The organism is Arthrobacter sp. MDT1-48-3 (genome assembly GCF_054511015.1).
The window spans coordinates 226,225-280,831 of record NZ_JBTNDL010000001.1 but is presented as its reverse complement, the minus strand read 5'-3'; the positions used below and the strand labels follow the sequence as shown (position 1 = coordinate 280,831).

59 protein-coding genes and 2 tRNA genes (2 of these 61 running past the window's edge) are annotated in these 54,607 nt (G+C 69.4%); 38 read left to right on the top strand and 23 right to left on the bottom strand.

The window, feature by feature from the left end; translation table 11 throughout:
- A protein-coding gene (locus ACX80L_RS01415; protein WP_459287205.1) for an acyltransferase family protein crosses the window boundary here: on the top strand, positions 1-541 show its 3' portion. Its footprint begins 482 nt before the window's first position; 541 of the gene's 1,023 nt are visible here — the last part of the coding sequence; the start codon falls outside the window, past its left edge; its stop codon occupies positions 539-541.
- On the opposite strand, the gene ACX80L_RS01410 is transcribed toward ACX80L_RS01415, so the two are convergent.
- Positions 528-1,043 (bottom strand): DUF6314 family protein, encoded by a 516-nt coding sequence (locus tag ACX80L_RS01410; protein WP_459287203.1) that lies wholly within the window; start codon positions 1,041-1,043, stop codon positions 528-530. The genes ACX80L_RS01415 and ACX80L_RS01410 overlap by 14 nt on opposite strands.
- A gap of 93 nt (positions 1,044-1,136) precedes the next feature.
- Here ACX80L_RS01410 and ACX80L_RS01405 point away from each other — a divergent pair, with 93 nt between their 5' ends.
- Positions 1,137-1,577: a MarR family winged helix-turn-helix transcriptional regulator gene (locus tag ACX80L_RS01405; protein ID WP_459267226.1), complete on the top strand. Its 441-nt coding sequence runs from the start codon at positions 1,137-1,139 to the stop codon at positions 1,575-1,577.
- Positions 1,578-1,587: 10 nt separating this feature from the next.
- Positions 1,588-2,808 carry an MFS transporter gene (locus ACX80L_RS01400; protein WP_459287201.1) on the top strand — a complete coding sequence of 407 codons (1,221 nt, stop codon included), beginning with the start codon at positions 1,588-1,590 and terminating at the stop codon, positions 2,806-2,808.
- A gap of 30 nt (positions 2,809-2,838) precedes the next feature.
- Here ACX80L_RS01400 and ACX80L_RS01395 read toward each other — a convergent pair whose 3' ends face one another.
- Entirely contained in the window at positions 2,839-3,270 is a 432-nt protein-coding gene (locus ACX80L_RS01395; protein WP_459287199.1) for a DUF1810 domain-containing protein, read from the bottom strand.
- 91 nt (positions 3,271-3,361) lie between these two features.
- Between ACX80L_RS01395 and trxA the strand changes: the two genes are divergently transcribed.
- Complete coding sequence (gene trxA, locus ACX80L_RS01390) at positions 3,362-3,751, top strand: thioredoxin (protein WP_133082339.1); 390 nt, start codon at positions 3,362-3,364, stop codon at positions 3,749-3,751.
- A gap of 59 nt (positions 3,752-3,810) precedes the next feature.
- Here the strand turns inward: trxA and ACX80L_RS01385 are convergent, their stop codons facing one another.
- Both ACX80L_RS01385 and ACX80L_RS01380 read right to left on the bottom strand, forming a co-directional pair.
- Positions 3,811-4,101: a putative quinol monooxygenase gene (locus ACX80L_RS01385; RefSeq protein ID WP_133082340.1), complete on the bottom strand. Its 291-nt coding sequence runs from the start codon at positions 4,099-4,101 to the stop codon at positions 3,811-3,813.
- Positions 4,102-4,161: 60 nt separating this feature from the next.
- The gene (locus ACX80L_RS01380) at positions 4,162-5,136 is read right to left on the bottom strand and encodes a DNA-3-methyladenine glycosylase family protein (protein WP_459287197.1); all 975 of its coding nucleotides are present in this window, start codon (positions 5,134-5,136) and stop codon (positions 4,162-4,164) included.
- Between the two features lie 111 nt (positions 5,137-5,247).
- Here ACX80L_RS01380 and ACX80L_RS01375 point away from each other — a divergent pair, with 111 nt between their 5' ends.
- Positions 5,248-6,489 (top strand): CapA family protein, encoded by a 1,242-nt coding sequence (locus tag ACX80L_RS01375; protein ID WP_459287195.1) that lies wholly within the window; start codon positions 5,248-5,250, stop codon positions 6,487-6,489.
- Positions 6,490-6,498: 9 nt separating this feature from the next.
- Here the strand turns inward: ACX80L_RS01375 and ACX80L_RS01370 are convergent, their stop codons facing one another.
- Together ACX80L_RS01370 and ACX80L_RS01365 are read right to left on the bottom strand one after the other, a co-directional pair.
- Complete coding sequence (locus tag ACX80L_RS01370; RefSeq protein ID WP_459288065.1) at positions 6,499-7,575, bottom strand: tartrate dehydrogenase; 1,077 nt, start codon at positions 7,573-7,575, stop codon at positions 6,499-6,501.
- 58 nt (positions 7,576-7,633) lie between these two features.
- Entirely contained in the window at positions 7,634-8,791 is a 1,158-nt protein-coding gene (locus ACX80L_RS01365) for an ArsB/NhaD family transporter (protein WP_459287193.1), read from the bottom strand.
- A gap of 98 nt (positions 8,792-8,889) precedes the next feature.
- On the opposite strand from ACX80L_RS01365, the gene ACX80L_RS01360 reads away from it, so the two are divergent.
- Both ACX80L_RS01360 and ACX80L_RS01355 read left to right on the top strand, forming a co-directional pair.
- Complete coding sequence (locus tag ACX80L_RS01360; protein WP_459267220.1) at positions 8,890-10,266, top strand: cystathionine beta-synthase; 1,377 nt, start codon at positions 8,890-8,892, stop codon at positions 10,264-10,266.
- Positions 10,267-10,296: 30 nt separating this feature from the next.
- A complete protein-coding gene (locus tag ACX80L_RS01355) occupies positions 10,297-11,466 on the top strand; it encodes a cystathionine gamma-synthase (protein WP_459287191.1) in 1,170 nt (389 codons plus the stop codon).
- A 171-nt stretch (positions 11,467-11,637) separates the two neighbouring features.
- On the opposite strand, the gene ACX80L_RS01350 is transcribed toward ACX80L_RS01355, so the two are convergent.
- Positions 11,638-12,063, bottom strand: a complete 426-nt coding sequence (locus ACX80L_RS01350; protein WP_459287189.1) for a hypothetical protein — start codon at positions 12,061-12,063, stop codon at positions 11,638-11,640.
- 6 nt (positions 12,064-12,069) lie between these two features.
- A complete protein-coding gene (locus ACX80L_RS01345; protein WP_133082347.1) occupies positions 12,070-13,275 on the bottom strand; it encodes an amidohydrolase family protein in 1,206 nt (401 codons plus the stop codon).
- Between the two features lie 146 nt (positions 13,276-13,421).
- Between ACX80L_RS01345 and ACX80L_RS01340 the strand changes: the two genes are divergently transcribed.
- The 17 genes from ACX80L_RS01340 (at position 13,422) to ACX80L_RS01260 (ending at position 26,611) form a co-directional block, all read left to right on the top strand.
- Positions 13,422-14,768: a glycosyltransferase 87 family protein gene (locus tag ACX80L_RS01340; protein ID WP_459287187.1), complete on the top strand. Its 1,347-nt coding sequence runs from the start codon at positions 13,422-13,424 to the stop codon at positions 14,766-14,768.
- Positions 14,768-16,381 (top strand): sensor histidine kinase, encoded by a 1,614-nt coding sequence (locus ACX80L_RS01335; RefSeq protein WP_459287185.1) that lies wholly within the window; start codon positions 14,768-14,770, stop codon positions 16,379-16,381. The genes ACX80L_RS01340 and ACX80L_RS01335 overlap by 1 nt, the downstream gene beginning before the upstream one ends.
- The gene (locus ACX80L_RS01330) at positions 16,378-17,052 is read left to right on the top strand and encodes a response regulator (RefSeq protein WP_459287183.1); all 675 of its coding nucleotides are present in this window, start codon (positions 16,378-16,380) and stop codon (positions 17,050-17,052) included. The genes ACX80L_RS01335 and ACX80L_RS01330 overlap by 4 nt, the downstream gene beginning before the upstream one ends.
- A gap of 39 nt (positions 17,053-17,091) precedes the next feature.
- A complete protein-coding gene (locus ACX80L_RS01325) occupies positions 17,092-17,748 on the top strand; it encodes an MOSC domain-containing protein (protein WP_459287181.1) in 657 nt (218 codons plus the stop codon).
- Positions 17,749-18,015: 267 nt separating this feature from the next.
- The gene (locus ACX80L_RS01320) at positions 18,016-20,001 is read left to right on the top strand and encodes a DEAD/DEAH box helicase (RefSeq protein WP_133082352.1); all 1,986 of its coding nucleotides are present in this window, start codon (positions 18,016-18,018) and stop codon (positions 19,999-20,001) included.
- Between the two features lie 128 nt (positions 20,002-20,129).
- A tRNA-Thr gene (locus ACX80L_RS01315) sits at positions 20,130-20,201 on the top strand.
- 54 nt (positions 20,202-20,255) lie between these two features.
- Positions 20,256-20,329 (top strand) — tRNA-Met (locus tag ACX80L_RS01310).
- A gap of 327 nt (positions 20,330-20,656) precedes the next feature.
- Positions 20,657-20,848 (top strand): hypothetical protein, encoded by a 192-nt coding sequence (locus ACX80L_RS01305; RefSeq protein WP_459287179.1) that lies wholly within the window; start codon positions 20,657-20,659, stop codon positions 20,846-20,848.
- A 59-nt stretch (positions 20,849-20,907) separates the two neighbouring features.
- The gene (locus tag ACX80L_RS01300) at positions 20,908-21,468 is read left to right on the top strand and encodes a hypothetical protein (protein ID WP_459287177.1); all 561 of its coding nucleotides are present in this window, start codon (positions 20,908-20,910) and stop codon (positions 21,466-21,468) included.
- Positions 21,469-21,756: 288 nt separating this feature from the next.
- Positions 21,757-21,951, top strand: coding sequence for an excisionase family DNA-binding protein (locus tag ACX80L_RS01295; protein ID WP_133082355.1), 195 nt, complete (start codon positions 21,757-21,759; stop codon positions 21,949-21,951).
- Between the two features lie 36 nt (positions 21,952-21,987).
- Positions 21,988-22,359, top strand: coding sequence for a hypothetical protein (locus ACX80L_RS01290; protein WP_133082356.1), 372 nt, complete (start codon positions 21,988-21,990; stop codon positions 22,357-22,359).
- 185 nt (positions 22,360-22,544) lie between these two features.
- Complete coding sequence (locus ACX80L_RS01285) at positions 22,545-22,895, top strand: VOC family protein (RefSeq protein ID WP_133082357.1); 351 nt, start codon at positions 22,545-22,547, stop codon at positions 22,893-22,895.
- A 320-nt stretch (positions 22,896-23,215) separates the two neighbouring features.
- Positions 23,216-23,641 (top strand): hypothetical protein, encoded by a 426-nt coding sequence (locus ACX80L_RS01280; RefSeq protein ID WP_459287174.1) that lies wholly within the window; start codon positions 23,216-23,218, stop codon positions 23,639-23,641.
- 320 nt (positions 23,642-23,961) lie between these two features.
- The gene (locus tag ACX80L_RS01275) at positions 23,962-24,537 is read left to right on the top strand and encodes a dihydrofolate reductase family protein (protein ID WP_133082359.1); all 576 of its coding nucleotides are present in this window, start codon (positions 23,962-23,964) and stop codon (positions 24,535-24,537) included.
- 114 nt (positions 24,538-24,651) lie between these two features.
- Entirely contained in the window at positions 24,652-25,491 is an 840-nt protein-coding gene (locus tag ACX80L_RS01270) for a helix-turn-helix transcriptional regulator (RefSeq protein ID WP_459267208.1), read from the top strand.
- A 178-nt stretch (positions 25,492-25,669) separates the two neighbouring features.
- Positions 25,670-26,263: an SDR family oxidoreductase gene (locus tag ACX80L_RS01265; protein WP_459287172.1), complete on the top strand. Its 594-nt coding sequence runs from the start codon at positions 25,670-25,672 to the stop codon at positions 26,261-26,263.
- A 48-nt stretch (positions 26,264-26,311) separates the two neighbouring features.
- Positions 26,312-26,611 (top strand): hypothetical protein, encoded by a 300-nt coding sequence (locus tag ACX80L_RS01260; protein WP_459287170.1) that lies wholly within the window; start codon positions 26,312-26,314, stop codon positions 26,609-26,611.
- A gap of 81 nt (positions 26,612-26,692) precedes the next feature.
- On the opposite strand, the gene ACX80L_RS01255 is transcribed toward ACX80L_RS01260, so the two are convergent.
- The 5 genes from ACX80L_RS01255 to ACX80L_RS01235 form a co-directional block, all read right to left on the bottom strand.
- Complete coding sequence (locus ACX80L_RS01255; RefSeq protein WP_459267206.1) at positions 26,693-26,866, bottom strand: hypothetical protein; 174 nt, start codon at positions 26,864-26,866, stop codon at positions 26,693-26,695.
- A gap of 23 nt (positions 26,867-26,889) precedes the next feature.
- The gene (locus tag ACX80L_RS01250) at positions 26,890-27,321 is read right to left on the bottom strand and encodes a hypothetical protein (RefSeq protein WP_459287168.1); all 432 of its coding nucleotides are present in this window, start codon (positions 27,319-27,321) and stop codon (positions 26,890-26,892) included.
- A 50-nt stretch (positions 27,322-27,371) separates the two neighbouring features.
- Positions 27,372-28,541 (bottom strand): RtcB family protein, encoded by a 1,170-nt coding sequence (locus tag ACX80L_RS01245; RefSeq protein WP_459287166.1) that lies wholly within the window; start codon positions 28,539-28,541, stop codon positions 27,372-27,374.
- A 70-nt stretch (positions 28,542-28,611) separates the two neighbouring features.
- Positions 28,612-29,241 (bottom strand): class I SAM-dependent methyltransferase, encoded by a 630-nt coding sequence (locus ACX80L_RS01240; protein ID WP_459287164.1) that lies wholly within the window; start codon positions 29,239-29,241, stop codon positions 28,612-28,614.
- Entirely contained in the window at positions 29,231-30,340 is a 1,110-nt protein-coding gene (locus ACX80L_RS01235) for an NAD(P)/FAD-dependent oxidoreductase (protein WP_459287162.1), read from the bottom strand. The genes ACX80L_RS01240 and ACX80L_RS01235 overlap by 11 nt, the downstream gene beginning before the upstream one ends.
- A 92-nt stretch (positions 30,341-30,432) precedes the next feature.
- On the opposite strand from ACX80L_RS01235, the gene ACX80L_RS01230 reads away from it, so the two are divergent.
- From ACX80L_RS01230 to ACX80L_RS01195, 8 genes are all read left to right on the top strand, one after another.
- Positions 30,433-31,017, top strand: a complete 585-nt coding sequence (locus ACX80L_RS01230) for a helix-turn-helix domain-containing protein (RefSeq protein WP_459287160.1) — start codon at positions 30,433-30,435, stop codon at positions 31,015-31,017.
- Between the two features lie 98 nt (positions 31,018-31,115).
- On the top strand, positions 31,116-31,682 hold the full coding sequence (locus tag ACX80L_RS01225; protein WP_459267201.1) for a type 1 glutamine amidotransferase domain-containing protein: 567 nt from the start codon (positions 31,116-31,118) through the stop codon (positions 31,680-31,682).
- Positions 31,683-31,755: 73 nt separating this feature from the next.
- Positions 31,756-32,805, top strand: coding sequence for an ATP-dependent DNA ligase (locus tag ACX80L_RS01220; RefSeq protein ID WP_459287158.1), 1,050 nt, complete (start codon positions 31,756-31,758; stop codon positions 32,803-32,805).
- A gap of 43 nt (positions 32,806-32,848) precedes the next feature.
- A complete protein-coding gene (locus tag ACX80L_RS01215) occupies positions 32,849-33,823 on the top strand; it encodes a DUF2797 domain-containing protein (RefSeq protein ID WP_133082368.1) in 975 nt (324 codons plus the stop codon).
- 35 nt (positions 33,824-33,858) lie between these two features.
- Positions 33,859-34,089, top strand: a complete 231-nt coding sequence (locus ACX80L_RS01210; RefSeq protein ID WP_133082369.1) for a hypothetical protein — start codon at positions 33,859-33,861, stop codon at positions 34,087-34,089.
- A 70-nt stretch (positions 34,090-34,159) separates the two neighbouring features.
- On the top strand, positions 34,160-34,609 hold the full coding sequence (locus tag ACX80L_RS01205; protein WP_133082370.1) for an FAS1-like dehydratase domain-containing protein: 450 nt from the start codon (positions 34,160-34,162) through the stop codon (positions 34,607-34,609).
- A gap of 2 nt (positions 34,610-34,611) precedes the next feature.
- Positions 34,612-35,052, top strand: coding sequence for a MaoC family dehydratase (locus tag ACX80L_RS01200; RefSeq protein WP_459287155.1), 441 nt, complete (start codon positions 34,612-34,614; stop codon positions 35,050-35,052).
- A gap of 8 nt (positions 35,053-35,060) precedes the next feature.
- On the top strand, positions 35,061-36,140 hold the full coding sequence (locus ACX80L_RS01195; RefSeq protein WP_459288063.1) for a UDP-N-acetylmuramate dehydrogenase: 1,080 nt from the start codon (positions 35,061-35,063) through the stop codon (positions 36,138-36,140).
- Between the two features lie 36 nt (positions 36,141-36,176).
- Here the strand turns inward: ACX80L_RS01195 and ACX80L_RS01190 are convergent, their stop codons facing one another.
- Entirely contained in the window at positions 36,177-36,605 is a 429-nt protein-coding gene (locus ACX80L_RS01190) for a hypothetical protein (RefSeq protein WP_459287153.1), read from the bottom strand.
- A 167-nt stretch (positions 36,606-36,772) separates the two neighbouring features.
- Between ACX80L_RS01190 and ACX80L_RS01185 the strand changes: the two genes are divergently transcribed.
- The gene (locus ACX80L_RS01185) at positions 36,773-37,570 is read left to right on the top strand and encodes an ANTAR domain-containing protein (protein ID WP_459287151.1); all 798 of its coding nucleotides are present in this window, start codon (positions 36,773-36,775) and stop codon (positions 37,568-37,570) included.
- On the opposite strand, the gene asd is transcribed toward ACX80L_RS01185, so the two are convergent.
- From asd to ACX80L_RS01170, 3 genes are all read right to left on the bottom strand, one after another.
- The gene (asd, locus tag ACX80L_RS01180) at positions 37,567-38,706 is read right to left on the bottom strand and encodes an aspartate-semialdehyde dehydrogenase (RefSeq protein ID WP_459287149.1); all 1,140 of its coding nucleotides are present in this window, start codon (positions 38,704-38,706) and stop codon (positions 37,567-37,569) included. The two genes, ACX80L_RS01185 and asd, sit on opposite strands and share 4 nt — an antisense overlap.
- Before the next feature lie 79 nt (positions 38,707-38,785).
- The gene (locus tag ACX80L_RS01175) at positions 38,786-39,349 is read right to left on the bottom strand and encodes a dihydrofolate reductase (protein WP_459267194.1); all 564 of its coding nucleotides are present in this window, start codon (positions 39,347-39,349) and stop codon (positions 38,786-38,788) included.
- Positions 39,346-40,125: a thymidylate synthase gene (locus ACX80L_RS01170; protein ID WP_459288061.1), complete on the bottom strand. Its 780-nt coding sequence runs from the start codon at positions 40,123-40,125 to the stop codon at positions 39,346-39,348. The genes ACX80L_RS01175 and ACX80L_RS01170 overlap by 4 nt, the downstream gene beginning before the upstream one ends.
- An 86-nt stretch (positions 40,126-40,211) precedes the next feature.
- Between ACX80L_RS01170 and ACX80L_RS01165 the strand changes: the two genes are divergently transcribed.
- On the top strand, positions 40,212-44,201 hold the full coding sequence (locus tag ACX80L_RS01165; RefSeq protein WP_459287147.1) for a Pls/PosA family non-ribosomal peptide synthetase: 3,990 nt from the start codon (positions 40,212-40,214) through the stop codon (positions 44,199-44,201).
- Positions 44,198-45,565, top strand: coding sequence for a M1 family metallopeptidase (locus ACX80L_RS01160; RefSeq protein ID WP_459287145.1), 1,368 nt, complete (start codon positions 44,198-44,200; stop codon positions 45,563-45,565). Before ACX80L_RS01165 ends, ACX80L_RS01160 begins: the two co-directional genes overlap by 4 nt.
- A 61-nt stretch (positions 45,566-45,626) precedes the next feature.
- Here the strand turns inward: ACX80L_RS01160 and ACX80L_RS01155 are convergent, their stop codons facing one another.
- From ACX80L_RS01155 to ACX80L_RS01130, 6 genes are all read right to left on the bottom strand, one after another.
- Positions 45,627-46,400, bottom strand: a complete 774-nt coding sequence (locus tag ACX80L_RS01155; protein ID WP_459287143.1) for a 4'-phosphopantetheinyl transferase family protein — start codon at positions 46,398-46,400, stop codon at positions 45,627-45,629.
- Positions 46,401-46,469: 69 nt separating this feature from the next.
- On the bottom strand, positions 46,470-46,709 hold the full coding sequence (locus tag ACX80L_RS01150) for a hypothetical protein (protein WP_133082380.1): 240 nt from the start codon (positions 46,707-46,709) through the stop codon (positions 46,470-46,472).
- A gap of 192 nt (positions 46,710-46,901) precedes the next feature.
- Positions 46,902-47,870, bottom strand: a complete 969-nt coding sequence (locus ACX80L_RS01145) for an NUDIX hydrolase (RefSeq protein WP_133082381.1) — start codon at positions 47,868-47,870, stop codon at positions 46,902-46,904.
- Positions 47,870-50,092: an RNA degradosome polyphosphate kinase gene (locus ACX80L_RS01140; protein WP_208739754.1), complete on the bottom strand. Its 2,223-nt coding sequence runs from the start codon at positions 50,090-50,092 to the stop codon at positions 47,870-47,872. Before ACX80L_RS01140 ends, ACX80L_RS01145 begins: the two co-directional genes overlap by 1 nt.
- Positions 50,093-50,171: 79 nt before the next feature.
- Positions 50,172-51,143, bottom strand: coding sequence for a mycothiol synthase (gene mshD / locus ACX80L_RS01135; protein WP_133082383.1), 972 nt, complete (start codon positions 51,141-51,143; stop codon positions 50,172-50,174).
- A 210-nt stretch (positions 51,144-51,353) separates the two neighbouring features.
- Positions 51,354-52,061 (bottom strand): winged helix-turn-helix transcriptional regulator, encoded by a 708-nt coding sequence (locus tag ACX80L_RS01130; protein ID WP_133082384.1) that lies wholly within the window; start codon positions 52,059-52,061, stop codon positions 51,354-51,356.
- Between the two features lie 185 nt (positions 52,062-52,246).
- Here ACX80L_RS01130 and ACX80L_RS01125 point away from each other — a divergent pair, with 185 nt between their 5' ends.
- The 3 genes from ACX80L_RS01125 to ygfZ all read left to right on the top strand — a co-directional run.
- Positions 52,247-52,999, top strand: coding sequence for a hypothetical protein (locus ACX80L_RS01125; protein WP_459287141.1), 753 nt, complete (start codon positions 52,247-52,249; stop codon positions 52,997-52,999).
- 196 nt (positions 53,000-53,195) lie between these two features.
- A complete protein-coding gene (locus ACX80L_RS01120; RefSeq protein ID WP_087076961.1) occupies positions 53,196-53,795 on the top strand; it encodes a heme-binding beta-barrel domain-containing protein in 600 nt (199 codons plus the stop codon).
- 91 nt (positions 53,796-53,886) lie between these two features.
- Positions 53,887-54,607: the 5' portion of a CAF17-like 4Fe-4S cluster assembly/insertion protein YgfZ gene (gene ygfZ / locus ACX80L_RS01115; protein WP_459287139.1), read on the top strand. It continues 368 nt past the right edge of the window; 721 of the gene's 1,089 nt are visible here — the first part of the coding sequence; it begins with the start codon at positions 53,887-53,889; its stop codon lies beyond the right edge, outside the window.

The following is a 54,607-nucleotide window of genomic DNA, read 5'->3' as shown; positions in this document are numbered from 1 at the left end:
GACCATGGCCTTCCTGGCGGCCTTCTTCTTCCTCGGGGCGTGGTGTGCCCGGCACGCCCCGCTCCTGGTGAGGATCACCAGCCGGCCCTGGCTGCTGGCACCGGCTTTGGCCGCAGCCGTCACCGTGGGTGTCCTCAACGTGATGGGCCGGGACGTCCTGTACCGGGGGGAGTTCGCCTGGGGAGTAGCAGGAGCCCTGGGCGTCGTGTGCTGGCTGTTCCCGCGGCTCGGTACCAACCGGGCCACCGCGTTCCTCGCATTCGTGGGCCGCTACTCGATCGTGTTCTACGTCGCGCACCTGGGGCCGATCATGGTCATGCTCGCCCTGGCCGACGCCGTCGGCCTCGCCGGTGGATGGTTCCTGCTGCCGCTGCTGCTCCTGCTGGGGATCGGGCTGCCGCTCGGTCTCGCCTGGGTGTACTCGACGAGGGAGCATGCGTCGGTGAACCTCCTCTTCGAGCTGCCGGCACCGGGGCGGCGCCTCCGCGACCTCGGGTCCCGGCTCGGGTGGGCGAGGATCCGGGGGTCTACTCCCGCGTGAGGACGGTCGTCAGCAGGAGATCCTTCGCGGGCCCCGTGACGTCCCACGAGTACTCGACCGTGGTGGCCGAGGTGGCGGTGAAACGGACCCGGTAGGTGTCGGGCGCACATGCGTGCTCGTCGTAGGCCCGGCCCGAGGTGAGGTCGAGCCGGCACAGGAGCCGGCCATCGGGGAAGTGCACGAGGGCTGATCCGTCCCGGCCCCTCCGTACCAGATAGGTGCGGACCGCCGGACCCTGGAACTGCGGCCAGGCGACGATCCCCTCCTCCTCCCAGCGGAGGCCGTCGTCGTCGGGCGTGAAGGTGGTGGTCCCGGTGAAGGTGCCCGTCAGACCACCGGCCCTGTCGAGGAGACGGCGCTCGGTGTGCCAGGAGCCCGCCAAAAAGGCCAGCGGGTCGCCGACCGCAGAGGGGGTGGAGTCGTGCCGGTGTGCTACCGCAGCATCCCCGCCGTGGGGCAGGGCCCGCGCCGGGTGGACAGCCGGAGCTGTCTCGTCCTGCATCGTCCCTCCTGGTGTCGGCTGCGTCCCACGCTAGCGGGGCTCGGCACCGCCGTCGATTGAGAACACCGCCCGAAAATGTTAGGCTACCTAACTATGAGCCTTCCTCCGACGGATACGCAACTGCTGGCCCTCGCGCAGTCCTTCCGCACCACCCTGCGCCACGCCGTCTACCTCAGCCGGTCCATGGACAGCGACGGGGAACTGACCACCATGCAGATGAGCACCCTGAGCATGGCCGCGGACGAACCGCTCCGCGTGAGCCGGGTCGCCGCGAACCTCGGCATCCGCGTCCCGTCGGCGACCGAGCAGATCATCAAGCTGGAGCAGGCGGGGCTCGTCCTCCGGCAGCCCGATCCGACCGATTCCCGTGCCGTCCTCGTCCAGCTGACGGAGACCGGCCGCGAGGCCTGGGAAGCGGCCGGCAGGCGCCGCAACGAACGCGTCGCGGCACTGCTGGAACAACTCGACGACGACGACCGCGCGACACTGGCCGCCGCCCTGCCGATCATCGAAAAACTGAACCACACAGCCTAGGAGTACCCGAGTGACCACCCACGCACAGGCCGCGCAGCCCGCAACGGTCCTTGCCGAGGAGAAGCGGTCCTTCTTCCGGCAGCCCAGAGCCGTCTGGGCCACAGCCCTGGCGGCCGTCTTCGCCTTCATGGGAATCGGCCTCGTCGACCCGATCCTCCCGGCCATCGCCGAGAACCTCCAGGCCTCACCGAGCCAGGTGTCCCTGCTGTTCACGAGCTACTTCCTCGTGACGGCCGTCGCGATGCTCGTGACCGGCGTCATCTCCTCACGCATCGGTGGCAAGCGGACACTCCTGCTCGGGCTGGGCCTGATCGTGGTGTTCGCCTCGCTCGCCGGCCTGTCCGGCGACGTCGCCACCCTGGTCGGCTTCCGCGCCGGCTGGGGCCTCGGCAACGCGCTCTTCGTGGCAACCGCGCTCGCCGTGATCGTCGGCGTGGCCAGTGGCGGTACCGCGACGGCGATCATCCTCTACGAGGCCGCCCTCGGCCTCGGGATCTCCCTCGGCCCGTTGCTCGGTGCGCTCCTCGGCGGCTGGCAGTGGCGCGCGCCCTTCTTCGGCACCGCCGTCCTCATGGCCGCGGCATTTCTCGCCCTGATCATCCTGCTGCCCGCCACGCCCCGGCCCGCGACCACGACGTCGCTCACGGCACCGCTCGTCGCGCTCGGACACAAGGGCCTGCGCACCACCGCATCCAGCGCCCTGTTCTACAACTACGGGTTCTTCACGATCCTGGCGTTCACTCCCTTCGTCCTCGGCATGGACGCGTACGGGATCGGTGCGGTGTTCTTCGGCTGGGGCCTGATGGTGGCCATCTTCTCGGTCCTCGTGGCACCCGTGCTGCAGCGCGTGCTCGGCACCACCCGCGTGCTGCTCCTGACCCTCGCGGCCCTGGCCCTCGTGCTCGTCGGCCTCACCCTGGCCGCCGAGCGTTCGGTGACCGCCGTCGTCGTCCTGGTGGTCGTCTCCGGCGCTCTGCTGGGCATCAACAACACCCTGTACACGGAACTCGCCATGGGTGTCTCGACCGCGCCGCGGCCCGTCGCCTCGGCCGGCTACAACTTCGTCCGGTGGATGGGCGGGGCGCTCGCACCCTTCGCCGCGACGAAGCTGGCCGAGGTCTTCGATCCCCGCGCCACCTACGCCGTCGCCGCGGTCATGGTGCTCGTCGCGGCGGGCGTGATCCTCGCCGGTCGCGCCTCGCTCACGCACGCGACCGGGACGGGCGAATAGGGCCGGAGCGACAGGGCCGGAGCGACGGCGTCAGCCGTCGAGGATCGACGTCGTCGCCTCGTCCTCCGCCCCCGCGTAGTACCGGTCCAGCAGCGCCCTGAACCACGGCTCCTGCGGCCCGGCCCGGTCGAAGAGCGTCATGGAGGACTGCAGCTTGCGCGCATCGATCCCGCCGAGCACCGCCACCGGATCGCTGCCCTGCAGATTGAGGAGGGCGTGGACACTCTCCATGAGGCGGGGGCCCAGGACCCGATGCGCGAGGTAGGCGCGTGCCTCCTCGAGGGTGCCGATGGCGTACCGGACCGACGTCGGGCTGCTGCCGAGTCCTGCCACCTGCGGGAAGACGAACCACATCCAATGCCCCGTCTTCCGGCCGTTCCGCAGCTCGGCGAGGGCCTGGTCGTAGGTGCCGTGGGCGTCCTGCGCGTCGACGAATCGTGCGAGGTCGTAGGGGTCGGTCATGCTGGTCTCCGGAGAAAAGGGTGGGTGGGCGGGCACTTCATCGGTAGCGAACAGGCCTGACAAGGGTCCAGGGGGTCGCTAGCGTTGAAGGATGTCGACAATCAATATCACTGAGGCAAGCTTCCCCGAGACCATCGAGGGCAACGACATCGTGTTCGTTGACTTCTGGGCCGACTGGTGCGGGCCGTGCAAGCAGTTCGCACCGGTGTACGACGCCGTCTCCCAGCAGCACGAGGACGTCACCTTCGCGAAGGTCGACACCGAGGCCGAGCAGTCGCTCGCCGCAGCCGCGGGGATCACCTCCATCCCCACGCTGATGGCGTTCCGCGAGAAGGTCCTCGTCTTCTCCCAGCCCGGCGCGCTCAACGCGACGCAGTTCGGTGAGCTGGTCGACGCCGTCAAGGGCCTGGACATGAAGGCCGTGCACGAGCAGATCGCGCAGCAGCAGGCGCAGGGCGACACCGCCGGCGACGCGCAGTAGCCGTCCTTCCGAACGGAAGCCCCGCACTCCTCGAGTGCGGGGCTTCTCTCATTCCGGTGCTAGGCGGCCTGGTCCGACCGCACCATCTCCACGGGCCTGGCCAGCAGGGCGCTCAGCGATTCGCCGAGGTCCTGGACGGCGGGGCCGCGCAGGTGCGTGTCCAGCAGGTCGGTGGACTCCCACTGCTCGGTGAGGACGATGCGGTCCTCCTGCGCTTCGGTGATCTCGTACCGGATGCACCCGGGCTCCTGCACCACCTGTTCGATGGCGATGTCCAGGGCGAGCTTCACGCGGAAGAACTCGCCGTCGAGCGGGGTGAATACTGCGGTGACGTCTACGGGTCGGCTCATGCCTCCACCCTAGCGGCGCCCGGATCGGCCGCCGCATCGTGTCACGCGCACAGGGCGGGCCTAGCGCCGGCGATGGTCCTCGGGGGAGAGGCGGGGACCGAAGGTGGGCTTGCGGAAGCCGCTCGAGTACAGGGACCGCACCACGCGCTGGCGCTGCCCCTGCCACGGCGCGAGCAGCTCGATCATCCCGGCGTCGTCGGTCCGCCGCCCGGTGAGCGCAGCACCGACATAGGCCGCGAGGTGGTAGTCGCCGACGGAGATCGAGTCGGGACACCCGTGCGTCCGCTGCACCACCTCGGCCGCCGTCCACACGCCGATGCCGGGCACCGACCGCAGGCCGGCACGGACCGCGTCACCGCCCGGCAGGGACGCGAGCCGTTCCAGCCCGGTCGCCACGAGGGCCGCCTTGAGGATGGTGGCCGAGCGTTTCGCGTCCACGCCGGCCTTGTGCCAGTCCCAGGACGGGATGCGGCGCCACTGCTCGGCGGTCGGGGGAAGGCGGAGTGCCGCGGGAGCGACGCCACCGGCACCCGGGGCGGGGTCGCCGTAGCGGACGAGCAGGTAGCGCCAGGCGCGCTTGGCCTCGATGCCGGTGACCTTCTGTTCGAGGATCGCCCGGGCCACCGTGTCGAGCATCCGCCCCGACGACGGAAGGCGCAGGCCGGGATTGAGGTACCTGCCCTTGCGGGCGAGGTCGGGCAGCGTGGCCCGGAACTCGGCGCAGTCGAAGGCGGTCCAGTCGTCGTCCGCTCCCAGCAGGCGGGGAAGGGACGCCAGCGCCCGGGCAGCCCCTGGCCCCCAGGCGTTCGCCTGGATGCGGCTGCTGGTCAGGGAGCCCCGCTGCCGCAGGGAGAGCGTGACGGGGCCGTCGACGGTACGGAAGGCGAGCCAGGAGTCGGGTCCCTGAACGAGAAAGGAGGGGTCGTGGGTGCCGCACTGCAGCGTGCCGATCGTCGCGGCGAGATTGTAGGGTCCGTCGGGGATCCACTCCGCGGCTTCCGCACCCGGGGGCACGACGGCGGGGGCGATGCTCATGCCTCAATCGTCCCACGGAGGCCGTGCTGTCCCGATGTCCGGCGGCGTGTCACGCGGGGTCGCGCGGGAGTAGCATCAGGCATCCGGTGGAATCGTCCTGAGGAACAGCCGATGGTGGAGGCCCAGAGGAATCGGGGGTGGCGGTTCGTCGCGCCCGGGCTCCTCGTCCTCCTCGTCGTGATGGCTCTGCTGTGCGCAGGGTGCACGGTGGACGGTTCCGGGCGGGCGTCGCAGGATCCCGCACCACAGGCAGCATCCCCTCGCACCTCGCCGAGCAGGTCGCCGCAACCGTCACTGTCCCCGCCGGCATGCGAGGACTGCGTGGGCATCATCCTCACGGGAGACCTCCTGGTGCACCCGCAGCTGTGGGAGCAGGCCGCGGCGGACGCGGCGGTGACGGGCCGACTTCCGCTGGACTTCGGGCCGTTGCTCGCGGGCCAGCGCCCCTATCTCGCGGCGGGCACGCTCGGCGTCTGCCACCTCGAGACACCCGTGGCCGACGCGGAAGGACCGTTCAGCGGCTATCCGCAGTTCAACGTCCCGCCGCAGATCCTCGCCGCGGCGAAGGACGTCGGGTACGACGCGTGCACCACCGCGAGCAATCACACCATCGACTGGGGTACCCAGGGGGTGGAACGCACCCTCGCGGCCCTGGACGCGGTGGGCCTCGATCACACGGGGTCCTATGCGAGCGCCGCCGATGCGGAGGAGGTCCTGATCCTCGACCAGCCGCAGGCGAGGGTGGCGGTCATCGAGGCGACGTACGGGCTGAACGGACTGGTGCCCGACGAGCCGTGGCGCGTGGACCTGATCGATGCGCAGGACATGATCGCGAAGGCGACGGCGGCCCGGGGCCAGGGGGCGGACATCGTGATCGCTGCACTGCACGCCGGCGACGAATACGCCTCCGTCCCGAACGCCCAGCAGGTGGAGGTCGCCCACGCGCTCGCGGACAGCGGCAAGATCGACGTCGTCTACGGCCACCACACCCACTCGGTCCTGCCGGTCGAGCGCTACAACGGCACGTGGATCGCGTACGGGCTGGGCAACGGGGTGACCGAGCTGTCACCCGTCCACGAGGTCAACAACGAAGGCCTGATGATCCGGGTCCGGCTGAGCCGGGCTGCCGGCGGCGGCTGGTCCGTCTCCGGCTTCGACTGGGTGCCGTCCCTGATCGTCGCGGCGCCCTACCGCTGGTGTTCCCTCGCCCCCGATCGGCCGGTCGGGGCCTGCTCGTCCCCGGAGCACGAGGCAGCGGTGCGCGAGCGGACCCGGCGCGTGGTCGAGTCGCGCGGCGCGGCCGGCGCGGGTGCCCGCCAGTGGGAGGTCTCCGCCGACGGGGCGGGGCGCTAGGGCCGCGGATCACCCACGGATCGTCGACGCGATCGCCTCGCCGAGCGACGCCGTCGTCCCGGTACCGCCGAGGTCCCGGGTGAGGGTGTCACCGCCGGCGGCCAGCACCGACTCGATGGCGCCGAGGATCGCGGCGGCCGCCTCCGGCTCGCCGAGGTGCTCCAGCATCATCGAGGCGCTCCAGATCTGGCCGACCGGATTGGCGATCCCCTTGCCCGCGATGTCCGGCGCCGAGCCGTGCACCGGCTCGAAGAGGCTGGGGAAGGTCCGGTCGGGGTTGATGTTGCCGCTGGGTGCGACCCCGATCGTGCCCGTGCATGCCGGCCCGAGATCGGACAGGATGTCGCCGAAGAGGTTGCTGGCCACGACGACGTCGAACCAGTCGGGGTGGAGGACGAAGTTCGCGCAGAGGATGTCGATGTGGAACTTGTCCGTGCGCACGTCCTCGTAGCCGGCCGCCATCGCCTCCACGCGCTCGTCCCAGTACGGCATGGTGATCGAGATGCCGTTGCTCTTCGTGGCCGACGTCAGGTGCTTCTTCTCCCGCTTCCGGGCGAGCTCGAAGGCGTACTTCAGGATGCGGTCCACGCCGGTACGGGTCATGACGGTGTCCTGGATGACCGTCTCGCGGTCCGTGCCCTCGAACATCCTGCCGCCGACGCTCGAGTACTCGCCCTCGGTGTTCTCGCGGACCACGTAGAAGTCGACGTCGCCCGGCTTCCTGCCCGCCAGGGGACTGGTGATCCCCGGCAGCAACCGCACCGGACGCAGGTTCACGTACTGGTCGAAGTGGCGCCGGAACTGCAGCAGGCTGCCCCAGAGGGACACGTGGTCCGGCACGACGTCGGGCCAGCCGACGGCTCCGAAGAAGATCGCGTCGAAGCCGCGCAGTTCCTCGAACCAGCCGTCCGGCAGCATCTGCCCGTGTTCGAGGTAGTAGTCCGCGCTGGCGTAGTCGAACTCGGTGACCTCGACCTCGAAGCCGTACCTGTCCGCGGCCGTCCGGAGCGCGCGCAACCCCTCCGGCATGACCTCCTTGCCGATGCCGTCGCCGGCGATCGCAGCGATCCGGTAGGTGTTCGTCATGGTCTTCGTCATGGTCGGTTCCCTTCATCGGCAGGCTGCTTACCAACCCAGCCTAGGCTCAGGACCCCGTCCACCACAGCATGACGACGGCGGCGGGCAGCGTCAGCGCCGTGACCAGCAGTCCCGCCAGCGCGAACGGCACCCATCGGACGGACAGGCCGAGGGACTGCAGCCGTTCGGCCCACAGCAGGGTCGCGAGCGATCCCCAGGGGGTGACGAGCGGCCCGAGGTTCGCGCCGATGAGCAGTGCTGCGAGGCGGAGGGGGGAACCGGCCAGCGGTTCCAGGGCCAGGTAGGCGGGCAGGTTGTTGACGGCATTGGCGCCGGCGGCACCGACGGCCGCGAGCTGCAGGAGGTCCGCGAGTCCCGCCCCGGTCCCGGCCACCGGAGCGATCCCGGCGTCGAGGCCCTGCGCCTGTGCCGCGGTGACGAGCACGAAGAGGCTGAGGGCGAGGACGAGCGGGTTCACCGGGATCAGCCGGAAGGTCAGCGTGCTGCGTCGCCGGACCGCGAAGAGGACCAGGAGGACGCCGGCGGCCACGCTCGCACTCGCCGCCACCGGGATCCCGCTGACCAGGGCGGGCACCAGGAGTGCGAGGACCGCGTATCCGCACAGCAGCAGGACGCGGTCCTCCGCTGCGCGGGGTGCGGCGGGTGAGAAGCGGCCGGACAGCTGCCGGCGGAAGATCAGGAGCAGGACGGCGCACGGCACGACGATGCCCACCACCGCCGGGCCGTAGACGAGCCCCGCGAAGGCCGCCGGAGTGAGCTGCAGCCGCTCCTGCACCAGGAGGTTCGTCAGGTTGGACACCGGCAGGAGCAGGGACGCCGTATTGGCGAGCCAGACGATCGTCATCGCGAAGGGCAGGGGAGGGAGCCCGCTCCGCCGGGCGAGCAGCACCACCAGGGGCGTGAGCAGCACCGCCGTCGTATCCAGCGAGAAGAAGACGGTGCAGCCCACGGCGAGGACGACGGTCACGAGCCACAGCACGATCGTGCGGCCCCCGGCCAGGCGCGCCGATGCCGCGATGATCCGTTCGAAGACGCCCGCCGCGAAGAGCAGGTCCGTGACCACCGTCATGGCGGTCACGAAGAGCAGGATCGGCCAGATACGCCCCCACAGCCCGGCCAGGGCAGGGCCGGGCAGCAGGCCGGCGGCGATGCAGGCCAGGGCGAGGACCGGCAGGATCGCCCGGGAGGCAGTGCGCAGGGTCACGGGCGGGCTCCGATTCAGGGGGCAGTAGCAGGTCGGGTCGCGTCCCGCGGCGTAACGGCGGCATGGTCGTTCGGGCACCAGCCGGTAACTTTGTAGTCATGAAGTATGCCAATTCAATCGTCGACCTGATCGGCAACACCCCGCTGGTCAGGCTCAACTCCGTCACCGACGGTATCGCAGCCACAGTCCTCGCGAAGGTCGAATACCTCAACCCGGGCGGGTCGGTGAAGGACCGCATCGCGGCGAAGATCATCGACGCAGCCGAAGCCGAGGGGAAGATCAAGCCCGGCGGAACCATCGTCGAACCGACCTCCGGCAACACCGGTGTCGGACTCGCCCTCGTGGCGCAGCAGCGCGGCTACAAATGCGTCTTCGTGGTGCCCGACAAGGTGGGCGAGGACAAGCGCAACGTCCTCAAGGCCTACGGCGCAGAAGTCGTGGTCACGCCGACCGCCGTCGCCCCCGACAGCCCGCACTCCTACTACGGCGTCTCCGACCGCCTCGTCCGCGAGATCCCCGGTGCCTACAAGCCCGATCAGTTCTCCAACCAGAACGGGCCGCTGAGCCACTACGAGACCACGGGCCCCGAGATCTGGAACGACACCGACGGCAAGCTCACGCACTTCGTCACCGGCGTCGGCACCGGCGGCACCATCACCGGCACCGGCCGGTACCTGAAGGAGGTCTCGGCGGACCGCGACGGCGGGCCCGTACGCATCATCGGCGCCGACCCCGACGGCTCCATCTACTCGGGCGGCACCGGACGCCCCTACTTCGTCGAGGGCGTCGGCGAGGACATGTGGCCCGAGTCCTACGACCCCTCCATCCCGGACGAGATCCACGGCGTCACGGACGCCGAGAGCTTCGAGATGACCCGGCGCCTCGCCCGCGAGGAGGGGCTGCTGGTCGGCGGGTCCTGCGGTATGGCGGTCGTCGCCGCGTTGCGCGTCGCCAAGGACCTGACCGCCGACGACGTCGTCGTCGTCCTCCTGCCCGACGGCGGCCGCGGCTACCTCGGCAAGATCTTCAACGACGACTGGATGAAGTCCCACGGCTTCATGGCCGGCGGCGACGAGGCGAGCGTCGGCGAGGTGCTGCGCGCCAAGAACAGCTCGCTGCCGGACCTCGTGCACACGCACCCCACCGAGACCGTCCGCGACGTCATCGCGACCCTGGCCGAACACGGCGTCTCCAGCCTCCCGGTGCTGTCCCGGAAGCCTCCCGTCAGGGTGGGGGAGGTGCTGGGGTCCGTCGACGAGCGGTCGCTGACGGCGAAGATCTTCAGCGGCGAGGCGCAGCTGACGGACCAGATCTCGCAGCACATGGACGGGAAGCTCCCGCTCATCGGGTCGCTCGAATCCGTCGAGACGGCGCGGGAACGGCTCCAGGACGTCGACGCGCTGATGGTGACGAACGTCGGGTCCCCGGTGGGAATTCTGACGCGCCACGACTTGCTGACATACATGAGCAGATAACTCACTCCCACCAGGATTCTCAGGAGCATCGTGACGCACTCGAACGCCCAGGGTTTCAACACCCGGGCCGTCCACGCAGGCCAGACCCCCGACCCCACGACGGGAGCGGTGATCCCGCCCCTGTACCAGACCACCACGTTCGCGCAGGACGGCATCGGCAAGCTGCGCAACGGCTACGAGTACGGGCGCGGCACCAACCCCACCCGTGATGCGCTGCAGGTCCAGATCGCGGCGCTCGAGGGCGGCGAGCACGCCTTCAGCTTCTCGTCGGGCCTCGCGGCGGAGGACGCGCTCATCCGGGCCGCCCTCCGTCCGGGCGACCACATCGTCCTCGGCAACGACGCGTACGGCGGCACCTACCGCCTGATCGACCGTGTGCTGTCCCAGTGGGGCATCACCAACACCGCCGTGGACATGGCGGACGCCGACGCGGTCCGGTCCGCCATCGCCGCGAACAACACCAAGATGGTGTGGGTCGAGACGCCGTCGAACCCGATGATGAAGATCACCGACATCGCCGCGACCGCCCAGCTCGCGCACGACGCCGGTGCCCTTCTCGTCGTCGACAACACGTTCGCCTCGCCCTACCTGCAGCAGCCGCTCACCTTCGGTGCCGACGTCGTCGTCCACTCGACGACCAAGTACATCGGCGGGCACTCGGACGCCAGCGGCGGGGCCGTCGTCGTGAACGACGGCGAGCTCGCCGAGAAGATCGGGTTCATCCAGTTCGCCGTCGGCGCCGTGTCGGCTCCCATGGAGGCCTGGCTCACCACCCGCGGGCTCAAGACCCTCGGAGTGCGCATGGACCGGCACTCCTCCAACGCGACCGCGATCGCTCGCTGGCTCCTCGAGCAGGACGAGGTGGAGCACGTGTACTACCCTGGGCTGCCCGAGCACCCGGGCCACGACCTCGCGGCTGCCCAGATGAAGGACTTCGGCGGGATGATCTCCGTGACCTTCAAGGGTGGGGCGGAGGCCGCGAAGAAGGTGGCGGAGTCGACGCACGTGTTCCTGCTGGCGGAGTCCCTCGGCGGCATCGAGTCGCTGATGAACTACCCGTCCGACATGACGCACGCGTCCGTCAAGGGCACCGAGCTCGCCGTCCCCGAGAACCTGGTCCGGCTGTCCGTCGGCATCGAGGACCTCGAGGACCTGATCACCGATCTCGACCAGGCGATCGCCACACTGCGCCAGTCCTGATACGAAGGGCCCCTCCTGGTGGAGGGGCCCTTCGTGTGTCCGGAGTCGGCCGGGCCGCCGCGGCTTCGTGCACGTGTTTCCGGCGCGAACGGCGTCCCGCGCGGCGTGTCCTGGCCCGACACGCCCTTCCGAGGGCGAAAGCCGTGCACGACGCCGCGCCGGCAAGCCCCGCTAGCGGGAACCCGGCAGCCGGAAGCGCTTCTTCGCCTTCGGCTGGGTCAGCTGGAAGTAGTCGCTGCTCTGCGGCAGCCACAGCAGCAGCACCGCGACGAGCATCGCCCCCGCGATGAGGGACAGGCCGGGCGTCCCGCGGACGATGATGGGCACGCCGACGATGATGCCGATGGTGCTCAGCAGCTCGCGGGCGCTCCTCCTGCCCCGGCGCAGCGGGAGCAGGAGGATCAGCTGCAGGACGGCGAGCGACCCGAAGAGCGCCCCGAGCCCGATGAAGCCTGCCCGGTCGAGGTCCTGCATCGCGGCCGACGTGATGAAGGTGCCCGCGGCGATCAGCAGCAGCACCGCGATCACGAGCCACAGGACGATCGCCGCGCGCAGGGTGAACGGCCGTGGCGGCAGTGCATTCGGACGGGAACCCAAGACCGCCTATCCTCGCGGGGCGACGGTGCCGGTGGAGGTTTCGGTGTCGTAGGAGTAGACCTCCGTGCCGCCGATCCACACCTGCAGGGCACGCTGCATGACGTCGAGCGGGTCGCCGCTCCACAGCACCAGGTCCGCATCCTTGCCGACGGCGAGCGAGCCGAGGCGGTCCGCCAGGCCGAGGACCTTTGCGGGGTTGATCGTGATGGAGCGCAGCGCCGTCTCCCGGTCCAGGCCCTCCTTGACCGCCAGCGTGGCCTGATGCACCAGGAAGTTGATCGGGATCACGGGGTGGTCGGTGATGATCGAGATCTCGACGCCGGCCCTCGCGAGCTTGCCCGGGTTGGCGATGGAGCGGCCGCGCAGCTCCACCTTGGACTTCGTGGTGAACAGCGGCCCGATCAGCACGGGGGTCCCGCGTTCCGCCAGCACGTCGCCGAGCAGGTGCGCCTCCGTGCCGTGGTCGAGGACGAGGTCGTAGCCGAACTCGTCGGCGATGCGGAGGGCCGTGGCGATGTCGTCGGCACGGTGGGCGTGCTGGCGCCAGGGGATTTCGCGGCGCAGCACCATGGCGAGGGCCTCGAGGTGCGGGTCGCGCGCGTTCTCGTCGGCCTTGCCCATGTAGTTCTGGGCCTTCATGAACGCCTCGCGGATGACGAGCGCGGTGCCCAGGCGGGTCGACGGCGTCTTGTCCTTGCCGCCGTAGACGCGCTTGGGGTTCTCGCCGAGAGCGGACTTCAGGCCGCTGGGGGAGCGCAGCACCATCTCCTCGAGGTAGCGCCCGTGCGTGTGGAGGGCGACGGCGAGGCCCCCGATCGGGTTTCCGGAGCCGGGGTTGACGTTCACCGTGGTGACGCCGCCGGCGAGGGCGTCGTCGAAGCCGGGGTCGAAGGGGTTGACGGCATCGATCGCGCGGACGCCGGCGGTGTTCGGGTTGGTCATCTCGTTGGTGTCGTCTCCTGCGGCGCCTTCACCCTCCTCGTGCGTCCCGAGGTGGACGTGGGCGTCGACGAAGCCCGGGAGCAGCCACTTGCCGCCCGCATCGACGACCGTGGCGCCGTCGGGCACCGGAACGGAGGCGCCGAGGGCCGTGATCCGGCCGTCCTCCACGACGACGGTGCCGTCGAAGGGCTCCCCGTCGATCGGGACGACGTGGGCATTGGTGATGGCCGTGGTGGAAGCGGGCGTGGTGGTGCCGCTGGGGGAGGACATGGGTGCATCGACCTTTCGCGAGGGTGCGGGGTGATTTCCACCATATCGGCCCGCGGGCACCTGCCCGGGGCCGTGCCTACACTGGATGAGCCGTTCCGCAGGGTTTCCCGGGCCGGTGACAGCACCCTGTTGATCGGAAGGAAAGCATGAGCCAGCGCAGTATCCCGGCAGCGGTCCGGGCGCTGGGCGTCGTCGCCGCAGTGGCCGTCGCAGCCGCTCTGGGGGTCTGGGCGTTCGCCTGGGCGGACTTCATCGGCCTGGACTTCCGGGTCTACCGGATGGGCGGACAGTCCGTGGTCGACGGCGACGGCTCGCTCTACACGCGGTCCTTCGGCGAGGGCGAGGGGTCGCTCCTCTTCACCTACCCGCCCTTCGCGGCCCTGGCCTTCACCGTGCTGACGCTCGTCAGCGCCGAGACGGGCGCCCTCCTCTTCGTGGGGCTGTCGGTCCTCATCGCCGCTGCGACCTCCCTTTTCGTCACGCGGTACCTCGGCGGCTTCCGCGGTGTGCGGGAGGTGGTGCGGCACCCCGCAGCCCTGCCGCTGGCCATCGCGGGCACCGGTGTGGTCTGCCTGCTCGGCCCGTGGCGCGAGACCATGGCCTTTTCCCAGGTCAACATCCTGCTCTTCGCGATGATCGCCGCGGACCTGCTCTCCGGCCCGCACCGACGCATGCCGACGGGCCTGCTCACCGGCATCGCCGCGGGCGTCAAGCTGACGCCCCTGGTCTTCGGCCTGTACTTCCTCGTGCGCGGCGAGTGGAAGCAGCTGTTCACAATGGCCGGCGGCTTCTTCGGGACGATCGCGCTCGGGTTCCTCCTGCTGCCCGCGGAATCGGCGACCTACTGGCTGCAGATGCTGCGTGACACGGGCCGCATCGGCGGCGAGGGCTACGTGGACAACCTGTCCCTCCGCGGTGCGATCCTGCATTTCCTCGGGCCCGATTTCCCCTCCACCGTCCCGTGGCTGCTCGGCTCCCTCCTGCTGGTCGCCGCGACGGCCTTCATCATCCGTACGGGCGGACGGCGCGGTGACCGTTTCCTGCCCATCGCCATGACGTCGCTGCTCATGCTCCTCATCTCGCCGATCTCCTGGTCCCACCACTGGGTGTGGATCGTGGTGGTCCTGGCCGTCCTCGCGGGCCAGGCCGCCGGACTCCCGGTGGAACTGCGGGCGTACCGCACGGCAGCTGCGGCCCTCTTCGTCATCACCCTCGTGGTCTTCATCTACTCGCCCAAGAGCATCGGCCTGCTGTTCGGAGCCCAGGACCTCAATTCGCAGCTGACGACGGGCTGGCTCATGGCGTCGAGCGCCGGCGTCTTCTGCGCTCTCGCCATCACCGTGTTCTGGGTGCTCCTGTCCCGGCGCCTGGCGGTCCATGCTCCGAGCAGCATGGACGAGCAGGCGGCAGCGGGATCCGGGCGGACCCCGAGCGGGAGCAGCAGGGACACCGCGCTCGACGACGGCGTCGTGCCCAGTAGCCGGAACCCCTGATGTCCGTGCCGGCCCGGCGTACCCTCGCGGCTCCTGTCAGCCGTCTGCGGGTCGTCGGCGCCTGCGTCGTGGCGCTCGCCCTGCCGCCTCTCCTCAAGGCAGCCGTCTTCGCGGTGGGCAACTCGCTGCTCGTCGTCGACGTGCTGTTCCAGCTGGCAGGCGTCATCGCCGTCGCTTTGATCGGTGGCCTCTGGCCCGCCCTGCTCGCGGCCCTGTGGAGCAGCATCATCCTCAACTACACGTCGACCGAGCCGTTCGGTTCCCTCGAGATCGCCGACGCCGAGAACGTGGTCACCGTGTTCATCTTCATCGCCGTCGCGGTGGCGGTCTCGCTCGTCGTCGGCCTCTCCGCCCGCCGTTCCAGGGAGGCGGTGCTGGCGCAGCAGGAGGCGGCCCTGCTCGGTGAACTCGCACGTGGTGCGCTCGCGGAGGAGGACACGCTCCAGGGCTTCCTGCAGCACGTCCAGTCGCAGTTCGACGTCGACGCCGTCGCCCTGTTCGGTCCCGAGGGCGGGAGCAGCGGGACCGGGCAGGACGGCGCGTCGGCCGAAGACCGCCGGGAACGCAGGGCGCTGGCCGTCCGTCCGACACCTCGGCAGCAGGACGCGGCCGGCCCCGCCTCGAGCGCCCCAGGCCGCGGGCAGGCAAGCGCCGCCGGTCGCGGGCCGGGTACCGGCGGGTCGGCCCAGGGAACGGACGCCCCCGCTCGCGTTAGTGAGGACCGCTGGACGCTGGAGACGGCGACCACCAGGGAAGCGGTCGACGGCGACTTCTCGCTCGCGCTGTACGGGCATCCTCTGTCGGGGCGCGAGCGCGGCCTCCTGACGGCGTTCGCCGGGCAACTGCGCTCGATGCTGCAGCGGCAGGAACTCCTCGCGAGCACACGCACGAACCGCCGGCTCGTCGAGGGCAACGTCATGCGCACGGCGATCCTGCGCTCGGTGTCCCACGACCTCCGCACACCCCTGGCCGGCATCAAGCTCGCGGTCAGCAGCCTGCGGCAGTCGGAGGTGACCTTCTCGCAGGAGGACGAGGACGAACTCCTCGAGACCATCGAGGACTACTCGGACAGGCTGGACGCGCTCGTCAACAACCTGCTGGACATGTCCCGCATCACCGGTGACGCCGTGAACGCACACGTGCGGCCGCTGAAGTGGATCGACGTCGTCGGACCCGCCCTCGCGAACGTGTCCGAGGACCGCGTGCACGTGTCCATCCCGCCCAACCTCCCGGCCATCGAAGCGGACCCCGGACTGCTGGAGCGGGTCCTCGCGAACATCGTCGAGAACGCAGGGAAGTACGCCCCGGACTCGCTGATCGAGGTCACCGCATCCATCGGCGGTACCGGCAGGGCGCTCATCAACGGCTTCCCCGCGAGCGAGCTGCGCGTCATCGACCACGGCCAGGGGGTGTCCCGCGACGACGTGGACACCATGTTCCGCCCGTTCCAGCGCCTCGACGACGCGCCGTCCGGAGCCGGCGTCGGACTGGGCCTGGCCGTGGCGAAGGGATTCACCGAGGTCATGGGCGGCGTGCTCGACGCCGAGCAGACCCCCGGCGGCGGGCTGACGCTCGTGATCCGCCTGCCGATCTCGACCGGGGCGGACCTGTGACGCGGGTGCTGGTGGTCGACGACGAACCGCAACTCCTCCGCGCCCTCGAGATCAACCTCCGTGCCTACGGCTACCAGTGCGTCACAGCCGTCGACGGCGAGACCGCGCTCGCCGCCGCGGCAGAGCACCACCCGGACATCATCGTGCTGGATCTCGGCCTGCCGGACCTCGACGGGGTGGAGGTCATCCGTCGGATCCGCGGCTGGTCGCAGGTGCACATCATCGTGCTGTCCGCCCGCCGCGGCTCGCAGGACAAGGTCGATGCCCTCGACGCCGGGGCCGACGACTACGTGACGAAGCCCTTCGGCCTCGACGAACTGCTCGCGCGGCTCCGTGCGGCCGCCCGGCGTGCGGCCGTCGAGGCCGCCGCACCCGTCCTCGAGACGCCCGATTTCCTGCTCGACGCCGGTGCGCGCCGGGTCGTGAAGGACGGGAAGGACGTCCGGCTGACGCCCACGGAGTGGAAGATCGTGGACCGGCTGATCGCGCATCCGGGCCGGCTCGTCTCCCAGCAGCAGCTCCTTCTCGACGTGTGGGGACCCGCCTACGCGAAGGACGTGCAGTACCTCCGCGTCTACATGGCGCAGCTGCGCAAGAAGCTAGAGCCCGATCCGGGCTCGCCGCGGTACTTCGTGACCGAGAGTGGGATGGGCTACCGCTTCGAACCCTGATCGGGAGCGCGGGTGCGGGCGCCGCATAGGATGGTCGCCATGACCACCGGTACCCTCCTCGCCGTCTGCCGCGTGCACGAACTCCTCCCCACGAAGGACTCGACCGGGGTCACTGCGATCGACAAGCGTGCGGTTGACGGGCCCGTGAACGTCCATCCGCTCGGACTCACCGGCGACATCCAGGCGAGCCGGAAGCACCACGGGGGACCGACGAAGGCCCTCTACGCCTACTCCCAGGACGACGCCGCATTGTGGGCGCAGCAGCTGGGGCGAGAGGTGACGCCCGGCCTGTTCGGGGAGAACCTCCGCGTCGCGGGGATCGACGCCTCCAACGCCGTCATCGGCGAGCGGTGGAGCGTGGGGGAGCAGGTGGTGCTGGAGGTGACGATGCCGAGGACGCCCTGCGTGAACTTCGCCCGGTACCTCGGCGAGAGGTCCTGGGTGAAGCGCTTCGCCGAGGCCAACAGGGTGGGCACCTACCTGAGCGTCGTGACGAAGGGGAGCGTCTCCGCGGGTGACACCATCCGGGTGACCAGCGTGCCCGAGCACGGTGTCACCGCTGCGCAGGTCTACGCGGGCCCCGACGCACGCCAGGCGCACGCACTGCTCGATGCCGCGGCGGCCGGACACCTCACCCTCACCCCGCAGGTACGCAAGGCCGCGCTGCAGGCCCTGAAGGTCGCCTCGCCGGCCTGACGTGCCGAACGTCACCTGCCGGATGGCCTCCTCATGGAGCGCGACGGGGCGTACGTGCCGTAGACTGGGAACATCCCCCACACCGGTATTCCCTTTATTTCCGCCCCTTTCGGGCCGGATAGGTTGTGTTGGGGCTCGGAGCGAAGACTCGCGAGCAGATTCATCAGGGAGCGCCGGCTAGAAGAAACGTCACACATCACTGCTGAGAGAGCAGAGAACACGGTGTGACGAGGAGCTCGGCCTCGGGATTGAAACAGTGCCGGATCCATGTTCATTCGGCTCTGCGGGCTCCATCCTCAGGCCGTCCGGCACCTATCTGGAGGAATTCTTTCCGTGCCTGAAAACCTGTCCGAGCACATCACCGACACCACCCCCGTCACCGAGACCACCGCAGCGGTTCCCGCTCCGGAGTCCGACGACGACGGTGTGACCATCCGCTTCACCGAGCTCAATCTCGACGGCCGCATCCTCGCGGCACTGAACGACCTCGGCTACGAGAAGCCCTCACCCATCCAGGCAGCAACCATCCCCGCGCTGCTCGAAGGTCGCGACGTCGTCGGCCTGGCCCAGACCGGCACCGGCAAGACGGCCGCGTTCGCCGTACCCGCGCTGTCGAAGATGGCGGAACTCGCAGACGTCAACGGCGGACCCAGCAAGAACACGCAGGTCCTGGTGCTCGCACCGACCCGCGAGCTCGCGCTGCAGGTGGCCGACGCCTTCACTTCCTACGCCAAGCACATGGAGGGCTTCACCGTCCTTCCCGTCTACGGCGGATCGCCCTACGGCCCCCAGCTCAACGGCCTCCGCCGCGGCGCGCAGGTCGTCGTCGGTACCCCGGGTCGCGTCATCGACCACATCGAGAAGGGGTCGCTGGACCTCTCCAACCTCGAGTACGTCGTCCTCGACGAGGCCGACGAGATGCTGCGCATGGGCTTCGCCGAGGACGTCGAGAAGATCCTCGGCTCGACGCCCGCCGAGAAGCAGGTTGCACTGTTCTCCGCGACCATGCCGCCGGCCATCCGCCGGATCGCCAAGAAGTACCTGAACGATCCGGCCGAGATCTCGGTCAAGGGCAAGACGACGACGGGCACCAACACGCGTCAGCGCTACCTGCAGGTCATGGGCCCGCACAAGCTCGACGCGATGACCCGCATCCTCGAGGTGGAGGACTACGACGGCATCATCGCCTTCGTCCGCACCAAGGCGGCCACGGAAGACCTGGCGGACAAGTTGCGTTCACGGGGCTTCACAGCCGCAGCCATCAACGGAGACATCCCCCAGCAGCAGCGCGAGCGCACCGTCGAGGCGCTGCGCGAGGGCAAGATCGACATCCTCGTCGCCACGGACGTCGCCGCCCGCGGCCTCGACGTGGAGCGCATCTCGCTCGTCGTGAACTACGACATCCCCAACGACACGGAGTCCTACGTCCACCGCATCGGTCGTACCGGCCGCGCAGGACGTTCGGGTGACGCGATCCTTTTCATCACCCCGCGTGAGAAGTACCTGCTCCGCTCGATCGAGAAGGCCACGCGCCAGCCCGTCGAGCAGATGCAGCTGCCCTCCACGGCGAAGATCAACGAACTGCGCCTCAGCAAGTTCGCGGACAAGATCACCCAGACGCTGGCAGGCAAGGACGTGGCACTGTTCCGCGACCTCATCGCGAACTACGAGCGCGAGCACGACGTGCCCGCCACCGAGATCGCCGCTGCCCTCGCCGTCATGGCGCAGGGCGGACAGCCGATCCTCGTCCAGGACATCCCCGTCGCTCCCGCCGGCCAGCGCGAGCGGGCCGAGGGCCGCAAGGACGCCTTCGGCTCCCGTGGCCCGACGCGCACCCTCACCGAGGGCAACGCCACCTACCGCATCGCGGTGGGGCGTCGCCAGCGCGTGATGCCGGGCTCGATCGTCGGCGCCATCGCCAACGAGGGCGGCCTGTCCTCCTCGCAGATCGGCGGCATCGACATCCGCGCCGACCACAGCCTCGTGGAGCTGCCCGCGGACCTGTCCACGGACCAGCTGCGTGCGCTCTCCAAGACGCGCATCGGCGGTGAGCTCATCCACCTCGAGCTCGACAAGGGACGCAAGCCCTCGGGTAACCGCGGTGCTGGCGAGTTCAAGAAGCCCTTCAAGAAGGACTTTCCGAAGCGCGACGGCGACACCCGTTTCTCGGGCGACGCCACCCGCAAGCCCCGTTACACCAAGGGTGCGGGAGCCGGAGCAGGACGCTCCAGCGCCCAGTCCGAGCAGTGGTAGGAACTAGCTAGTCGAACCCCGTCGGGCCCGCGCCCCGCGCGGGTCCGACGCGGAATCAGGGGTCGGCCCGTTCGGGCCGCTGTCGATTTCGCACCAGCGGCAGGGAACTGGTAAAGTTTCTTGCTGTTGCCCCCCTAGCTCAGTGGTAGAGCGCGTTCTTGGTAAGAACGAGGTCACCGGATCGATTCCGGTGGGGGGCTCATGAATGAGGGGCCCGTGACGATCATCCGATCGGTGCGGGCAGCCTCATTTAGGGCGGTGTAGCTCAGCTGGTTAGAGCGCACGACTCATAATCGTGAGGTCGTGGGATCGAGTCCCACCACCGCTACAGACAAGACCCCCGGAGTCCTCGAGACTCCGGGGGTCTTCTTCTGTCTGCTGACGGCGTTACTCGTACAGCACCGTCCCTGGGCGCCCTCATCCAGCCGGGGTGCGCCGACTCGTCCTTGTGAAGTGCGACGCCGGCGGCGGGACTCCGGAAGGTCATGGTCGGCCCGTATGCGACCAGGAGTCCGCGCTTGCCGCTCTCGGCGCCGTGCGCTGTCGCGCTCATGGGAAGCGGTCCTCGATGAACGCGAGGATGGCCTGTACCCCCGGTTCGAGCGGGACGTGATGCCCCGGAACCTCACTGCCGCATGTCACGGCGGTGGGAGGAATGGAGAGCCTCGCTGTCCCGACCCTGCTGATCTATGCCGAGCACGGCAAGTCGACCACCGAGCAGAAGAACCGGTTCGTCGAGAGCGGCCGGAACGCCACGCGTGTCGACCTCGCAGGTGTCTCGCCTGATGCCCACCTGGACGCCTTCGACCAATGGATCCTCGCTTCCACAGGATGCATCATCCGCTGAGGGATTCCCGACAGGGCCTCCTTGATGAGGCTGCTCTGGCGCATCCATAGGATGAGGGCATGAGTACGAAGCGGGAAACGGTCGAGTCGGTCCAGAGTGATGCCATCGCCGCCATCGCTCATGTCCGTGTGGTCGCTCAGGCAGAGGGGGACGAGGCGCGAATCCATGCCGCTGATCGGCTCCTTCGGCTGTTCGAGGACATCCAGGGGGAACATCATCTTCGTGAAGCCGCCTCGGATGCCCTGACCCTGTACGGAGGCATGGCGTCGTTCTCCGATGCCGGGACCGCCGCGTCCTCGTTCGCCGTCACCCGATTGGGTACGGTATTGCGGCATGCCCGAACCTGGTCGACCCGCGATCAGGCGCCGATCGCTTTCCGGGTGACCGCGTACCCTCGCACCACCAGGTGGCTGCGTCGCGAGGTTCGAGGATTCCGCTATGACGCATTGTGGAGCGACGGTCGCGTCGATCGCGACATCGCCATGCTCAGCTCGACGTACGGGCTCCACACGACCGATCACGACACCACGTCGAAGGCTCTGGATGCCACGTGCCCGGTGACCGGGACCGGCCCTTGGATCGAGCACGGGACGGGTAATCCTATCGAGGGGCCGGCTTAGGCCTCGGAGTCCATCGGTTGCCTCTGGTTCCTCATCGAGTGCCCGGCAGGTTCGGGTCACGTCGCCCATCCACCGCTTGAAGCGTCGGCGGTGATGTGGTGCCAGCGTCCGTTGCGGGTGCGCCTCAGCATCCATCGGATGCGGTGACACCAGGAGCCGGCGGCCTGCCTGGTACTTGGTCGACGGTGGTGCGGAACAGGTAGTCACTACTCGTGTGTAACCAGCAGGAACAGTTCAGTGTTAAGACTGTGGCCAACGTGGCACACGATACGGGGAGCTGGGGTAGTCATGGCACAGAACACATCGATGACGACAGACCTTCTGACGGTCGCAGAAATAGCTGCCAGTATGCGGGTGTCAAAGATGACGGTGTATCGGTTGATGCAGTCCGGGGCGATGGAGAGCATCCGCTTCGGTCGCTCCTACCGGGTGCCGAAGCTCGCGGTGCAGCGTTACCTCGAGTCAGTCAATCCCGGACACTGATGAATACCGGGGGTTACCAGCACTCGAAGGCACCCGATGATTCCTGTCTTTGACACGACCGCATTGGCGAAGCTCGTCGAAGATCTTGACCTGTACGTCGCAATGGACTTCCTGACCACCTTCAGCGCACTCCTGGCCGGTCGGATAGAGCGCATCGAACAGGCTTATCAAGACCATGACGAAGAAGAGATCACCACGGCGCTTCTGAGCCTGCAGGCCAGTGCGGCGATGGTGGGAGCAGCGCAACTAGAGGCATCAGCAACCCGCGCCCTCGGTCAGCAACCGACGAGAGCGAAGCACTCCGGCGCGTTGATCAGGAGGCTTGAGGGACAAGCCGACGTGTTCAGGGAGACCATCGCCACTCTCCCTATCGCGGCTGTACCGGCGACCTATGAGGCAACGGGGTAGATCTCGCCTGCCGGACCGGGCAAGAATTTATGAGTTCGGCACGGCAGTTGTCGCCTCACGGGTTCCCATGATCGCCGTCATATTCTCGGTCAGGACCGGCTCACGGGCATGAATAGTCATGTCCTCCAGCTCTGAAGCGCCCGATGGTCCTTCCCACTTCATGGGCGGGTTGCTAGGTTGCTCGGATGAGAGCGCAAGCAGTGACCATCGGGGTGCCAGTCCGTGATGTGGAATCAGCGGTTGCCTGGTATACATCAGCTTTCGAGCTTGGGGAGCCCGCGCAGATCCCTCTCGACGGTCTCGTGGAATTCGACCTCGGCCCTTTCTGGCTTCAGCTTGCGCTGGCTCCACAGCTCGCTGGGTGCGAGGGTTTGTCCGTCAACATCAGCGTCGAAGATGCCGCCGAAGAGCACATGAGGTTCAAGGAACTCGGGCTCCGGGTCAGCGAGCTGCGGCGGATTCAGGATGTCGTCGAGTTCTTCGAACTCACGGACATGGACGGCAATAAGATCGGCTTCGTCACGGAACTGAACTGATATGGAAGTCTTCTTTCAGCGCCGGATGTCGATCCTGATACGGACGTTGGTCGGCCATCGAACGCTGTGAAAGCCACGCCACCCACCGCTGTGACTCACAGCTACAGGTATCAGGGCTCCACGGGTGACTGGCGATGATCGGATGCGCGTGTAGCGGGTACATTCATTGCGACATTCGGTGTGGCCGGCGTTCCGCTACCCCCGGCGGTCACCGCATCAACGGGGCTCGATGCTCCAATCCGGAGCTACGCGTCAGAAGCGCCTGTGCCCGTTGATAGCGTCATGACGAGGTAATGCTCTGGCGGCTGTCGAGGGGGACGATGATGCACTTCAAGCAGGCAGCAGCGGCAACAGCCTTGGCTTCGACACTGATCCTGATCGGCGGATGCAGTGGTGCTGAATACGGCATCACGGCCCTGGACAGGGAGGCCACCGCGGCGGACCGGTTACCGGACGTCGTCGTAGACGAGAGCGTGAACGCGGACTCGGTCAGGAAGGTGGCCGAGCAGAATCAGGTTGCCTACTTCATAGGAGCGATGAACGACGACCAGGGCTACTGCGCGTACGCGGTCGACAACGACGACGTCATCGGAGGGTGTGGCCGCGGTCATGGTCAACTGGTCACCGTCTCGCCAGGGGGAAGCTCGAGTCTGCCTCAGCTGACGCTGGTCTTGGACTCGTACGACACAGCTGATCTGAAGCGCGACAACTGGGTTGAGGTCCACACCAACATCTTCGTCCGGTAGAGCCGGAGGTGACTGCACCTGACGGGATCCCCCGTCGCGCGTCCTACCCTTCGCGTTACCGACGAAGGATTCGCCTGCGACACCGACGATCCCCTCGAGAACACCGCCGCCGATGTGGGCTACACCTCCGTCTACGCCTTCAGCCGAGCGTTCCACCGCGAACGCTCGCTCCCGCCCGGGCGATACCGGACGAGCTCCCGCGCGGATCAGGAGCCCACATGAGACTCAGAACCATTCACCAAGGCAACCGATGAATTCCTGCTGCGCGCTGCGTCTACCGTGTACATGTAGGCAACTGGATGAACCAATGGAGGTTTTTGATGTCACGGGAACTGGTGTGGACGGGATTCATGTCGCTGGATGGTGTGGTCGATTCCCCCGGTGGGGTCGAAGAGGGGCACCGCGGTGGCGGATGGGTTTTCAGCACCGAGTTCCTGCCTGAGGCTTTCGCCCTCAAAGAGGAGGAGTTGGCGGAGACGACAGCGCTCATGTTCGGGCGCCGCAGCTATGAAGCGTTCGCGCCCATCTGGGTCGGATCGGAGGACCATGCGGCCTACAAGGACCTTCCGAAGTACGTCGTCTCGACGAGTCTTGACGAGCACGCGCTCATCGACGGGTGGGGCCCGTCGGAGATCCTGCGATCCGTCGAGGACATAGCCGCACTCAAGCAGGGCGACGGCGGCGCGATCTTCGTCCACGGCAGTGCCGAACTCGCGCGGGCCCTCGCCGATGCGAATCTCGTCGACCGGTACAACCTCCTCGTGTTCCCAGTCCTGCTGGGTGCCGGGAAGAGACTCTTCAGCACCATGGACAGGGACCGGCAACAGCTGCGCCTTCGCGAGTCCGAGAACTACCCCAATGGTGTCGTGAAGGCCGTCTACGACGTCGTCCACTGAGGCGGGCTCGACGAACGCCTCGACCGGAAAGCGCTCCATGGGTGGATCGGAAGACCCTGGATGGTCGAGCGTCGACCTGCTGGACGGAAGACCTGCCATGAAGGGAAGGTCCGCATGATCGATCGTGACGGTCTGGGCTCGTTTCTGCGACTTCGTCGTGAATCGCTGCAGCCGGAGGACGTCGGCCTGATGAGGGGTCAGCGGCGGAGGACCAGTGGTCTGCGCCGCGAGGAAGTGGCCGGACTGTGCCACATGTCGACCGACTACTACGCCCGATTGGAGCGCGGCACAGGACCTCACCCCTCGGAGCAGATGATCACCTCCATCGCTCAGGGGCTGCATCTGACTCTCGGTGAACGGGATCATCTCTTTCGCCTCGCCGGACATACGCCCCCGCCACGGGGCTCGGCGAGCGAGTTCGTGAGCCCCGGGTTGATGAGGATCCTCGACCGGCTGACCGATACGCCGGCGGAGATCATCACCGAGGTGGGCGACACCCTCCGGCAGACCCCGCTCGGCCTGGCCGTACTCGGTGATGCCTCATCGCGTACGGGCCCAGGACGCAGTATCGGGTACCGCTGGTTCACCGACCCGTCAGTCAGGGAAGCATATCCACCTGAGGAACGTGAGCAGCTGTCCCGCGTCTACGCGTCGGGCCTGCGCGAGCTCATCGCGCTCCGCGGGCCGGGTTCAAGGGCCGCTGAACTCGCGGCACTCCTGCAGGACGATGCGGACTTCCGCCGGGTGTGGGACGCGCAGGACGTGGGCGTGCTGCCGCCCGAGTTCAAACGGTTCCTCCATCCCACCGTGGGGCGCCTGGACCTGAACTGCCAGACCCTGCTCGATCCGGACCAGTCCCATCGCCTGCTCGTCTACACGGCCGTGCCGGGCAGCGACAGCCACGAGAAACTGCAACTGCTGACCGTCATCGGCACGCAGACCATCAGCAACTGATCGTTCCTCTCCGCATCGTGCGTCGCAGCACGCGACACCAGGCGTCGCAGCATCGCCTCCTGTCCGCTGTTTCGTCATCCGTGGATCGACAGGTCCTGGCTGGGGTGTGGCAACCGGTACAGCATGAACTCAGGCACCGATTCCGGTGATTACCCGGCCTCTACCGAAGGACCCTCAGATGCCACAGAACCACGACCTTCCCATCCCTGACCTGACCGGACAGTTCGCCGTCGTCACCGGCGCCAGCGACGGCATCGGCGCCGTCATCGCCGCCCGCCTCGCACAGGCCGGAGCCGAGGTCATCATGCCCGTCCGCAACCCGGACAAGGGGGCCGCCGTAGCCGAACGCATCCGCACGACCATCGACGGCGCGAGCGTCAGCACCCGATCCCTGGACCTGTCCTCCCTGGCATCCGTCGCCACCCTCGTCACCACCCTCGCCGCCGAGGGACGGCCCATCAACATCCTGGTCAACAACGCCGGCGTGATGCGCCCACCCACTCGACAGGTCACCCGTGACGGGTTCGAGCTGCAATGGGGTACGAACCACCTCGCCCACTTCGCCCTCACCCTGGGCCTGTTGCCGCTCCTGAAGGAAGGCCGCGCACGGGTCACCCACCAGAGCAGCGTCGCCGCGAGGAAGGGCTTCCTGAACTGGGACGACCTGAACCACGAGCACAGCTACGACGTCATGACGGCCTACACCGGATCCAAGATCGCCGTCGGCCTGTTCGCCCGCGAACTCGACGCAAGGAGCCGCGTCGAAGGATGAGGTATCAGCAGCAACCTCTCACACCCCGGCATCTCACCGACGAACCTGTTGGCCGCACAGCCCGGGATGGGCCGCGACCGCATACCGCCGGAGCGCCGCCTCATCGGAGTCCTCTCCCGGGTCGGCTTGGCCGGCACCCCGCAGAGCGCGGCATTGCCGGCGCTCATGGCGGCCACCGCGCCCGACCCCAGCGGCGACCAGTTCTTCGGACCCAGGCGCACCACCGGCGGACGCCCCGTCGCCCGGGAACATTGGGCACCCATGACGGACATGAACGACGCGCGCCGCATCTGGGAGGTCTCCGAACACCTCGTCGGCATGAAGGCCCCACACCGCTCATCGTCGTAGTTCACGGAGCACGACGCCCGGGCACGACGACGCCTGGCAGGCGAACCTGCCGGGCCCCGATCCGAGGATCGCGTGCAGCTGCTAGCGCTTGCCCGCCGCCGCATCCTTCACGGATTGGGGGGTCTTGCGACCCAGTTGCTGGTCGAGGGCCACCCGGAGACGGGCTTTCGCCGCCGTCACCCGCGGAGTATCGGCGGGTCGTCGATAGCCGCCCTGTCCGGACGGGGCTTGCCGTGCATGTGCTGAATCGGTCATCGGCGCTCTCCTTCGTCCTGGTCTCATTGTCCGGCACCGCCTTCGGGCAGTCCAGCGTCGGGATCCTCCGGATTCGCCACCGGATTGCTCACCCAGATCGCGTCCAGGATCAGGCGGTCCTCCTCGGTCGCCAGATCGCTGTAGGACAGCTGGAGCAGCGCCTCCACCCCTGCTTCCTGCCGGATCGGGTCGAGGGATGTCGCGGCGTCGATGGCCCACTGCGTCCTGCGCCACCATTCGGCCCGGTCGTCCGCACGCCTCTTCTGCTCCAGTGCGGCCCGGTCCGCCGTCGAGCGTTGCCGGAGGGCCGCGAACGCCGTGACAGCCGCGAGCACCGCAGCGAGCAGGACGGCGAGGGGTGCGAGGGCGCCGACGATCTCCCACCACCGCGGCACATCGGATGCGACGTCCACGACGATCGGTTCGGGCGGCTGCGTGCCGGTCAGGAGCGACATGGCGCCAGCCTAGCCGCCGCCACTCCCGTCCGCGGTGCCGTCAGGGGCCGTCAGTCGCCCTTCACGTTGATGATCTGGCGCAGGGTATGACGGATGTCCACGAGGTCCCGGGCATCCTGCATGACGACATCGATGTCCTTGTAGGCGGCGGGGATCTCGTCGAGGAAGGCAGGGGTGTCCCGGAATTCGATACCCTGCATCGCGGCCCGGAGCTGGTCCTGCGTGAAGGTCCTCCGCGCGGCGTTGCGCGAGTACTCCCGCCCCGCGCCGTGGGGTGCCGAGTCCATCGCCTCCCTGTTGCCCCGGCCCGTCACCACGTAGGAGCGCGTGCCCATCGAGCCCGGGATGAGGCCGGGTCGCCCGGGATCCGCCGCGATGGCGCCCTTGCGGGAGAGCCACACGTCCTTCCCGAAGTGGTTCTCCCGGTGCGTGTAGTTGTGGTGGCAGTTGATGCGTTCGAGCTCCTGCACGGGCTTGCCCACCCAGTGCGTGAACTGGCCGACCACGCGGTCCATCATCTCCTCGCGGTTGAGCAGGGCGAACTTCTGCGCCCACAGCAGTTCGCTGATGTAGCGGTCGAACGCTGGCGCGCCCTCCTCGAGGTAGGCGAGGTCCCGGTGAGGCAGCGAGATGGACCGGCCCGCGCAATAGTCCTGCGCCGCTCGGATGTGGCGCTGCGCGATGCGATTCCCGATACCCCGCGAGCCCGAGTGCAGGAACAGCCAGACGTCGTCCGCCTCGTCGAGCGACACCTCGATGAAATGGTTGCCGGAGCCGAGGGTACCCAGTTGGAGCCGCCAGTTCTTCAGGTAGCCGGCAGGGTCGAACCCGGCATGCCGGGCGTCCTCGTCGAGCGCGTCGATGCGCGGCTGGGCGGAGGCGGACACCCGCTTGTTGTTGTTGCCCGCGGAGAGGGGAATGGCTCGTTCGATCGATTCACGCAGCCTCCGCCGGTCCAGGCGGGCGATGTCCCCCGCGGAGTGGTCCGTGCGTACGGCGACCATCCCGCAGCCGATGTCCACCCCGACGGCCGCGGGGATGATGGCGCCGAGGGTCGGCAGGACCGAGCCGACGGCACAGCCAAGGCCCAGATGGGCGTCGGGCATGGAGGCGAAGTGGGGGTACACGAACGGCATGGAGCTGGTTCTGCGGTTCTGTTCGAGGGTCGCGTCGTCGATGATGCTGGCGAAGTTGACGTATCTCTCCGTGATCCACTGCATGCGTCGAGGCTACCGACGGGCCCGGCGGGAAGCACGCGACGGAGAACGCCGCCGGGCCCTTGCAGACGGGTCAGCCGGTCCGTACCGCCTGCAGCACCGCGTCGCTGATGCTCACGTCCCGGCCGTCGGCGGTGCGCTCGACGCGTGGACGCGACTCGCACACCCGGATGTCCCAGCCGTCGTCGAGCAGCCCTGCCATCTCCTCCGGCGTGTAGAAGAGATCGGGTTGGGCAGGCCGTCCGACGCCGGAGTGGAGGTCCGAGGGATCGTGGGCGACGATCAGGAGCGTCCCTCCGACGCCGACCAGGGTCGCCAGGGAGCCGAAGATGCGCGAACGCTCCGGTTCCGGCAGATGCAGAAACTGGACGGAGACGAGGTCCAGGCCCGCGGGCAGGTCCGGTGATGCCAGCAGGTCCACCCGGCGCCACTCGAGGCGTTCAGCGACGGACGGTTCGAGACCCTCCGCGTGGGCCCGGGCACGGGAGAGCGCCACCTCGGAGACATCGATGCCGAGGACGGACCAGCCGCGGGAGGCGAGCCAGGCGGCGTCCGCTCCCTCTCCGCAGCCGACGTCGAGTGCCCTTCCCGCAGGGAGGTCCTCCACCACGGACACGAGCTGGCGGTTCGGCCTGCCACTCCAGATCCTCGGACGCTGCCGGTAGCGGTCGTCCCAGAACTCCTGGGTGTACTCAACCTGCACGGCGCACCCCTTCTCCGGCCCTGTCGCGGACCATCGACCCGACGGGTGCTGGAGCACCCGGGACCCCATCATCGAGCCCGTGCCGGCGCGTGCCGAGGACGCGCGCCGAGACCTCGCTCTCCGACGACGCGGAGAAGGGCCCGCGGTAGCCCTCCACGGCCCAGGCCGTCTCCTCCTCGACGAGGCTCGCGTTGATCGCAGCACCTGCCATGGTGCCTTCTGCCGCAGCCACGACGACCTGCGCGGCGAGATTGGAGACGTTCCCGGCGACATAGACGCCGGGCACCGCCGTCGTGCCCATGGGACCGGGTTCGACGAACCGGCCCATCCCCGACGGATGCTGCTGCTCCGGCAGTCCGAGCGGCGCGAGCAGGCCGCCGTTGGCCTCCATCCGGGTGCCGACGGCGAGGGCGTCCAGCGCGAAAGCCGTGCCGCTGCGCGTCGTCACCCCTGACAGCACGCCGTCGATGGCGTCGACCGATGCGACGGCGCCGTCGACCACGCGGATGGAGCGCGCTGCCAGACGGTCCCATTCCTCGTCCGTCGGCCTCACCGCGTCGTTGAGGAAGAGCGTGATGTCGTCCGACCACTGCCGAAAGAGAAGGGTCTGGTGGACGGACAGGGGCCCGGTGCCCAGGATGCCGATGCGCCGCCCGCGGATCTCGTAGCCGTGGCAGTACGGGCAGTGGACCACGCCCGCACCCCACTGGTCGAGGAGCCCGGGGATGTCGGGCAGGCCGTCGGTAAGCCCGGTGGCGAGGAGCAGGCGGCGCCCCCGGACCACGCGGCCGTCGGACAGCTCCACGACGAATCCTCGGGTCTCGCGCCGCACCTGCACGGCCTCGGCCGCCAGGACCGTGGACCCGTAGGACTCCGCCTCGCCACGGCCGGCGTCGAGCAGCGCGAGCGGATGCATGCCCTCACGTGTCAGGAATCCGTGGACACCCTGCGCGGGTGCGTTGCGGGGACGGCCGGCGTCGAGCACAAGGACGGAGCGGAGTGCGCGGCCCAGGGTCACGGCGGCGCTGAGTCCAGCGGCTCCGCCTCCGACGACGACGACGTCGTACCTGTCCTGCAGGGGCCTGATAGTGGCTGGCATGGTGGTTCTCCTTCTGGTGCGCTGATGAATCCAGCATCGGCGCAATGAGGCAAGATGAGCAAACTTCTTTGCCGGTATGGCAAGATGAACCCATGGCAGCAGACCTCACATCAGTGCTCGACGCCGTCGGACCCCGGCTCCGGGCCCTGCGTACCGAACGCAGCCTGACCCTCGGCGAGGTGTCCGAGGCGTCCGGCGTGTCGGTCAGTACCCTGTCCCGGCTCGAATCCGGCCAGCGGCGCCCCAACCTGGAACTCCTGCTGCCCATCGCGCAGCTCTACAACGTCCCGCTCGACGACCTGGTCGGGGCGCCTCCCACCGGTGATCCCCGGATCCACCTGCGCCCGATCGAGCACCACGGCATCACGGCCATCCCCCTGACGAAGCGACCGGGTGGCGTACAGGCGTACAAGATGGTGCTGGCGGGGAACGCACGCGGCACGGAGCCCGATCTGCAGGTGCACGAGGGCTATGAGTGGCTGTACATCCTCAACGGCTCGTTGCGGCTCGTGCTCGGGAGCAACGACTTCGTGCTCGGGCCGGGCGAGGCTGCCGAGTTCGACACCCACACGCCGCACTGGTTCGCCAGCGCCGACGGGGAATCGGTCGAATTCATCAGCCTCTTCGGGCAGCAGGGCGAGCGCATGCACGTGCGTGCCCGCCCCAAGCGGTCCTAGCGAGGCCGATGGGGAAAATTGCTCAGCTTGCTTATCACTAGGGCGCTTCCTAGGCTGGACACCGTACGACAGCCACGCTCTACGCAAGGGAGAACAGCATGTCCGAACACGACATCTCAGGCAAGAAGGTCGCATTCCTGCTGACCGACGGGGTGGAGCAGATCGAGCTCACGAGCCCGTGGAACGCGGTCAAGGAAGCGGGCGGCGTCCCCACGCTGGTCTCGCCCAAGACCGGGTCGCTGCAGGGCTTCGACGGCATGGACAAGGGTGAAACGTTCGAGGTGGACCTCGCCGTGTCCGATGCGACGGCGGACGACTACGACGCACTGGTGCTGCCGGGCGGTGTGGTCAATGCCGACTTCCTGCGGGTCGACAAGGACGCCCAGGCCTTCACCCGGGCGTTCTTCGAACAGCACAAGCCCGTCGCATCCATCTGCCACGGCCCGTGGCTGCTGATCGAGGCCGGAGTGGTCAGCGGTCGCGACCTGACGTCATACCACACGCTCGCCACCGACCTGAAGAACGCCGGCGCCAACTGGAGCGACGAGGAAGTGGTGGTGGACCAGGGGCTGGTCACGAGCCGGAACCCCGGAGATCTCGACGCCTTCAACGACAAGCTCCTCGAGGAGATCGCCGAAGGCCCGCACGAGGGCCAGACCGCCTGACCGCGGGCGCCCCCGGAAGGACCCGCGCCTGCGCCCATAGCCAAGCGCGGGTCCTCTGCGACAGGATCAGGGTATGACCGACCTGCCGTTCCCCGTCCAGCCGATGCTCGCGAAAGCGGTGATCGCCGTGCCCGACCCGGACAGCGTGCCGGGCGGGCTCCTGTACGAGCCGAAGTGGGACGGCTTCCGTGCCGTCGTCAGGATCGAGGACGGCACCTGCGAGATCGGGAGCAGGGGCTCGAAGATGCTCACCCGGTACTTCCCGGAGCTCGTCGAAACCCTGCTCGAGAACCTGCCCGATCGCTGCGTCGTCGACGGCGAGATCGTGGTGCGGCAGGGTGAACCGGGCGCGGAACGGCTCGACTGGGAGGCACTGTCCCAGCGCATCCATCCCGCGGAGAGCAGGGTGCGGCTCCTGGCGCACGAGACGCCGTCGTCCTTCGTGGCGTTCGACCTCCTCGCGATCGACGACCGGGACCTGACGGATGTCCCCTTCGGTGAGCGGCGGAAGGCGCTGGAGGGTGTGGGCGAGTCCTTCTCCGCACCGGTCCACCTGTCGCAGGTCACGCGCGACGTCGACCTGGCACGGCGCTGGCTCGTCGAGTTCGAGGGCGCGGGCCTCGACGGCGTCGTGGCCAAACCCCTCACGGCCGCGTACGGACCGAACAAGCGGCTGATGCTCAAGGTGAAGCACCACCGCAGCGCGGACGTGGTGGTACTCGGATACCGGGTGCACAAGTCCGGCTCGGGCGTCGGCTCCCTGCTGCTCGGCCTGTACGACGACGGCGGCGGACTCCGCAACGTCGGCGGCATCTCGGCGTTCTCGGACAGGCGGCGGCTCGAACTCGTCGAGGAGCTCGAACCCGAGGTGATGCGCGACGCGGCCGGGGAGATCGAACGGGGCGAGACCGAGCGCAGCCGCTTCGCCTCGGCCAGGGACGTCTCCTACATCCGGTTGCACCCCCGGCGCGTGGTCGAGGTGCGATACGACCAGATGGAGGGCGACCGCTTCCGGCACACCGTCCAGTTCGAGCGGTGGCGGCCGGACCGCGAAGCACGCTCCTGCACCTTCGGGCAGCTCGACGTCCCCGCCGCCTACGACCTCAGTGCAGTGCTCGCCTGACGCTCCCGGGCGACGGGGGAGCGGCCGCGTCTAGGCTGGAGGTATGGATCCCGTCTCCCTCTGCAGCGGCGTGGACTGGCGTTCCTCGGGGCCGGTCCTGTCACTCCGGACGGTGCCGGCGGTGGCGACGGTGGTGTCCGGCGAGGTGCCGGGAGCCGTGGCCGATGGCGGATCCGGCGACGACAGCGCCCAGGACATCCGCCTCACGCCCGGCACGAGGCTGGCCTACGAGGTCGCCGCGGAGGGGCGGTACTGCCTGGGGTTCCACCGGGTCCACGGCCGGGAGGACCGGACCTGGGTGCGGTGCGCGGACCAGGCGCCCGCCGAACGGGGCTACCAGTGCGCGCGGTGCTTCGCGCAGGACGACGTCCGGTTCATGCACGACATCCACCGCTCCGGTATCGCTCCGGCGGGGCTCAAGCGCTACCTCGACCAGCCCCACTGGCTGTACGTCGCGACCTTCGCGGACGGCTCGAGCAAGGTCGGCACGGCATCCCACCCGAGGAAGCGGGCCCGACTCGTGGAGCAGGGCGCGGTGGTCGCACAGTTCGTGGCCCACGCCGCCGACGGTCGGATCGTCCGGATCCTCGAGGACGAGGTGACCCGTAGCACCGGGCTCCAGCAGGCGGTCCGCTCCGGGACGAAGGCCGCGTCGCTGTGCGCACCCCTGCCTCCTGTGCAGCTCCAGCACGTGAACGACGGTCTCGCCCTGGCGGCCCGCGGACTGCTCGAGAGCGGCCTGGGACTGGACGGCTTCGAGGTGGTGCACGAGGAGTTCGAACCGCCGGCGGCGTGGTCCGCCGTCCTCGGACGGAGCGGGCTGCAGCCGTACCCGGCGTTCCTGGGCAGCGGCCGGCACGGCTTCACCGTCGGAGAGGTGCTCGGCCCGTCGGCGCTGGTCTCGATCGACGGGACCGACCTCCTGTTCGTCGCGGACCTCTCGCAGCTCAAGGGCCGGCGCATCAGGCCCGGGGCCTTCAGCACGCCGGTGCCCGCTGTCCAGGAAGCACTGTTCTGAGCAGCGGCCGGTGGAGTCGGCAGTAGAATCGGATCATGCTGAATACGCCCTGGGAGACCGGCTCGGACCTGTACCGCAAGCTGGTGGTCTCCGCGCTGGTGACCACGGCGATCGGCATCCTCGTCGCGGTCGTCGGAGCCGCGACGGACCAGCGCGCCCTCGTCCTCACCGGCATCCCGGTCATCGTGGTCGGCATGGTGTGCCACCTCGCCGGCATGGTGGTCCGGTCCCGCGACGTCCGACGCCGCATGAAGGACCTGCGCTGACCGTTCCACTCCCGCGCGGTGCGACGCCGCTCGCTTCGCCACTGCCCACGCCGCTTCCACCGGAGGACCCATGACCATCGACCCGAACCTGCAGGGGCGCAGCTACCCCGCGGGAGAGACCTACTCCGTGGGACGTGAGGCGATCCGCGACTTCGCGCGGGCCGTCAAGGCCACGCACCCGGCACACTACGACGTCGACGCCGCGGCGGCGCTCGGGCACGCGGACCTCGTGGCTCCGCCGACGTTCGCCATCATCGTGGCGCAGCGCGCCGATGCGCAGCTCATCGGCGATCCGTCCGCGGGTATCGACTTCACGCGCGTCGTGCACGCCGACCAGCGCTTCGTCCACCATCGCCCCATCCTCGCCGGGGACCAGCTCGTCGCCGCACTGCACGTGGACTCCGTGCGGGCCATGGGCGGGGGAGCGATGATCACGACCCGCGCCGAGATCTCGACCGTCGACGGTGAGCCGACGGCCACGACGACGTCCTCCATCCTCGTGCGCGGAGAGGACCAGTAGCCATGACGGTATCCATCTCCACACTCGAGGTCGGGCAGCAGATCGGCTCCGCCACCATCGCCCTCACGCGCCAGGACCTCGTGCGGTACGCCGGGGCCTCGGGCGACCTCAACCCCATCCACTGGAACCAGGCCTTCGCCGAGGGCGTCGGGCTTCCCGGCGTCATCGCCCACGGCATGTTCACGATGGGAGCCGCGGTGCAGCTCGTCACCGACTGGGTCGGGGATCCGGCCGCCGTCGTCGACTACCAGACGCGCTTCACCAAGCCGGTCGTCGTCGAGGACACGACGGCGCAGCCGGGAGAGCCGGGGGCCGTCGTCGAGGTGACCGGCGTCGTGGGCGCGATCGACACCGGAAAATCGACGGCACGGGTCGACCTCACGGTGATGTCCGCCGGGCAGAAGGTCCTCGTGAAGGCACAGGCCGTGGTGAGGCTGCCGTGACGGCGCCACTGACGGGCACGCGTCTCGCCGATCTCACCACCGCCCGCGTCGGAGGCCCGGCCCGCACGCTCGTGGAGGCCTCGACCGAGCAGGAGATCGTCGAGGCCGTCCGCGCCGCCGATGCCGCGGGTGACCCGCTGCTCATTCTCAGCGGCGGGTCCAACCTGCTCATCGGAGATGACGGCTTCGACGGTACGGTCGTCCACATCACGTCCACGGGCTTCACGGTGAACGACGACGATGCCACGTGCGGCGGTGTCATGGTGCGCGTCCAGGCCGGCCAGGACTGGGACGATCTGGTCCGGTACACCGTGATGCACGCCTTCTCCGGGCTCGAGGCGCTCTCCGGCATCCCCGGCTCGACCGGAGCCACGCCCGTCCAGAACGTCGGGGCCTACGGCTCGGACGTGTCGCAGACCATCGCCACGGTCCGGACCTACGACCGCGGGACGGACAGTATCAAGAGCTTCACCAACTTCGAGCTGACGTTCGGCTATCGGGACTCCCTGCTCAAACGCAGCACCGTCAACGGTTCACCCCGCTACGTGGTGCTGGCCGTCGAGTTCCAGCTGGGGCTCGGGCGCATGAGCAAGCCGGTCCGCTATGCGGAGCTCGCCCGGGCGCTGGGCGTCGAAGTAGGGGCCCGCGCCTACGCCAACGACGTCCGCCGGGAGGTGCTCAGGCTCCGCGCCGGCAAGGGCATGGTGCTCGACGCCCCCGACCCGGACACGTGGAGCACCGGATCGTTCTTCACCAACCCGATCGTCCCCTCCGCCGTCGCGGACCGACTCCCGCAGGACGCTCCCCGGTATCCGTCCGGCGAGGAGGGCCGGGTCAAGCTCAGCGCGGCCTGGCTGATCGAGCACGCGGGCTTCGCCAAGGGCTTCGGCCTCGCCGACGACGACGGCCGCGCCGCCGCGGGTGGACGCGCCTCCCTGTCGACCAAGCACACCCTTGCCCTCACCAACCGGGGCGGCGCCGCGGCGTCGGACCTCCTGGCGGTCGCGCGCCTCGTGCGCGACGGCGTCGAACGGACGTTCGGCATCCGCCTGGAACCCGAGCCGCTGCTCATCAACTGCTCCCTCTAGCGGATTCCCCGCCCAGCGGCGTGCGTTCCCGCAGTCCTACAGCGCGGGGGAGCGGCGGGCCTGCTCGGCGGCAGCGCGGGTCAGGACGAGGTCCCTCCGGCTGTCCTCGCGCGCCACGAGCCGCCGTGAGCACAGCCACTGCGCCAGGCGGGATGCGACGCTGATCTGGGCGAGGCGGTCGTGGAAATCCGGCAGGAGCTGGGGAGGCGACAGGAACTCCGGCAGTGCGTGCAGCAGTTGCTGCGCGCCCATGACCCGCACATAGGGTTCCGTGGTCCCGAACTGGCGCTCGAGGGCCAGCAACTCCTGGTCGACCCGTTCCAGCCGGCTGGCCGCGACCGTCTCGAGGTAGTCCCGGAGGTGGCACTGGACCCGCTCGTACCGCAGCAGGCTCTCCGGATGGCGCGTGTGGCCGCTCGCGGCGAAGAAGCGCCGGAGGATGGTGTCTGCGTTCACGGGATCCATGCGCCCATCCTGCCGCGACCCTCCGACCTTTTCCCACCCGGGATGGAAGCACGGGATACCCGCCGGATGTGCCCGCAGGATGTCGGGGGCAGTGGATACGATTGTCCATTCGAACGATCGCAGCGTCATGGCCTGCTGCGGAACCGTTGTGAGCGACAAGGATACGAATGACGGAACAGCGACACGTCACGCGCCGAGGACCGGACGGTTCGGCGAGGTCCCTGCGGGAGAGTGCCTTCGAGGCGTCCACCTCGGGCTATTCCCTGATGGATCTCGACTTCGTCATCCTCGACGTCAACGCGGCGTTCACGGAATCGACGCGTATCAGCCGGGACCAGCTGGTCGGCCGCCAGGCCTTCGAGGTCTTCCCCGAGAACCCGGGACAGACCGATGACGCCCCCGCCCGGACCATGCGCCAGTCCCTCGAGCGGGTGATCTCCACCGGGCAGCGGGACAGCCTGCACATCCACCGCTACGACATCCCCGACCCGACGCGGCCCGGCGCGTTCCTCGAACGCTACTGGAGCCCGGTCAACATCCCCGTTCTCGACGAGGACGGTACGCTCGTCGCCGTCCTGCAACAGGTGGAGGACGTGACCGACTACCGGGACGACCTCGTCAGGATCCTCGGGTATCTGGAGCAGCCGCCGGCGGAGAGCTCGGCCGAGACCTCACGCCGGTTCGTGGAGTACGCCACCACGGCCATGGCGCATTCGAGCCTCTACCACTCGGCCCGCAGGGAGGTGGAGCAGCTCCAGGAGGCACTGACGTCCCGGGGTGTGATCGACCAGGCGAAGGGAATCCTCATGGGTCGTCACCGGTGTGGCAGCGAGGAGGCGTTCCTGCGCCTCAAACAGATGTCCAATGATAGCAACGTGCGGATCCGGGACGTGGCGAGGGCCCTGATCTACCAGGCGTCCGCGCCCGCTTCAACACGGGCAGCAGGGGCGGACGCCGAGGGCTAGAGGTTTCCGGTGGCGATCATCAGCATCCGGCGCAGCGGCTCGGCCGCACCCCACAGCAGCTGGTCGCCCACCGTGAAGGCGCTGATGTAGTCCGGGCCCATCTCGAGCTTGCGGATGCGGCCCACCGGGATGTCCAGCGACCCCGTCGCCGCGACCGGGGTCAGCCCCGCGAGGGTGTCCGTCTTCGTGTTCGGGATGACCCGCACCCACTCGTTGTCCGCAGCGATGATCGACTCGATCTCGCTCACGGGCAGGTCCTGCGTCAGCTTCAGGGTGAGGGCCTGCGAGTGCGAGCGCATGGCGCCCACGCGGACGCACAGGCCGTCGAAGGGGATGGGGGTGTCGGTGCCGAGGATCTTGTTGGTCTCCGCACCGGCCTTCCACTCCTCCTTGGACTGGCCGTTGCCGAGGTCGCTGTCGATCCAGGGGATGACCGATCCGGCCAGGGGCACGCCGAACTGCGTGGCCTCGAGGCTCGGGTGCCGCTGCTTGGCGAGGATCGCCCGGTCGATGTCGAGGATCGCCGAGGCGGGATCATCGAGGTTCAGGGCGACGGTGCCATGGAGGGCCCCGAACTGGTTGAGGAGTTCGCGCATGTGGCGGGCGCCGCCGCCGGAGGCCGCCTGGTACGTCATCGAGGTGCCCCACTCCACGAGGCCGTTGCGGAAGAGTCCGCCCAGCCCCATGAGCATGCAGGAGACCGTGCAGTTGCCGCCGATGAAGTCGCGGACACCGTTCGCGAGTCCGGCGTCGATGGCCGACCGGTTGACGGGGTCGAGGACGATCACGCTGTCCTGCTCCATGCGCAGGGTGGACGCGGCGTCGAGCCACAGCCCCGACCACCCGGCGTCGCGCAGCTTCGGGTAGACCTCGGACGTGTAGTCGCCGCCCTGTGCCGTCACGATGATGGGCAGCTTGGCGAGCGTCCCGACGTCGTATGCGTCCTGCAGGGTGCCGGAGCCGTCGGCGAACGACGGTGCGGCACCGCCCGCGGCCGATGTCGAGAAGAACACAGGATTGATGCGGGCGAAGTCGCCCTCGTCCTGGAGCCGCTGCATGAGGACCGAGCCCACCATGCCGCGCCAGCCCACGAATCCGACGGAGGGCAGGGCTGGGCTGTCGGGTGCTGAAGTCATGCCCTCCAGTTTAGCCGCGGAGGTCCTGCGGACCGCGCTTTGTGACCGGCACCTCCCTGAGGCGGGCCGGGCCGCGGGTTCAGCCCTGCTTCGTCCAGAGACTGATGCGGTACCGGGTCCCGCCCGAGGACTCGAACCAGCCGGACTCGGGGCTCAGCGCCGCGAGGGTCCAGTCGGCACCGAGGGCCGGAGCGACGGTGTCACCCTCCGCGGTGGACTCGACGACGGTGACGAGGGCGGCGTTCGCCCGGTCCATGGCCTCTGCGTAGACCCGCCCGCCGCCGATGATCCAGATCTCCTCGGCGCCCGGTCCGGCCTGTGCCGCTTCGAGGGCGGCGTCCAGCGAATCGACGACGACGGCGCCCGGCAGATCCGTGCCGGAGCGGGAGAGGACGATGTTCGTGCGGTCCGGCAGGGGCCGAAACTTCTCGGGGAAGGACTCCCACGTGCGGCGGCCCATGATGACCGGATGACCCGTGGTGGTCGCCCTGAAGTGGGCCATGTCCTCCGGCACGTGCCAGGGGATGCCGCCGTCCCTGCCGATCACGCCGTTCTCGGTCTGCGCCCAGATCATGCCGATCACGGGGTGCGACCCGACGGCGTCGCGCACGCCGAGGGTGGACGGCGAGGGGGTGCCGCTCATACCGCCACCGGGGCCTTGATGGTGGGGTGGTGCTGGTAGTCGACCACGTCGAAGTCCTCCAGGGTGTAGTCGAAGATGCTGGCCGGCGTGCGTTTCAGCTCGATCCGCGGGTACGGGTACGGCTCCCGGGACAGCTGCTCGGCGACCTGTTCGACGTGGTTGTCGTACACGTGCACGTCGCCACCGGTCCAGATGAACTCCCCGGGCTCGAGGCCGGTCTGCTGCGCCATCATCAGGGTGAGCAGCGCGTAGGAGGCGATGTTGAACGGCACGCCGAGGAAGGTGTCGGCGGACCGCTGGTACAGCTGGCAGGAGAGCTTCCCCGGGCCGTCGTCCGTGCCGGGGCTCACGTAGAACTGGAAGAACACGTGGCACGGCGGCAGCGCCATGTCGGCGATCTCGGAGACGTTCCACGCGGACACGAGATGGCGGCGGGAATCCGGGTTGCTCTTCAGGGCCTCGACCACCTGGGCGATCTGGTCGATGTGTCCACCGTCCGGGGTGGGCCACGAGCGCCACTGGACGCCGTAGACCGGTCCCAGCTCGCCGTCGTCGTCCGCCCACTCGTTCCAGATCGAGACGCCGCGTTCCTGGAGCCAGCGGACGTTCGAATCGCCGCGCAGGAACCAGAGCAGTTCGAGTGCCACCGACTTGAAGTGCACGCGCTTGGTGGTGATGAGCGGGAAGGACTCGCTCAGGTCGAAGCGGAGCTGCCGGCCGAAGACGCTGCGTGTCCCGGTGCCCGTCCGGTCGCTCTTCGCCGCGCCGTTGGCCATCACGTCGCGCAGCAGATCCTCATAGGGGGTGGGGATGGGGGTGCTCACCCGACCAAGTCTAGGCGCCGGTAGAGTTCGCCGGAACAATGGAGGGGCACCATGCACGACACCTTCCGTTCACCTTCCGACGGAAGACTCCACCCGTGACCATACCCCCGCCCGGGGCCACCGCCGCGCCCTACCCCGCACAGTTCGCGGCGTCGGCGCTCGCGCCGGCACCCCGTACCCTTCTCGACATCCTGCGTTCGACGGCCGCACAGCACCCCGATGCGTCGGCGCTCGACGACGGGACCTCGGATCTCAGCTATGCGGAGCTCGTCGGTGCCGCGGAAGGATTCGCGGCGACGCTGCACGTCGCCGGGGTGAAGCGGGGCGACACCGTGGGGGTGCGCATCCCGTCGGGGACCAACGAGCTCTACATCGCGATCCTCGGCATCCTCGTCGCGGGTGCGGCCTATGTGCCGGTCGACGCCGACGACCCCGACGAGCGCGCCCGCGTGGTCTTCGCGGAGTCACGTGCCGCCGTCGTCGTCGGGCAGGGGCTGTCCCTGACCGGAGGGCCGGGCAGGCGAGGAGCGGCGACCGGCGGGCGCCCGGCTGGGTCGGGGGCTCCGACGCCGGACGACGACGCCTGGATCATCTTCACGTCCGGCTCCACGGGGACGCCGAAGGGCGTGGCTGTCACGCACCGCTCGGCGGCCGCCTTCGTCGACGCGGAAGCACGCCTCTTCCTGCAGCGCGAACCGATCGGTCCCGCGGACCGTGTGCTCGCGGGCTTGTCCGTGGCCTTCGATGCCTCGTGCGAGGAGATGTGGCTGGCGTGGCGGCACGGCGCGTGCCTTGTGCCCGCGCCCCGAGCGCTCGTCCGGACCGGCGTCGACCTCGGTCCCTGGCTGATAGCGCGCGGCATCACCGTCGTGTCCACGGTGCCCACGCTCGCCGCCCTGTGGCCATCGGAATCCCTCGAGAACGTGCGGCTCCTGATCTTCGGCGGCGAGGCCTGCCCGCCGGAACTCGCGCAGCGCCTCGCCGTGCACGACCGTGAGGTGTGGAACACCTACGGACCCACCGAGGCGACCGTCGTCGCGTGTGCAGCACGCCTGGGCGGGGACGGGCCGGTGCGCATCGGCCTGCCACTGGACGGCTGGGACCTCGCCGTCGTGGACGAGTCCGGCGTGCCGGTGCGGGAGGACGGCACGGGCGAGCTCATCATCGGGGGAGTGGGCCTGGCCCGTTACCTGGACCCCGGGAAGGACGCCGAGAAATACGCGCCGATGCCCACGCTCGGCTGGGACCGCGCCTACCGCTCCGGAGACCTCGTCCGGCTGCAGGCCGCCGGACTCGTCTTCGTGGGGCGCGCGGACGACCAGGTCAAGCTCGGGGGCCGACGCATCGAGCTCGGGGAGGTGGACGCTGCGCTCCAGTCCCTCCCCGGGATCTCCGCGGCCGCCGCCGCGGTGCAGTCGACGCCATCGGGCAACCAGCTGCTGGTCGGCTATCTGGTGGCGGCCGGACCCGAGCCCGATCTCCCTGAGCTGCGGGACCTCCTCGCGGAGCGCCTTCCCGCGGCGCTGGTACCGCTGCTGACCCTCGCCGGCTCGCTGCCGACCAAGACGAGCGGCAAGGTGGACCGGAACGCCCTGCCGTGGCCCCTCCCCGGTGTCGGGGAACCCGGGGATCCGCGGGGTCTCGACCCGCGCGTGCAGTGGATAGCCGACCAGTGGGCGGCAGTCCTCGGCTCGGTGCCGGCGGACGAGGACGCCGACTTCTTCCTGCACGGCGGTGGGTCCCTCGCGGCTGCGCGGCTCGTGTCGCTCATCCGCTCGAGGTACCCGGTCATCACCGTGGCGGACGTCTACGCCCACCCACGGCTCGGCGCGCTCGCCGCCTTCGCCGCGGGGACGGGCGACGGCGGCGAGCGGTCTCCCGCACCACCGCGGACCGTGCGGCGCACCACGACCAGGTCGCAGGTCTTCCAGACCGTCATGGGCATCCCCCTGCAATTCCTCGCCGGGATGCGCTGGCTGACCTACGCGATGATCGCGGCCAACGTGCTCGGGGGCACGGGCCTCCTGACGGCGGCTCCCACCCTGTCCTGGTGGTGGGTGGGACTGTCCTGGCTCGTCTTCGTCAGTCCCCTCGGCCGCATGGCGCTGTCCGCGGCGGCCGCCCGTATCCTCCTCGGCGGCGTTCAGCCCGGGGTGTACCCGCGCTCCGGCAAGGTCCACCTCCGGCTCTGGCTGGCCGAGCAGATCTCGGACAGCGTGGGCGCGGTCGGCCTCGCGAGCGCACCCTGGGTGCCGGTGTACGCGCGGGCCCTCGGAGCGCGGATCGGCCCGGACGTCAGCCTCCACTCCGTCCCGCCGGTCACAGGGTTCCTGACCCTCGGCGCCGGCGCATCGGTGGAACCCGAGGTCGATCTCTCGGGCTGGTGGATCGACGGCGACCGCGTCCACATCGGGGCCGTCTCCGTCGGGGCCGGGGCCGTGGTGGGTGCGCGCAGCACCCTGATGCCGGGCGCGAGGATCGGCGCCGGCGCCGAGGTGGCGCCCGGTTCCGCCGTCCAGGGCGCCGTCGGGCCCGGACAGTTCGTCTCCGGCTCGCCCGCGACGCGGGCGGGCAGGGCGAAGCACGGGTGGCCGGATGCTCCGCCGCCGCGGTCTCGGCTGCGGACCGGCCTGTCGTTCCTCGGGTTCGCCGCGGCATCCGGAGCCCTCGCCCTCATCCCGTACGTCGCCGCCGTCATCGCCGCCCTCCCGGTCGTGGCCGCCCTGCGGGGAGCGCCGTCGCTCTCGGCGGTCTGGCCGTCCCTCGTGGGGTCCGTGGTCCTCGCGGCGGTCCTCTGGCTCATCGGGAACGCCGTCCTCGTGCTCGGAACCGTCCGGTTGCTCGGAATCGGCCTGCGGGAGGGTTTCTACCCGGCGCGCAGCCGGATCGGGTGGCAGATCTGGGCCACCGAGCGCACGCTCGACCTGGCGCGGGACCTCCTCTTCCCCCTCTACGCCAGCCTCTTCACCCCGGTGTGGCTCCGGCTGCTGGGGGCACGTGTGGGTCGGAACGTCGAGGCCTCCACCGTGCTGCTGATCCCCAGGATGACCACGATCAACGAGGGTGCCTTCCTCGCGGACGACACGATGGTGGCCTCGTACGAACTCGGCGGCGGCTACCTCAGGATCGCTCCTGCGAAGATCGGGCGGCGCGCGTTCCTCGGCAACTCGGGCATGACGTCCGCGGGGCGGCGGGTGCCCAAGAACTCGCTCGTCGCCGTGCTCTCGGCCACGCCCGCCAAGGCCAAGGCCGGCAGTTCCTGGCTGGGCAGTCCGCCGTCGCGCCTGCGCCGGCTCGCCGTGACGGGCGATCAGAGCCGCACCTTCCAGCCTCCGCGGAGGCTCAAGGCTGCCCGGGCCTTCTGGGAACTGTGCCGCGTGGTGCCGGTCATCCTCACCGTGATGATCGCGGCGGGCGCGCTCGTCATCTTCGACGCACTCGCCCTCCGGGGCGGGTATCCGGTGGCGGCGCTGCTGAGCGGCGTGGTCTTCATGATGCTCGGCGCCGTCGCGGCCGGCAGCGCCGTCGCCGCGAAGTGGCTGCTGGTCGGGCGGATCCAGGCGGCCGAGCATCCCCTGTGGAGTTCCTTCATCTGGCGCAACGAGGTCGTGGACACCTTCGTCGAGAGCGTGAGCGCGCCATGGTTCGCCCGTGCCGCCAGCGGTACCCCGGCGCTGGTCTGGTGGTTGCGGGCGCTCGGCGCGCGGATCGGACGCGGTGTCTGGTGCGAGAGCTACTGGCTGCCGGAGGCGGACCTCGTGACGCTCGGCGACGGTTCGACGGTCAACCGTGGCTGCGTCGTGCAGACGCATCTCTTCCATGACAGGATCATGAGCATGGACACCGTCGAGCTCGCCGCAGGCGCGACCCTCGGCCCGCACAGTGTGATCCTTCCCGCTGCGGACATCGCCGCGGGCGGCACGGTCGGCCCCGCGTCGCTCGTGATGCGCGGCGAGACCGTCCCCGCGGGGAGCTACTGGATGGGTAATCCCGTCAGCTCGTGGTCGGGTCCGGGGGACGGTGCGTGAGCGGTGACGCAGAGGCCTGCTCACCGGACCCGTACACGCCGGCCAACGGCAGCACCTCCTACCGGGTGGGGCACTACGACCTGACCCTCGACTACAGGCTCGCCAGCAACCGGTTGTCCGGCCGTGCCGTCCTGACGATGACCGCCCAGCACGAGTTGCGGGAGCTCGAGCTGGACCTCAGCGGACTGCGCACCACGAAGGTCACGTCCGATACCGTGCGGGTGCGCTCCTTCAAGGATCGCGCCGGCAAGCTCGTGATCGGGTTCCGCGACCCGGTGCCCGACGACGCCGAGTTCAGGCTCGACATCCGCTACGAAGGCAACCCCGAGCCGATCTCCGGTACCTGGGGCGAGGTCGGGTGGGAGGAACTGACCGACGGCGTCCTCGTGGCCGGGCAGCCCACCGGAGCGCCGTCCTGGTTCCCGTGCAACGACCACCCGTCCTGGAAGGCCCGCTACCGGTTCACGGTGACCACCGACGCCGGCTACCGCGCCGTCTGCAACGGTGTGCTCGTCTCGCGGATCGCCAAGTCCAGTCGGACCACGTGGGTCTACGAGCAGGCGGAGCCAATGGCCACCTACCTCGCGACCGTCCAGATCGGGCGCTACGAGCTCGTGGCGCTGAACGACCCGGCACGGCCCGCCGTCGGGCTTCCCGCACACGCAGTGCCGCGCGATCCTGCACAGCCGGTGCCGCAGTACGCCGCCGTCCCGCCGTCGCTCGTGCCCGCCGCCAGGGCCTCGCTGGCCCGCCATCATGAGATGATGACGGCCTTCGAGCGGCACTTCGGGCCGTACCCCTTTCCCCAGTACCTCGTGGTCGTCGCGGACGACGAGCTGGAGATCCCCCTCGAGGCGCAGACGCTCTCCATCATCGGCCGCAACCACCTCGACCAGGACTGGGAGGCGCAGCGGCTGATCGCCCACGAACTGGCGCACCAGTGGTTCGGCAACGCCGTCACAGCCGCCCGGTGGCAGGACATCTGGCTGCACGAGGGCTTCGCCTGCTATGCCGAGTGGCTGTGGTCCGAGGCCGGCGGATCGACGACGGCGGACGCCCGCGCGCTGTTCACGCACCAGCGCCTCACCCGGGAACCGCAGGACCTCACCATCGGTGATCCGGGTGCCTCCGACATGTTCGACGACCGCGTGTACAAGCGAGGCGCGCTGGCATTGCACGCGCTGAGGAGGGCCGCCGGTGACGACGCGTTCTTCGGACTCCTGCGCGCGTGGTCGGAGGAGTACCGGTTCGGGTCCGTGACCACGCCGGACTTCTTCGCCTTCGCCACCCGCACCCTGCAGGGCATCGACGTCGGAGCGCTGCTGGCACCCTGGCTGTTCGCCGAGGACCTCCCCGCCCTGTGACGCCTGCGGGCCGGACCCGGTGCTGCCCGGCGCGTGCGGGGACCAACCGGTAGGGAGGGGACTAACCGGTAGGGAGGGGACTAACGGCGACGGCGGCCGCGAGGCCCAGGGTTCCGAGCAGCACCCCGCCGACCTCCAGGACGTCGGTGATCCTGTCGTCCATCAGCACGTCCACCTCGTCAGGAGCCCGGTCGGCGAACCCCGTTCCCAGGGCTTTGACCAGGGCTTCTTTCCGCGACCACAGGCGAGCCCGTGCCGCAGGCCGGCGCGGCACGGACAACCCCCGCAGGGAGCGCCGTTCCGCAGGCGTGAGGGCGACGTCGTCGAACCCGTCGAACCCCACATCCGCGACCCGCTCCAGGTCCACGCCGATGCCGGCACTCGGGTCGCGGACGGAGCCACGCAGGTCCAGGCCCGCGAGCAGGATCACCCGACCGGCGCGGGACAGGCTGAGCGCCACGGGCAGGCGTTCGCCGTCGAGCAGGTACCCCGGCCGGCCGTGATCGGACCCGCCCGCCGGGGTGCACCGGGGGCAGGTGAAGCTCGAGGTGAGACGGCGGGCCTCCACGCCGAGCAGCTCGGCGGCCAGAGTGCGCAGCAGGTACCGTCCGGCGACGAAGGGCCCTGAGACATCCGTGTCGACCACTCGCGCAGCGCGTGCACGTTCGGTGTCGTCGAGGAGGCCCGCCATGACGTCGACCGGAGGGAGCCCGGATCCCGGACCGTGGCTCCCCGGGCCGTGGCTTAGCGGGCCGACCTGCAGCCGGAGCAGGACGCCGGCCGTCGGTCCGCCTGGTGCGGCTCCTGTATCCAGCGGCTCGTGGGGGGACGTCATCCCGCTATCCTCTCCCGGGGGATGCACGTCCCGCAGGACCACCGGAGGGTCGTACGCCGCAGGTCGTGCCTAGTGGCGGACGCCGAACAGTTCGGCGCACACGTCCTCGCGCAGCACGAACGGTCGGGGTCGATCCGTCCCCGCGGAGCTGCCGTACACGTAGTAGCCGCGGCCCTCACCCGGGCCGCCGGCGGCCCGGTCGATGGCGTGCAGGAGCTTCGGAGTCAGGCGCCCGGCAGGCCCGATCCTGTGGATCTGATCGATCTCGTGCGGTGCGAGCCCCCGTATGAGCCCCTTCACATCAGCCATGTCCGTCCCGTCCTCGGTGCTGGATCCTGCAGGAGCACCTCACGGTAGACCCGGGGGGTGAACGCGGCATGAACGGCGGCGCCGGAAGTGGTGAATCGACGCCGACCGGTCGTCCTCCGGTCGTCCTCCGGTCCCGAGGACGGTGCGAGGGGCAGGGGACGTCCGTGGAGGCCCTGTCCGCTCGGGCACCGATCAGTCGTCGTAGGCGCGGAACTGCTCGACGGAGACGATGCGACCCTGGTTGATGGTGCTGACCTGGCAGATCACCGCTTCGCCGGGTGCCAGGTACGGGTCCTCGACGGGGAGCAGTGCTCGCAGCCTGCTCGTCATGTGGTTGCCCAGGACCGAGAACACCAGGGGGAGCACGGGACGGTGCGTGCACAGGGCGACGGGGCGGCGCTTGTCGAACACGCGTTCCACGGCGTTCCGGGCGCGCCCCGGCTTCCGGGCGGCGTCGTGCTCGGTGAGGGCGTCGACGAGCTTGAGCTTCGCGCTGCGCTGGTTCACGTAGGGGGAGATGGTCTGGACGCAGCGCACCCAGGGACTGCTGACCACGCGTTCGGGGTTCCAGGCCTGCAAGAGGCGGCTGACCGCGATCGCCTGGCGCCGGCCCGTGGCGGCGAGGGGTCGCTCGCCCTCGGCCCTGCTCCACGAGGACCGAGGTTTGGCCTTGGCATGCCGCACCACGATGAGGGGCCACGTCTGCAGGTCCTTCGCCGCATGGGCGGCGATGAGGGACTCGAGGGGCTCGATGTCCGAGGCGCTGGTCAGCATGTCGCGTGCCTCCTCGGGCGATACCCACTGGACGCGGTCCACCTCCTTGCCGTCCGGCTCAGGGCTCAGCCGTTCGGTCTTCGCGGCCCAGTAGTGCACCACCTTGTCGCCGGAGGACACCGGGTAGGTGATCGTCGCCAGCGGGATGCCGAGCTTCACGCTCAGGCCCACCTCCTCGAAGGTCTCCCGCACGGCACACTCGGGCGTCGTCTCGCCCGGATCGAGCTTGCCCTTCGGCCAGGACCAGTCCTTGTACCGGGGACGGTGGATGATCAGGACCTGGAGCCGGCCTTTCTCGATGCGCCAGCAGAGCGTCCCGGCCGCGACGACCGTCGCGCTGCCGCCCTGGGTCACGACGGCGGTGGCGTTCTTCGTGGTCGCGGCCATTAGCGGCGTGACACCGCCCGCTGGCGTGCCCGTGACGCGAGCAGCCAGGACTGGATGTCCTCGAGGGGCGCGCCGTCGTCGTCCTTGTGGTGGCGCGTCCAGCAGCCGGTCTCGTCGAGGTGCCAGCTGGAGACGGCCGGGTTCATGTAGCGGTCCATGAGGTTCATCAGGTAGGAGATGTCCTCGGGCGCATTGAGCTGCACGAGGGCCTCGACGCGACGGTCCAGGTTGCGGTGCATCATGTCCGCGGATCCGATGAAGACCGCCGGTTCGCCGCCGTTCGCGAAGGCGAACACGCGCGAGTGCTCCAGGAAGCGGCCGAGCACGGAACGCACGGTCACGTTCTCGCTGAGGCCCGGGACCCCGGGACGCACCGAGCAGATGCCGCGCACGATCACGTCCACCGTCACGCCTGCCTGCGACGCCCGGTACAGGGAGTCGATGATCGCCTCGTCCACCATCGAGTTGACCTTGATGACCACGCGCGCCGCGAGACCCGCCTGCTTGTTCGCGATCTCCCGCTCGATGCGGTCGATCAGCCCCGAGCGGACCGAACGCGGAGCCACCAGGAGGCGCTTGAACGTGGACTTCGGGGCGTAGCCCGAGAGCTGGTTGAACAGGCGCGACAGGTCCTGTCCGACCTGGTCGTTGGCCGTGAGGAGCCCGAGGTCCTCGTAGTAGCGGGCCGTGCGGGGATGGTAGTTTCCCGTGCCGATGTGGCAGTAGCGCCGCAGCCCGTCGATCTCCTGCCGCACCACGAGCGAGAGCTTGCAGTGCGTCTTGAGGCCTACGATCCCGTAGACCACGTGCACGCCGGCCTGCTCGAGCTTCCGCGCCCAGGAGATGTTGGCTTGCTCGTCGAAGCGGGCCTTGATCTCCACGAGCGCGAGGACCTGCTTGCCCGCCTCCGCGGCGTCGATCAGGGCGTCGACGATGGGGGAGTCGCCCGACGTGCGGTACAGGGTCTGCTTGATCGCCTGCACCTTCGGGTCGGCGGCCGCCTGCTCCAGGAAGGCCTGCACCGAGGTCGAGAACGAGTCGTACGGGTGGTGCAGCAGGATGTCCCGGCGGCGCATCGCGGCGAACACGTTCGCCGCCTTCGACGTCTCGCTCTCGTTCAGGTAGCGGCTCGTGTGCGGGACGTGCTTGGGGTAGTGGAGGTCCCCCCGGTCGATCCCCGCGATCACGCTGAGCCCGCGCAGGTCCAGGGGAGCGGGGAGATTGTAGACCTCGTCCTCCTCCACGCCGAGCTCACGGGACAGGAGCGCCCTGATGCTCGGGTTGATGTCCGTGGTCACCTCCAGGCGCACGGGAGGCCCGAAGCGGCGGCGCAGCAGCTCCTTCTCGAGGGCCTGCAGGAGGTTCTCGGCGTCGTCCTCCTCCACCTCGAGGTCCTCGTTCCGGGTGACACGGAACAGGTGGTGCTCCAGGACCTCCATGCCCGGGAAGAGCTGATCCAGGTGGACGGCGATGACTTCCTCGAGCGGGATGAAGCGCGCGATCCGGCCGGCGACATTGCCGGCGCGGGGGCCGTCGACCGACATCAGGCGCGGCAGCTGGTCGGGCACCTTCACACGCGCGAAGAGCTCCTTCTCGCTGATGGGGTTGCGTACCACCACGGCGAGGTTCAGGGAGAGGCCGGAGATGTACGGGAAGGGGTGCGCAGGGTCCACGGCGAGCGGAGTGAGGATCGGGAAGACCTTCTCGGCGAAGATCTTGTGGAGCTCGGCCCGCGCGGCGTCGTCGAGCTCGCCCCACGTGGTGAGGTGGATCTGCTCCTGGGCGAGGGCGGGCCGGATCTGCTCGGCGAAGACGGCCGCGTGGCGCTGCTGCAGCTGGTAGCCGTCCTGCATGATCTTCTCGAGCTGCTCGATCGGGCTGAGCCCGGCGGCCGACGGCACCGCGAGGCCCGTCGCGATGCGCCGTTTCAGGCCGGCGACGCGCACCATGAAGAACTCGTCCAGGTTGGACGCGAAGATGGACAGGAAGTTGACGCGCTCGAGGAGGAAGAGTTCGGGATCCTCCGCGAGTTCGAGGACACGCGCGTTGAAGTCGAGCCAGCTGATCTCCCGGTCCAGGAAGCGGTCCGGGCGGATGTCGCCCGACGGCAGGAGGCTGGGGGCGAAGTCCGGGATGTCGATGCGGTCCTGTGTTGCCCGGGCCGGAGCCGTCTCGGAAGACCCGTACAGCGACGCTCCCCGGCGTTTGATCTCTGAATCCATTGCGTCTCCTGCAGCGTGGGCGGGCGTGGTGCGGCTGGTGCCCCGTCCTGACCGGCCGGGGCACGCCTCGAAAATAACCTTACAAGGTGGGTTGCGGCGTCTTCCCCGCGTACATGACGTCCACGTCCCAGCGCGTGAAACCGAGTTTCCGGTAGAGCGCGACGGCCGCGGCATTGTCGCCGTCGACGTACAGCATGATGGCCTGCAGGCCCTTGCCGTGGAGGTGCTCGATGCCCGCGATCGTGAGCGCCTTGCCGAGGCCCATGCCCTGGGCCTCCGGCGTCACCCCCACCACGTACACCTCGCCCATGGGCGGATGCGCGCCGATGCCCGGATGCACCTTCGTCCAGTGGAAGCCGAGCAGGGCGCCGTCCGCCTCGCGCACCGCGAGCAGGAAGCCCTCCGCGTCGAACCAGTCCTCGGCCATCCGCGCCTCGAGGTCGGCCCGGGTCATCGATCCCTGCTCGGGGTGATGGGCGAACGCCGCGGCGTTGGCTGCGAGCCAGGCCTCCTCGTCCTGCCCGCGGACGAAGGATCGCAGCACGACCCCCTCGGGGAGTACCAGGGTGGGGACCGATTCCTCGACCGCGGCACGCGTCAGGCGCATGCGCCACAGTTCCCGCACGGGTGCGAAGCCGAAGCGGTCCGCGAGGTCTGCTGCTGCCGAGTGGTTGCCGTGCGACCAGCCGCGGAGGTCGTCGAGTCCCTCCGCGAGGACCGCCTCGATGAGGGCGGTCCCCGCACCCTCGCCACGGCAGTCGGGCCCGACGACGAGTTCGAGGACCGCGCCGTCCTCCGTGCTGCGGTGGACGACGGCGACACCGGCGAGCTCGCTGTCGTCCGGCCCGGGCGTCCGGGCCGTGAACACGAGCAGCCGGTCCCCGGCGTCCTGCGCGCGGAGGGTCACCAGGGTCTGCTCGGACAAGGGCGGATTGCCGTCGGCCTCGACGGCGGCGGCCGCGAGGCGGCGTATCTCCTCGAGGACCGGGGCCGCCGGGGCGCCGGCGATCCTGTCGATGGACCAGGTGGGGGCGTGCTGCGCGGCGGTCATGCGCCCAGCCTAGTCCCCGCTCCCTGCACGCGTTTTGGCCGACCGGGCGCAGGTGCGGTAGTGTCGGGAACTGCTCGAGGGGGATGCACCAGTGGGGTGCCCGCGATACGTTCGACCCGTATGTCCTCCACCACGATCCGGTCCTGTCCCGGATACGCGAAAAGCCCCCTCCACCCGCGGTGGAGGGGGCTTGTCGCGTATCCTGCCGTCTCAGGCGTCCTGGTTGACCGCGCTGCGGTCCTCCGGGAGCCGGGTCAGCGTGAAGCGGTATCCGACGTTCCGGACGGTCCCGATCAGCTGCTCGTGATCCGATCCCAGCTTCGCCCGCAGGCGCCGCACGTGGACGTCGACGGTGCGCGTGCCCCCGTAGTAGTCGTAACCCCACACCTCGTGGAGGAGCTGGTCCCGGGTGAACACCCGACCCGGGTGCTGCGCCAGGTACTTCAGGAGCTCGAACTCCTTGTACGTCAGGTTCAGCGGCTCGCCGCCGACCCGCGCCGTATAGCTCGCCTCGTCGATCACGACGCCGGACGCATGGATCTCGGTGCTGGTCTCCTCGCTCGCCGCCGTCGACCGCGCGATCACGAGGCGCAGGCGCGCTTCCACCTCCGCGGGGCCGGCCGAGTCCAGGACGACGTCGTCCGCCAGCCAGTTCGCAGCCACGGCCGCCATGCCACCCTCCGTGAGGACGAGGACGAGGGGCGCGCTCAGGCCCGTGGCCTTCAGGAGCTGGGTGAGCGAGCGGGCTCCCACCAGGTCCTTGCGCGCATCGACCAGGACGACGTCGCACGGCTCGGTCTCCAGGAGCGCCGTGGGCTCGGCCGCGAGGATGTGCACCTTGTGGTTGAGCAGTTCGAGCGCCGGCAGGATGTCGACGGACGAGCCGGTGGTGTTCGTGAGCATCAGGATGTGCGGCATAGGTCCTCCACGGGTCGGGAATGCGCATCATCGGGCAACGGCGCCACCGGTGCAGGGATCCGGAACCGGGGCGGTAGAGATTTCGACAAGTATAGCCGCCGCCCTGTGATCGGGCGCACGTGGGCTCCTGCCCCGCGTGGTCCCGGTTTTCCCACGGGTAGGACCGGTAGGGCAGTATTGCTGGGGTGAAGAGGACGAGTGTGGCCGCAGCGGCCGGTACCGCAGCCGCGGCCGCGGGCATCATCGTCGCCTCCTCGTACATCGCCCTTCCGGTCCTCGCGATCGCCGTCGCAGCAGTCTGCGCCCTGGCTGCGATCGGCTGGCCGTACGTGCTCCGCGTCCCGGCCAGGAAGAGTCAGTCCACGGCCATCGGGCTGAGCGCCCTGCTCGCGGTGATCCTCGCTGCCACGGTGCCGGGGCCGTCCTTCCTGGCCTGGTTCCCCGCCGCGGTGGCCCTCGGGGTCGGTGCGGTCTTCATGATCCAGCTGGTCCGCGGGACCGGCCAGAGCCTTCGCCTGGAATCCACGCTCGGTGCGAGCTCGGGCGTCATCGCCGTGGCGATGGGCGCCGGATGGGTGGCGGCCGACCGCCTCACGGCCAACGCGGCCGACTCCGGCATGACGCTGGTGACCGGGGTCAGCATCCTCGTCGCGATCGCCGTCGCCCTCCTGCCCCTGCCGGACCGGCTCGTGGCGCCCGCCGCCGTCGTCCTCGCTGCGCTCGCGGGACCCCTCGGCGCCCTCCTGTTCACCGATGTCCCCGCGCTCGCCGCGGGCGTGGTGGGGCTCGCCTGCGGAGCCGTCATCGCCGCCACACGCAGGTTGCTGGTGGCCCGCGACGCGCCCCTCGACGTCCTCGCGGCCGTCGCTGCGGGTGTCACCCCCGTGCTCGCCATCGGTTCCGTGGTCTATTTCCTCGACAAACTCTTCCTGTCCTGAGGAAGGCGGGCACGCACATCCGCCCGTCCCGTCCCGTGCGGAGCGCGCGTTAGGATGGAAGCATGTCCATTCTTGCCCTTGAAATCTTCTTCATCTCGCTGCTGGTCGTCGCCGGTCTCGGCATGGCCGGTTTCGCGGCCCTCGTCATCACGCGCCTGTACAAGGGCCAGAAGTAGCCGACCGTCCCGGAGACCCCATGTCGATTGATCTGCCCACCGACCTGACGCCCGAGCTGGTCCCACTGTCGTGGCTCCTCGGAACCTGGGAGGGGACGGGGATGCTCGGCGAGGGCACCGCGGATTCGGAGCGCTTCTCGCAGCGCGTCGTGTTCTCGCAGAACGGCCTGCCCTACCTCCAGTACAGTGCGGAATCGTGGCTCATCGACGAGCAGGGCTCGCAGCTCCGCCCACTGTCCGTGGAGACCGGGTTCTGGGCCCTCGACCGCAAGCTGAACGACGCCGACGTCGGGCCCGGCCTGAGCCCCGCGGACATCGTCCCGGCCCTGAAGACGGCCGACGAGGTGGAGCAGTTCCGCAACGACGCCGGCGGGTTCGACATCACGGCGACGATCGTGCATCCGGGCGGTATCGCCGAGCTGTACTACGGCAGCATCAAGGGACCCCAGATCCAGCTCAGCACCGATCTCGTGATGCGAGGGCAGCACTCCAAGGAGTACACCGCCGCCACCCGCCTGTTCGGCCTGGTGGAGGGGAACCTCTACTGGCGATGGGATGTCGCGGCGGACGGCAACTCCCTGGAGGCGCACGCCTCGGCCATCCTCAAGAAAGCCTCCTGACAGCACGGATCCGGTAGGGCCGGAGCAGCACTGCGGCGTGCCCTCGGGGCGCCCATCAGGAATAGTCCCGCCCGGAAGGCGTTATACCGTCATGACACCCAGCCCCCTCCTGAGCCGTCCCGGCGCCGTCGAAGGCGGCGGTGCGGACGCCGGCGTCGCAGCCCACTACGGCGATCCCTTCCGCGAGCAGCGGTCCCTCGCCGACGGCCGGGCCGTCGTCGACCTCTCCCAGCGGGGCGTGGTCACGGTCTCCGGTCCGGACCGGCTCAGCTGGCTCAACACGCTGTCCTCCCAGTTGCTCCTCGGCCTCCAGCCGGGCCGGAGTTCCGAGACCCTGCTCCTGACCGTGCAGGGGCGTATCGAGTACTCGGCGCACGTGGTGGACGACGGCGCCACCACCTGGCTCATCATCGAAGGCGGAGAAGCCGCACCGCTGGCAGCCTGGCTGGAGCGCATGAAGTTCATGCTCCGCGTCGAGGTCGGCGACGCCACCGACGACTGGGCCGTCCTCGGGGCGAGCAGGGCGCTGCCCGAACTGGGGGACGGCGTCGTCGTGTGGGAGGACCCCTGGCCCGCGATCGGCATCGGCGGCTATGCCTACTCGGCCATCGCCGACACCGAGCACCCCGGACGGGAACGGCCCTGGTTCGAATACCTGGTGCCGCGCGAGCGCCTGGAGGAGGTCGTGGCCGCCACGGGTCTCGATCTCGCGGGGTCGCTGGCGGCCGAAGCGCTGCGTATCGCGGCGTGGCGGCCCCGGCCCGGCTTCGAGACGGACGAGAAGACGATCCCGCACGAACTCGACCTCATGC

Excerpts from the sequence above, each read along its gene's own strand:
- asd (WP_459287149.1), bottom strand. The coding sequence starts at position 38,706 with ATGACTTCAGCACCCGACAGCCCAGCCCTGCCCTCCGTCGGATTCGTG.
- ACX80L_RS01295 (WP_133082355.1), top strand. The coding sequence starts at position 21,757 with ATGGCACAGAACACATCGATGACGACAGACCTTCTGACGGTCGCAGAA.
- ACX80L_RS01345 (WP_133082347.1), bottom strand. The coding sequence starts at position 13,275 with ATGTCCTCCCCCAGCGGCACCACCACGCCCGCTTCCACCACGGCCATC.
- ACX80L_RS01190 (WP_459287153.1), bottom strand. The coding sequence starts at position 36,605 with ATGGATCCCGTGAACGCAGACACCATCCTCCGGCGCTTCTTCGCCGCG.
- trxA (WP_133082339.1), top strand. The coding sequence starts at position 3,362 with ATGTCGACAATCAATATCACTGAGGCAAGCTTCCCCGAGACCATCGAG.
- ACX80L_RS01270 (WP_459267208.1), top strand. The coding sequence starts at position 24,652 with ATGATCGATCGTGACGGTCTGGGCTCGTTTCTGCGACTTCGTCGTGAA.
- ACX80L_RS01380 (WP_459287197.1), bottom strand. The coding sequence starts at position 5,136 with ATGAGCATCGCCCCCGCCGTCGTGCCCCCGGGTGCGGAAGCCGCGGAG.
- ACX80L_RS01340 (WP_459287187.1), top strand. The coding sequence starts at position 13,422 with ATGAGCCAGCGCAGTATCCCGGCAGCGGTCCGGGCGCTGGGCGTCGTC.
- ACX80L_RS01335 (WP_459287185.1), top strand. The coding sequence starts at position 14,768 with ATGTCCGTGCCGGCCCGGCGTACCCTCGCGGCTCCTGTCAGCCGTCTG.
- ACX80L_RS01205 (WP_133082370.1), top strand. The coding sequence starts at position 34,160 with ATGACCATCGACCCGAACCTGCAGGGGCGCAGCTACCCCGCGGGAGAG.
- ACX80L_RS01305 (WP_459287179.1), top strand. The coding sequence starts at position 20,657 with ATGGAGAGCCTCGCTGTCCCGACCCTGCTGATCTATGCCGAGCACGGC.
- ACX80L_RS01275 (WP_133082359.1), top strand. The coding sequence starts at position 23,962 with ATGTCACGGGAACTGGTGTGGACGGGATTCATGTCGCTGGATGGTGTG.
- ACX80L_RS01410 (WP_459287203.1), bottom strand. The coding sequence starts at position 1,043 with ATGCAGGACGAGACAGCTCCGGCTGTCCACCCGGCGCGGGCCCTGCCC.
- ACX80L_RS01405 (WP_459267226.1), top strand. The coding sequence starts at position 1,137 with ATGAGCCTTCCTCCGACGGATACGCAACTGCTGGCCCTCGCGCAGTCC.
- ACX80L_RS01250 (WP_459287168.1), bottom strand. The coding sequence starts at position 27,321 with ATGTCGCTCCTGACCGGCACGCAGCCGCCCGAACCGATCGTCGTGGAC.
- ACX80L_RS01215 (WP_133082368.1), top strand. The coding sequence starts at position 32,849 with ATGGATCCCGTCTCCCTCTGCAGCGGCGTGGACTGGCGTTCCTCGGGG.
- ACX80L_RS01320 (WP_133082352.1), top strand. The coding sequence starts at position 18,016 with ATGTTCATTCGGCTCTGCGGGCTCCATCCTCAGGCCGTCCGGCACCTA.
- ACX80L_RS01255 (WP_459267206.1), bottom strand. The coding sequence starts at position 26,866 with ATGACCGATTCAGCACATGCACGGCAAGCCCCGTCCGGACAGGGCGGC.
- ACX80L_RS01375 (WP_459287195.1), top strand. The coding sequence starts at position 5,248 with ATGGTGGAGGCCCAGAGGAATCGGGGGTGGCGGTTCGTCGCGCCCGGG.
- ACX80L_RS01210 (WP_133082369.1), top strand. The coding sequence starts at position 33,859 with ATGCTGAATACGCCCTGGGAGACCGGCTCGGACCTGTACCGCAAGCTG.
- ACX80L_RS01155 (WP_459287143.1), bottom strand. The coding sequence starts at position 46,400 with ATGACGTCCCCCCACGAGCCGCTGGATACAGGAGCCGCACCAGGCGGA.
- ACX80L_RS01370 (WP_459288065.1), bottom strand. The coding sequence starts at position 7,575 with ATGACGAACACCTACCGGATCGCTGCGATCGCCGGCGACGGCATCGGC.
- ACX80L_RS01300 (WP_459287177.1), top strand. The coding sequence starts at position 20,908 with ATGAGTACGAAGCGGGAAACGGTCGAGTCGGTCCAGAGTGATGCCATC.
- ACX80L_RS01145 (WP_133082381.1), bottom strand. The coding sequence starts at position 47,870 with ATGGCCGCGACCACGAAGAACGCCACCGCCGTCGTGACCCAGGGCGGC.
- ACX80L_RS01235 (WP_459287162.1), bottom strand. The coding sequence starts at position 30,340 with ATGCCAGCCACTATCAGGCCCCTGCAGGACAGGTACGACGTCGTCGTC.
- ACX80L_RS01395 (WP_459287199.1), bottom strand. The coding sequence starts at position 3,270 with ATGACCGACCCCTACGACCTCGCACGATTCGTCGACGCGCAGGACGCC.
- ACX80L_RS01360 (WP_459267220.1), top strand. The coding sequence starts at position 8,890 with ATGAAGTATGCCAATTCAATCGTCGACCTGATCGGCAACACCCCGCTG.
- ACX80L_RS01220 (WP_459287158.1), top strand. The coding sequence starts at position 31,756 with ATGACCGACCTGCCGTTCCCCGTCCAGCCGATGCTCGCGAAAGCGGTG.
- mshD (WP_133082383.1), bottom strand. The coding sequence starts at position 51,143 with ATGACCGCCGCGCAGCACGCCCCCACCTGGTCCATCGACAGGATCGCC.
- ACX80L_RS01185 (WP_459287151.1), top strand. The coding sequence starts at position 36,773 with ATGACGGAACAGCGACACGTCACGCGCCGAGGACCGGACGGTTCGGCG.
- ACX80L_RS01285 (WP_133082357.1), top strand. The coding sequence starts at position 22,545 with ATGAGAGCGCAAGCAGTGACCATCGGGGTGCCAGTCCGTGATGTGGAA.
- ACX80L_RS01265 (WP_459287172.1), top strand. The coding sequence starts at position 25,670 with ATGCCACAGAACCACGACCTTCCCATCCCTGACCTGACCGGACAGTTC.
- ACX80L_RS01200 (WP_459287155.1), top strand. The coding sequence starts at position 34,612 with ATGACGGTATCCATCTCCACACTCGAGGTCGGGCAGCAGATCGGCTCC.
- ACX80L_RS01130 (WP_133082384.1), bottom strand. The coding sequence starts at position 52,061 with ATGCCGCACATCCTGATGCTCACGAACACCACCGGCTCGTCCGTCGAC.
- ACX80L_RS01170 (WP_459288061.1), bottom strand. The coding sequence starts at position 40,125 with ATGGCCAACGGCGCGGCGAAGAGCGACCGGACGGGCACCGGGACACGC.
- ACX80L_RS01225 (WP_459267201.1), top strand. The coding sequence starts at position 31,116 with ATGTCCGAACACGACATCTCAGGCAAGAAGGTCGCATTCCTGCTGACC.
- ACX80L_RS01325 (WP_459287181.1), top strand. The coding sequence starts at position 17,092 with ATGACCACCGGTACCCTCCTCGCCGTCTGCCGCGTGCACGAACTCCTC.
- ACX80L_RS01150 (WP_133082380.1), bottom strand. The coding sequence starts at position 46,709 with ATGGCTGATGTGAAGGGGCTCATACGGGGGCTCGCACCGCACGAGATC.
- ACX80L_RS01280 (WP_459287174.1), top strand. The coding sequence starts at position 23,216 with ATGATGCACTTCAAGCAGGCAGCAGCGGCAACAGCCTTGGCTTCGACA.
- ACX80L_RS01120 (WP_087076961.1), top strand. The coding sequence starts at position 53,196 with ATGTCGATTGATCTGCCCACCGACCTGACGCCCGAGCTGGTCCCACTG.
- ACX80L_RS01245 (WP_459287166.1), bottom strand. The coding sequence starts at position 28,541 with ATGCAGTGGATCACGGAGAGATACGTCAACTTCGCCAGCATCATCGAC.
- ACX80L_RS01140 (WP_208739754.1), bottom strand. The coding sequence starts at position 50,092 with ATGGATTCAGAGATCAAACGCCGGGGAGCGTCGCTGTACGGGTCTTCC.
- ACX80L_RS01230 (WP_459287160.1), top strand. The coding sequence starts at position 30,433 with ATGGCAGCAGACCTCACATCAGTGCTCGACGCCGTCGGACCCCGGCTC.
- ACX80L_RS01385 (WP_133082340.1), bottom strand. The coding sequence starts at position 4,101 with ATGAGCCGACCCGTAGACGTCACCGCAGTATTCACCCCGCTCGACGGC.
- ACX80L_RS01175 (WP_459267194.1), bottom strand. The coding sequence starts at position 39,349 with ATGAGCGGCACCCCCTCGCCGTCCACCCTCGGCGTGCGCGACGCCGTC.
- ACX80L_RS01290 (WP_133082356.1), top strand. The coding sequence starts at position 21,988 with ATGATTCCTGTCTTTGACACGACCGCATTGGCGAAGCTCGTCGAAGAT.
- ACX80L_RS01165 (WP_459287147.1), top strand. The coding sequence starts at position 40,212 with ATGGAGGGGCACCATGCACGACACCTTCCGTTCACCTTCCGACGGAAG.